Below are 56665 nucleotides of genomic sequence, written 5' to 3' on the forward strand. Positions count from 1 at the left end.
GTCGAGGACCGCGACCGCGCCGAAGCCGGTCGCGAGCCGGTGCTCGGCGGCGACCGCGCCGTCGGCGGCGAGGGCGACGGCATCCGTCTTCGTCCCGCCGATGTCGATCCCGATCCTCAGTGCCATCCGCGCCACCCCTGATCCATCAGCCAGCCCACGAGCGCCGCGCCGACCCCGCGGGACGCCCCGAAGGTCGCGATGTCGACCGGCCCCGACGGCCAGCCCATGTCGACGACGAGGCTGCCCGGACGACCCGTGCGCACGACGTCGGCGAGCGCGGCGACGTCGGGATGCCGGTGCACGTCCTTCGCGACGAGCACGACGGGCGTATCGGCAGCGAGGTCGGCGGGGAGCGGATCGCCCGCGGCGATGTGCAGCACCGGGGCGCCGGCCGCGGCGGGACCCCACGGCGCCAGCCCGACGGCGATGTTGGCCGTCGTCTCGACGACGACGATCACGGCGTCGGGATGCGGCAGGGCGCCCTCGACGATCGCGAACCCCCGGTCGAGTCGTTCGCCGAGTTGCGCGCTGACCGGTCTCGTTCGGGGCCCGCGTAGCGAGTCGATGAGTGCGGCCACCCGCGCGGTCGCGTCGGCGAGGCGCGACGGTTCGACCTCGCGGACAACGGCGTCGCCGATCGCGTCGAGCTGCTCGGGTGACCCACCCGTACCGAGGCAGAGCAGGTCACACCCCGCGGCGAGGGCGCGCGCGGCGGCGGCCGGGATGCCGATCCCGCCCGATGCTCCCGTCATGTCGAGGGCGTCCGAGACGACGACGCCCGCGAAACCCAGTTCCCGGCGCAGGATGTCGCCGAGGATGCGGGCAGAGAACGTCGCCGGGTTCACGGGGTCGACCTGGGGCAGCAGGATGTGCGAAGTCATCACCGTACGAGCGCCTGCCTCGATCGCGGCGCGGAACGGCGGCAGGTCGCGGGCCCGCAGCACGTCGAGCGGCACGTCGACGACCGGCAGCGCGAGGTGCGAGTCGGACGCGGTGGCGCCGTGCCCGGGGAAGTGTTTGACGCTCGTCGCCACCCCGACGGCCTCATGCGCGCGCGTGAACGCGGCGACGTGCCGCGCGACGAGGTCGGGGTCGGCACCGAACGAACGAACCCCGATGACCGGGTTGCGCGGGTCGGAGTTCACGTCGGCGACGGGTGCGAGGTTGAGGTCGGCGCCGGCGAACACCAGGTCGTCGGCGACCGCGCGGCCGACCACCGCAGTCAGCTCGAGGTCGTCGAGGCGACCGAGAAGCGCTGCTCCGGGGTAGGGCGATCCCTCGCTGTAGTGCAGGCGGGTGACATCTCCACCCTCCTCGTCGATCGCGACGATCGCGTCCGGCTTCGCCTGGCGGATCTGCCAGATCAGCGACTGCACCTGTCCGAGCGACTCGACGTTCTCGCCGTAGAGGCAGACCCCGGCGAGCCCGCCGCGCAGCCGGTCGGCGACCCAGCCCGGCAGGGTGGTGCCGACGAAACCGGGCAGCAGCACAGCATCCACCCCGCTCATCCCTTCACCGCCCCGGCCGCCATGCCGCCGACCATGCGGCCCTGCACGAGCAGGAAGAACACGATCACCGGCACCGCGATGAGCGTCGAGCCGGCCATGATCGCCGCCCAGTCGGTCGCCTGGGTCGCCTGCACGAACGCGCGCAGCCACACCGGCAGGGTGCGTGCGTCGGGCTTCTGCATGATGACGAGGGCGAACAGGAACTCGTTCCACGCCTGGATGAACGCGAACACCCCCGTGGCGGTGAGCCCCGGCCAGAGCAGCGGCAGCGTCACCCGGAAGAACGCGCCGAAGCGCGAACAGCCGTCGACCATCGCCGCCTCCTCGAGCTCGACCGGGATGCCGGCGACGAACCCGCGCAAGGTCCAGATCGTGAACGGCAGCACGACCGCGAGATACACGAGGGTGAGACCGATGACCGAGTTGAGCAACTGCCAGCCGTCGAGTACCCGGAAGATCGACACGATCATCGCCTCGGCGGGGATCATCTGCGCCACCAGCAGGGCGACGACGAGGGTCTTCTTCGAGCGGAACCGGAAGCGGGAGAGGGCGAGCGCCGCGAAGAACGCGAACACCGCGGCGAGCACGACCGTGGTGAGGGTCACCAGCAGCGAGGTGCCGAGCGCGGGCAGGAACTCGATCGTTCCCGACGGCTGCGTCACGACCTTCACGAAGTTGTCGACGGTGAACTGGTCGGGGAGGAAGTGGGGGGTCTGCTCGCGGATCGCGCTGTTCGGCAGGAACGCCGAGTTGATCATCCAGTACACCGGGAACGCGGAGGCAACGAAGACGATCACCGCGACGACGTTGAGGGCGGCGCGCACGGCGGCCGAACGAGGCCGCCCCGGGGCCAGTTCGCGCGTCATGACTCCTCCTGCTTCAACAGCGAACGGATGTAGTAGCCCGAGAGGGCGAGCATGAGGACGACGAGCAGCACCGAGATCGCGCCGCCCGCACCCAGGTCGCCGGCCCCGATCGAGACCTTGAAGATGTAGACGCCGATCGTGTTGGTCTCGGCGGCGATGCCCCCGACGGTCTGCAACGCGTAGATCTGCGAGAAGACCCGCATGTCCCAGATGATCTGGAGGATCAGCAGGATGACGAGCACACCGCGCAGGTAGGGCAGCACGATGAGCCGGAAGCGCTGCCAGCCCGTCGCCCCGTCGATCTCGGCGGCCTCCAGCACTTCGTTCGGAACCTGGGTCAGCCCCGCGAACACGGTGAAGGCGACGAAGGGGATCGCCTGCCAGGTGACGATGATCGTCGCGACGAAGAAGAAGGAGAGCGGTTGGATGAGCCAGGAGTGCCCCTGGAAGTCGACGCCGGTGACCTGCGTGAGCAGGTAGTTGACGACGCCGCGGTCGGTATCGAAGATCCAGCCCCACACGACGCTGGCCGTCACGGGGGGCATCGCCCAGGCAAGCAGGAGGCCGACCGAGACGAGCAGCTTGAAGCCTTTGCCGAGCTTGGTCATGAGCACGCCGATCGAGATGCCGAGCAGCATCGTCAGCAGCACGTTGACGAGGCAGAAGGCGACGCTGCGACCGAGCACCTGCCAGAACTCGTCGTCGGTGAGCACGTCGGCGTAGTTGTCGAGGCCGACGAAGATCGGCGGTGCACCGAAGATCTGCGCGCGGCCGAACTCGAGGAACGAGGTGATGATGAGCTGGATGAGCGGCCAGGCGGTCAGGGCGAGCAGCACCACCCCGGCCGGAATCAACAGGTACAGGGGGGTGAGGTCGCGCTTGCGCCGCACACGTGCGGGGGCGAGCGGACTCACGGGGAGGGCCTTTCGGATAGGTTGTGGATCGTGCCCCGGACCTTCCTAGGGCGACGGGTGCCGGTGGCGCGGCGCGGTCGAATCGCGCCGCGCCACCGTACTTTCACCCGTTGAGACTGATCTCTCAGTCGTTAAGGACGGCTTCGATGTCGAGGTCGAGCTGGGTGGCCAGCGCCTCGATGTCACCGCCGGTGGCGATGCGCACGAAGAAGTCCTGCAGCAGGCGCGCCGCCTCCACGTCGGCCCACTTCGGGCTCGCCGGGGTGAGCTTCGCGTTGGCCGCGGCCTCGGCGATGACGGCCGCGAGCTCCGGGCTGGCCGCCGCCACCTGGTCACCCAGTGACTGCTTGGCCGGCACGAGGCCGTTGGCCGCAAGGATCGACTGGTACTCGTCGCTGAAGATGATCTTCAGCGCGCTCTCGGCGAGCGTCGGGTTGGCCGACTTCGCCGAGATGGCGATGTTCGAGCCACCCGCGAACACCTGAGCCGCTCCGCCGTCTTTACCCGGCAGGGCGAAGTACCCGAGGGTGTCGGTCAGCGCGGTCGGCGCCTGATCGGCGTCGGCGATGATCGACCAGTACGCCCAGCTCGGAGCCGACAGGGTTGCCCCCTGCGCCTCACGGAACGGCACCCAGACATCCGTCTCGTCGCCGTCCTTCGGGGCGGTCGAGGATGCCATCACCTCGGCGACCTGCGTAAGACCCGCGAGGGATTCGGGGCTGGAGAGCTGCGCGTCCCACGTCTCCCCGTCGAGAACGGCGATCTCGCCGCCGTTCTCCCAGATGAAGGGGAGGGCGTTGTACCAGTCCTGGCCGGGCCAGTACACGCCCGAGACGCCCGGGAGCGCCGCGGCGATCGCGCCGGCGTTGGCGACGTAGTCGTCGAGCGTCGCCGGAACCTCGACCCCGGCCTGCGAGTACTGCGCCGTGTTGTAGAACACGACGCGAGCGCCCGAGTAGTACGGCGCCGCGTAGAGCGTGCCGTCGTACGAGCCCGCCTCGACGAAGCCGGGCAGGAGGTCATCCCCGCCGAGGTCTTCGTAGACCCCGCTGAGGTCGCGGAATGCGCCGACCGACGTGAACGCCGGAGCCTGCGTGTTGCCGACCTCGACGATGTCGGGGCTGTCGTTCGACGAGAGAGCCGTCGTGAGCGTGTCGACGAGACCCGTCCACTGCTGCTCCTCGATGACGAGGGTGGAGCCGGGGTTCTCGTCTTCGAAGGTCTCGATCAGGTAGTCACGGGCATCCTGCGGAGTGTCCGCACCGACGAGCCAGACACGGATTTCGCCGGACTCGGGCTCGGCGGGGGTGCCCGAGCAGCCGGCGAGGACGATCGCACCGGCGGCGAGCGCCGCGGTGAGAGCGAGTTTCCTCATTTCTCTGTTCCTTTCCTAGGGCGACGGTGCGAGCGAAGATGCAGGCACCCTGTAGTGCGGTGGTACAGCGGTGCAAGGGTCAGCTGACCCCGAGCCGCCCGGAGAGCACCATGGCAGCGGCGCCGCGCATGACGATGTCCTCTCCGAGGGCGCTCCCCCGCAGGGCAAGATCGCCGTGGAATTCGGCCATCGTGCGCGAGCGGAGGGTGTCGAGGGCCGCGCGAGCTAGCGGGCCTTCGAGCAGGTGCGCGGGGCCGCTGAGCACGACCTCCGCGAGATCCAGGGCCCCGACTACCGGTGCGAGGGCGATGCCGAGACGTTCGCCGGCGCGGGCGAGGATGTCGTCGCGCTCGTCGGGTGAGGCCGCGATCCGCGCCTCGAGGCGCGGGATGGCGAGCCACGTCTCGAGGCAGCCGCGCTTGCCGCAGGCACACGGCTCGCCGCCGTCGGTGCCGACGACGACGTGGCCGATCTCGCCCGCCGAGAAGCGTGCGCCGGAGAGCAGAGTGCCCCCGACGAGCAGGCCGGCGCCGACACCGTTACCGATCTTGATGAGCATCGTGTCGCTGAGGGCATCCCCGAAGGAGTGTTCGGCGAGTGCGGCGACGTTGGCGTCGTTGGCGACCAGGGTGGGCAGCCCGAGCTCGGCGCTCAGCCGTTCCTGCAACGGCAGGTCGTGCCAGCCGAGGTTCGGTGCCGTCAGCACGATGCCGGCGAGGTCGACGACACCCGGCGACCCGATGCCGACGCCGAGGATCGGCACGGGCGCCCGCGCGGCGAGGTCGCGAGCGAGGTCGATGACCTTGGCGACTGCGGCCTCGCCGGTCGCGCCGGCGAGGGGAACGGTCACCCGATCGTGGATGCCGCCGTCGAGGTCGAGGAGAGCGCCGCGGAAGGCGTCGTGGCCCGAAAGATCGATACCGAGGATGCGAAACCCGCTCCTGTCGATGTCGACGAGAGTGGCCGGCTTACCCGGGCGTGCCTCGTCGCGCGTTCCCTGCTCGACGACGAGGTCCTCGGCGATGAGTTCGGAGATCAGGTCGGAGATGGTGACGCGGGTGAGCCCCGTTGCCCGGGCCAGGTCGGCGCGGCTCATCGCGCCCGACGAGTAGAGGGTCTGGAGCACGAGCGACCGGTTGTGGCCCCGGGCATGCTCGGGCAGTGACTTGGCGGTCGTCCGCAGCGACGAGCGAGGAGGCATGCGGGTTAGTAAACCCTACGAACAAACTATTCGCAACTTTTGAGCGGACGCTTAACAAACTTGTTATGCGCCCGGTCACCCCGGAAGAGCACGAGGGAGCTGCCCGGCGGCGGTTCGTACGCGACCCGCAATTGGTGACACGTCCAGCAAATTCACGGGTTAACGAACGACTTCGGTTTCCCGAAATCTGGAAGGCTGAGCGCATGACCACGACGACTACTCCTCGCCTGATCGCCCTCGGTTTTGCCGGACTCGGCCTGACCACCGCCCTCGCCGGCTGCTCGGCGGCGACGGGTAACACGGGTGATGAGTCCGGCGCGACGGTCGACTCCGAAACCAGTGCCGAGTACGCCGACGGCACGTACACGGCGGAAGGCGACTACGTGTCCCCCGCCGGCCCGTCGAAGGTGAGCGTGGAGATCACCCTCGCCGGCGACATCGTCACCGGGGTGACCGTGACTCCGGAGTCGACCGACTCGACGGCGAGGGGCTTCCAGACCCAGTTCGCCGACGGCATCGGTGCCGTCGTCGAAGGCGAAGACATCGACACCCTCGCGGTCTCGCGCGTCGGCGGCTCGTCGCTCACCAGCGGCGGCTTCAAGGACGCGATCGAAAAGATCAAGGCCGAGGCGGCCGAGTCGTAGCCGGGCGATGATCGTCGATCCTCTTCCGGTCGCCTGGACGTTCGAGGCGATCGGCACGAACTGGCGGATCGACACCCGGGATACCCTCGCGCCGCCGATCGCCGACGCCGTCACGGAACGGGTGGCGCGCTTCGATCGCGATTGGTCGCGTTTCCGTGCCGACGGACGGATCGCGGCACTTGCCACGCCGGGGCGACATCGGCTGGCCGACGATGCCGGCCCGCTGCTCGAGTTCTACGGCGAGTTGTACAACGCGACCGCGGGGCGGGTGACGCCCCTGGTCGGACGCGCGCTCGAGGCCCTGGGCTACGACGCGACCTACCGGCTGCGCCCATCCGGAGACGTCGCCTCGGTTCCCGCATGGGACGACGCGATCGCCTGGGACGGCGAGTACCTGGATGTCGTTCGGCCCGTCGTGCTCGACGTCGGGGCCGCCGGCAAGGGCTACCTCGTCGACCTCGTGAGCGACCTGCTCGCCGACGCCGGCATCCCCGAGCACATCGTGGACGCGAGTGGCGACATCCGCACCCGAGCGGTGCCGATGCGGATCGCGCTCGAGCACCCCCTCGACCCGCGCAAAGCCGTCGGTGTCGCCGAGCTGGCCGACGGCGCGTTCTGCGCGAGCGCCACGACCCGGCGGGCGTGGGGCGACGGGTTGCACCACGTGCTCGACCCCGCGACTGGGCTACCGACGCGTGGGGTGATCGCGACCTGGGTGCTCGCGCCGTCCGCCATGGTCGCCGACGGAATCGCGACGGCACTCTTCTTCGACGCCGATCCGGGATTCGTCGCCCGCCGGGCCACGGCTTTCGCCAGAATGTTCCACGACGGCTCCGTCGATGTATCGCCCGACTTCCCCGGGGAGATGTTCCTATGACCGCATGGCTCGACGCACTGCTTGGCCGCTTCACGATGTACCGCCTCGTGCTCTACAGCCTCGGCATCCTCTTCATCGTCGGCCTCGTGTACTCGATGCTCGGCGTCGTGCAACCGGGCAACGCGGGGGCACTCGGGATGCTCGCGCACGCCGCGGTGGTCTCCGCCGCGTGCGGGCTGACGAGTCTCGCGTTCGCAGCGCTGTTCCGCGTGAAGGCGCACACTGAGTCGACGCTCATCACCGCGGGCCTGCTGTACTTCATTCTGCCGCCGAACCTCAGCCTGTCCGCGCTCGGCGGCGCCGCCCTCGCCGGCGTGATCGCAGTCGCGAGCAAGTACCTGCTCGCGATCCGCGGGCGCCACATCTTCAACCCCGCCGCCGTCGGAGCGCTCGCGATCGGGTTCACGGGCCTGAGCTTCGGCGCCTGGTGGCCGGGAAACCCGTGGATGCTGCCCTTCGTGGTGGTGTTCGCCTTCCTGATCCTGTTCCGCACGAGGCGACTGCCGATGGGAGCCGTCTACGTGGGTGTCGGCCTTGCCGCGGCGGCCGTCAACTACCTGCTGTTCGGCGGCGACCCGGTCGCGGGACTCCAGTACGCGGTGCTCCAGTCGGCGCTCTGGTTCTTCGTCGGCTTCATGATCACCGAGCCGCTCACCCTGCCGCCCCGCCGCTGGCAGCAGCTCGTCTACGCGGCGATCGCGGCGATCCTGTACTTCATCAGTTTCAACATTCCCCCGTTCCACAACAGCCCCGAGCTCGCGTTGCTCGTCGCCAACCTGTTCGCGTTCCTCTTCGGACAGCGCCGCGGCATCCGCCTGGAGTTCGCGGGCCGCCGGCAGCTCTCGCCGTCGTCATGGGAGTTCGACTTCCACCCGCTGCGGCCGGTCAGCTTCGCCCCCGGGCAGTTCATGGAGCTCAGCCTGCCGCACGGCAAGACCGACTCCCGGGGCTGGCGACGGGTGTTCAGCATCGCCTCGGCGCCGGGCGAGATGCTGCGGTTCGGCATCCGGCTGCCCGAGAAGTCGAGCTCGTTCAAGCGCGCCCTGCTCGACCTCGAGCCCGGTGCGAAGGTGTCGGCGACGAGCGTCGGAGGCGACTTCCTGCTGCCCGCGGATTCGGGCCGCCCGCTGCTGCTCGTCGCGGGCGGTATCGGCATCACGCCGTTCATCGGCCACCTCGAGCAGGCGGCCGCAGAAGGCGGCGGGCGCGACATCGCGGTGGTCTACGCGATCTCCTCGCTCGACGACCTCGCCTATGCCGAGCAACTCGAGAAAGCCGGATGCCGGGTCGCGATCGCGTCGGCGGAGAAGCCGGTGAGCCTGCCGACCGGGTGGACGTGGATCGGCCCCGGCCGACTCTCGGGCGAGACACTGCTCTCGGTCGTGCCGGATGCCGCGACCCGAGACGTCTTCCTCTCCGGCCCGCCGTCGATGGTCGCGGCGCTGAAGAAGGCCCTCCGCAAGGCGGGTGCCCGCCACATCCACACCGACGTCTTCGTCGGCTACTGATCAACGCGTTCGCCGAGGGCGATCGGAAGAATCTGGCACTCGCAACACCCGAGTGCTAATCTCCTGAATAGTTGAGTCATGGTGACTCAAGGTATCGATTTCAGGAGGATCTGATGGCGATGTTCTTCGACCCGTTCCGCGAGATGGATCGCGTCGCGGGGCAGCTTCTCGACGCCCGCCAGGGCCCGCGGCTCATGCCGATGGACCTCTACCGCGACGCCGACCACTACGTGCTGAACGCCGACCTTCCGGGCATCGACCCGGGCAGCGTCGACATCGACGTTGACGGTCAGCTGCTCACCATCCGCGCCGAGCGCACCACGCGCAGCCAGGAGGGCGTGAAGTGGCTCGCCCGCGAGCGCAACGCCGGAACGTTCCTGCGTCAGCTCAATCTCGGCGACGGCATCGACACCGCCAACATCTCGGCGTCGTACGAGAACGGCGTGCTGAGCGTCGTCATCCCGGTCAGCGAGAAGGCCAAGCCGCGCAAGATCGAGGTGCAGGCGGGCAGCCCCGCCGCCACCAACGTCGCCGTCGAGGCGTAGCGACCCACACGGAAGAGCCCCGGATGCCGCCGCCGAGCATCCGGGGCTCTTCCATACGCTGGGGGGATGCCCGGCGCCGACGAACCCGACCACCGCGGCCGCACCGGCCCGCACCAGACCGACTCGGCCTCGACCGCCATCCCGGCGGCTCTAGCGCGGATCGGATCGGGCATCGTCGACGCCACGACGATCATGTTGTTGCCGTGCGGCGCTGCGTGGCCCGTTTCCCCAGCGGATGCGGCAGCGACGCGTCAGACTTGAGTGGGCAGCGAGAGGATCGATCAGTGCACGCGACCACGCCGGAGCTCACCGACGACGAGGTGCGCGTCATCCGGCGCGACTTCCCGATCCTCGGCGAGACGGTCAACGGCCATCCCCTCGCCTACCTCGACTCCGCCGCGACGGCGCAGAAGCCCCGAGTGGTGCTGGATGCCGAACGCGACTTCCTGGAGCGGCGCAACGCTGCCGTGCATCGCGGAGCCCACACCCTCGCGGCCGAGGCGACCGAGGAGTTCGAGGCCGCTCGGGCGACCCTCGCGGCGTTCGTCGGCGCCGACGCGGGCGAGATCGTCTGGACCTCGAACGCCACCGAGGGCATCAACCTCGTCGCCTACGGCCTCTCCAACGCCGCCTTCGGCGACGGCGACCCCGCGCTCGCGGTCGGACCGGGCGACGAGATCGTCGTCACCGAACTCGAGCACCACGCCAACCTCATCCCGTGGCAGCAACTCGCGCGTCGCACCGGCGCAACGCTGCGCTACCTGCCGGTCGACGACGACGGTGCCTTGCGCCTCGATCTCGTCGGGGAGGTCATCACCGACCGCACCCGGGTGGTCGCGGTCTCCCACGTCTCGAACGTGCTCGGAATCGTGAACCCCGTCGCCGAGCTCGTCGCCGCCGCCCACCGCGCGGGCGCGATCGCCGTGCTCGACGCCTGCCAGAGCGCCCCGCATGCGCCGCTCGACCTCCACGACCTCGACGTCGACATCGCGGTGTTCTCGGGCCACAAGATGCTCGGCCCGACCGGCGTCGGCGTGCTCTACGGCAAGCGTGCGCTGCTCGAGGCCCTTCCGCCGTTCCTCACCGGCGGATCGATGATCACGACCGTGACGCTCGACCGCGCCGAGTTCATGGCCCCGCCGCAGCGCTTCGAGGCGGGTACGCAGCGCGTGTCGCAGGCCATCGGCCTCGCCGCCGCCGCGCGCTACCTCGAGGCGGTCGGGATGCCGCGCATCGCCGCTCACGATCGCCGGCTGGGGGCGCGCCTCGCCGAGGGACTCGACGCCATCCCGGGCGTCCGTGTGCTCGGACCCGTCGGGGTCGAGCGGGTCGGGCTCGCCGGATTCGATCTCGCCGGGGTGCATCCGCACGACCTCGGTCAGTTCCTCGACGACCGTGGGATCGCCATCCGCGTCGGGCATCACTGCGCCCAGCCGCTGCATCGTCGGCTGGGCCTCGGCGCGAGCGCGCGGGCGAGCGCCGCGCTCTACACGACCGACGACGAGGTCGACCGATTCCTCAGTGCGGTCGACGAGGCCACCGGATTCTTCGGGGTGCGGTCGTGAGTTCCGACGACCTGCGTGCGCTCTACCAGGAGGTCATCCTCACCCACTCCCGACAGCCCGACGGGCGCGGCATCGTCGACGGCTGGACTCATCGCGCCCGCGAGGTGAACCCGCTATGCGGCGACGAGATCGACCTCGCCGTGAACGTCGAGGGCGGCGTCATCCGGTCGATCACCTGGGAGGGTCACGGCTGCGCGATCTCGCAAGCCTCGGCGTCGCTGCTCACCGGCCTGCTGGAGGGTGCGACCGTCACCGACGCGCACGACCTCGTCGAGCGGTTCCGCACCGCGCTGCGCTCCCGCGGCGAGATCGAACTCGATGAGGAGCACTTCGGCGAGGCGGTCGCCCTCGGCGGGGTCTCGCGCTACGTCGCGCGGATCAAGTGCGCGATGCTCGCCTGGGTCACCCTCGAGAATGCCCTCGCGGGCACCACGGAACCCCTTCCGACATGAGGGAGCCCCGCACGCGGGGCTCCGACGCGTCATAGAGCCCTCTATGACGCGAGGTCTCTGACGCGAGGTCTCTGACGCGAGGTCAGCTGACGCGAGGTCAGCCGAGCTTGGCCTTCAGGTTCTCGTCGATCGCGGCGAGGAAATCCTCGGTCGTGAGGTATGGCTGGTCGTCGGAGACGAGGGTGGCCAGGTCTTTCGTCATCTTGCCGCTCTCGACGGTGGCGATGACGACATCCTCGAGTTTCTGCGCGAAGTCGATGAGCGCCTGGTTGCCGTCGAGCTTGCCGCGGTGCATGAGGCCGCGGGTCCAGGCGTAGATCGAGGCGATCGGGTTCGTCGAGGTCGGCTTGCCCTGCTGGTGCAGGCGGTAGTGCCGGGTGACGGTGCCGTGGGCGGCTTCGGCCTCGACGATCTTGCCGTCGGGGGTGGTGAGCACCGAGGTCATCAGGCCGAGCGAGCCGTAGCCCTGGGCGACGGTGTCGGACTGAACATCCCCGTCGTAGTTCTTCGTCGCCCAGATGTATCCGCCCTCCCACTTCAGGGCCGACGCGACCATGTCGTCGATGAGGCGGTGCTCGTAGGTGAGGCCGGCGGCGTCGAAGTCGGCCTTGAACTCGGCGTCGAAGATCTCCTGGAAGATGTCTTTGAACCGGCCGTCGTAGGCCTTGAGGATCGTGTTCTTCGTCGAGAGGTACACCGGGTACTTGCGGGCGAGGCCGTAGTTGAACGATGCCCGCGCGAAGTCGGTGATCGAGGCATCCAGGTTGTACATCGCCATCGCGACACCGGATCCGGGCGACTGGAATACCTCGAACGACTGAGCCTCGCTGCCGTCTTCGGGCTGGAACGAGATGGTGAGAGTGCCCTTGCCCTCGAAGCGGAAATCGGTGGCGCGGTACTGGTCGCCGAAGGCGTGACGGCCGACAATGATCGGCTTGTTCCAACCGGGCACGAGGCGCGGGATGTTGGAGATGATGATCGGCTCGCGGAAGATCACACCGCCGAGGATGTTGCGGATCGTGCCGTTGGGGCTCTTCCACATCTTCTTGAGGCCGAATTCCTCGACGCGGGCCTCGTCGGGGGTGATCGTGGCGCATTTCACGCCGACGCCGTGCTTCTGGATGGCGTGGGCCGCGTCGATCGTGACCTGGTCGTCGGTCGCGTCGCGGTGCTCGATGCCGAGGTCGTAGTACTCGAGCGTCACGTCGAGGTAGGGGTGGATGAGGCGGTCCTTGATGAACTGCCAGATGATGCGCGTCATCTCGTCGCCGTCGAGTTCGACGACGACACCTTCGACCTTGATCTTCTCGACCACTGTTTTCCTCTCGCAGGGCTGCGACTCGTGAAATCGGCCTCTCGCGGAAGCCGTCGACCAGCCTATCGGGCATCCGAGATATCTCGATATCAAGATATCCAGACCGACGCGGCGTGAGCGGGTTAGCCTGGAGCATGGGTGAGCTGCGACTGAACGAGCTGAACGCCGAGACGATTTCGGCCGCGAACCGTCTGACGCTCAAGCCGGGCCAAGAGGACTACCTCGAACCCGAGACCTACACTCACGCAGAACAGCAACTCGACCCGGCCGGATCGTGGCCCCGCGTCATCGTCGATGACGACGAGGTCGTCGGCTACATCATGGGCGCCTTTGACGACGACGCCCCCGAGGAGTTCCTGCGGGCGGCACTGTGGCGCGTCAACGTGTCGGCCCAGGCTCAGGGCCGCGGCGTCGGTCGGTTCGCGATCGCCGCGCTCGCCGACGAGGCACGCAAGCGCGGCTTCTCGCGACTGACCGTGGTGTGGGCTCCCGGCGACGCCGGGCCGGGCGCCTTCTTCGAGTCGGTCGGCTTCACGGTCATCGGCCAGACGCCGTTCGGCGAGAACCTGGGCGCGCTCGACCTGTGAGACCCGTACCCGCCGCCGACTTCGCGGAGGCGGTGCTCGACGTGGTCGCCGCCATCCCGAGCGGCCGAGTGATGACGTATGGCGACGTGGCCGCGGTGCTCGGCTCCCGGGCGGCGCGCGCGGTCGGCAACGTGATGGCCTGGTACGGGGCGGATGTGGCGTGGTGGCGCGTCATCCGCGCGTCGGGGCACGCCGCTACCGGTCACGAAGACCGAGCGCTCGAGCACTTCCGCGCCGAAGGCACGCCGATCGTCACGACCGACGACGGCTACCGGGTGAACCTCAGGCTCGCCCGCCACGTGCCGTAGCCGCGGAGTTCATGACTCGCGATGGGGCGCCATGACATCCTCTCCGTCTCTACGAGCAAAGCCCTAAACCAGACTGTCCCGCCAGGCGGCGTGCAGCTTCGCGAAACGACCCGTGCCGGCGATCAGGTCGGCCGGCGCGCCGTCTTCGACGATGCGCCCGTGCTCCATCACGAGCACCCGGTCGGCGATCGAGACGGTCGACAGCCGGTGGGCGATGATGATCGCCGTGCGGTCGGCGAGCAGCGTCGTGAGACCCTGCTGCACGAGCCGCTCGCTCGGGATGTCGAGCGACGCGGTGGCTTCATCGAGGATGAGCACGGCCGGGTCGGCCAGGAACGCTCGGGCGAACGACAGCAACTGCCGTTGGCCCGCCGAGACCCGCCCGCCGCGCTTGTTCACGTCGGTGTCGTAGCCGTCGGGCAGCTTGTCGATGAAGGTGTCGGCCCCCACGGCCCGGGCCGCCGCGACGATCTCGTCGATCGTGGCGTCGGGTTTGCCGAGCGCGATGTTCTCGGCGACCGAGCCGCTGAAGAGGTACGCCTCCTGGGTGACCATGACGATCGCGCGCCGCAGGTCCTTGGGATGCAGTCGGCGCAGGTCGATGCCATCCAGCTCGACGGTTCCTGCCGTCGGGTCGTAGAACCGGGCGAGCAGCTTCGCGAGGGTCGACTTGCCCGCACCGGTGGAACCCACGAGTGCGACGGTCTGCCCGGCCGGGATCGACAGCGAGAAGTCGGGCAGCACGATCCGGTCGCCGCGGTAGGCGAACCGCACGTCCCGGAAGTCGAGGGCGCCCTTCGCCTGCCACAGGTCGACCGGCGCGACCGGGTCGGGAACGCTCGGCTCCTCCTCCAAGACGCCCGAGATCTTCTCGAGCGCCGCGGCGGCACCCTGGTAGGAGTTGTAGAACATCGCCATCTCCTCCATCGGGTCGAAGAAGCGGCGGGTGTAGAGCAACACGGCGAGCAGTGACCCGATCTCGAGGCCGCCGTCGATCACTCGGAAGCCTCCGACGAGTAACACCACGGCGACCGCGGTGTTGCCGATGAGGATCAACGCCGGGTCGTAGATGCCGAACAGCTTGATGACCTTGGCGTTGGCATCCCGGTAGTCCTCGACCAGACCGCCGAACTCCCGGTCGTTGCGCCCTTCGGTGCGGAACGCCTTGACCGCGCGGATGCCGGTCATCGTCTCGACGAACTTCACGATGACGCGGGCCGACACGACGCGGGTCAGCCGGAATCCGCGCTGCGAGCGCATCTGGAACCAGCGGGTGAGGAACGCGAGAGGCACCAGGGATGCCGCGATCACCAGAGCGCTGACCGGGTCGAACACGATGAGAGCGATCCCGATGAAGACCATGTAGAGCACGCCGCGCACGAGCCCGTTGAGCCCCGAATCGAGCAGTTCGCGGATCGACTCGAGGTCGCTGGTCTGGCGCGCGATGATGCGGCCCGAGGTGTAGCTCTCGTGGAATTCCAGGCTCAGCCGCTGGGCGTGCAGGAACACGCGGCGGCGAAGATCGAACAAGATCGCCTGGCTGACCCGCGCCGACAACATCGTGTACCAGGCGATCAGCACGGCGCCGAGTACCCCGGTGACGAGGTAGGCTCCCACGGCGACGCCGAGCGGCACGAAGTCGGCGTCGAGCGCGGCGGGAAGTCCCTGGTCGATGCCGAGGGCGATCAGCGCTGGCCCGGCCACCTGCGCTGCCGTGCTGACCACGACCACGAGCAGGGTGAGGATGACGCGGGCGCGCACGGGGAGCAGCAGCGAGCCGAGCAGGCGTACCGATCGCGCCCGGATCTGTCGGCTCTCGTCGCGGGTATAGTCGCCACGCTCCTCGCCTTCGACGCCGGTGACGCTCACTTGTCCACCTCGCGGGTGTTGTCGGGCTCGAGCGACGAGATCACGTAGCGGTAGTGGTCGTTGGTCGCGAGCAGCTCGGAGTGGGTGCCGACCGCGCTGACCCGGCCGTCTTGGAGCAGCGCGACGCGGTCGGCGAACTGCACGGTGGAGGGCCGGTGGGCGACGATGAGCGCCGTCGTCGTGGCCAGCACCCGGCGCAACGCCGCCTCGACGCGAGCCTCGGTATCGACGTCGAGCGCGGAGAGCGGGTCGTCGAGCACGAGCACCGACGGGGCGGCGGCGACGGCACGGGCCAGCGCGAGGCGCTGCCGCTGGCCCCCCGAGAGCGACAGCCCCTCCTCGCCGACCGTGGTGTTCGCGCCGTCGGGCAGCTCAGCGACGAACTCCGCCTGCGCGATTTCGAGTGCTTCAGCCAGTACTGCGGAAGCGGCATCTGGGTCGTCGGCCAACTCGGGGCGCCCGAGCAGCACGTTGTCGCGCACCGACGCCGAGAACAGCGTCGCGTCTTCGAACGCCATCGCTATACGGCGGCGCAGCTCTTCGCGGGTGAGATCGCGGATGTCGACGCCGTCGAGCTTGATCGCACCACCCGTCACGTCGTACAGGCGGGTCGACAGGGCGGTGAGGGTGGTCTTTCCCGACCCGGTCAGACCGACGAGCGCCATGGTCTCGCCGGGTTCGAGCACGAGGTCGACGCCGTCGACGAGGTCGGGAACCTCGGGGCCGGCGTCCTGATAGCGGAAGTGCACGTTCTCGAAGGTGAGCCGCCCGCGCGGCTCGGTGACGGTGTGGGGCTCACCCGGGTCGACGATCGGGTTGGGTTCGTCGAGCACCTCGAACAGCCGGTCGACGGCCGTGCGGGTGTCGAAGGTCATCGACAGCAGGAAGCCGATCGACTCGATCGGGAAGCGCAGCACGGTGGCCGTGGCGAAGAATGCCACGAGCGCCCCACCCGTCATCTGGTCGGTGGCGACGAGCCAGACCCCAGCGCCCAGGCAGAGGGCGAACGCGACGTCGGGCACGAGCAGCAGCCAGAGCCAGATGCTCGCGATCGAGCGCGCCTTGTCGAGCTCGGTTCCGCGCAATCGGTCGGCCTGGCGCGTGAACTTCTCGAGCGAGTACTTTCCGCGCCCGAACGCCTTGAGCACGCGGATGCCGTGCACGCTCTCTTCGACGGCGGTGGCGAGGTCGCCCTGCTGGTCTTGCGAGCGCCGCGCGACGATCGAGTACTTCTGCTCGAAGACATAGCCGTAGATCCACAGCGGGATGGAGCAGATGAGGAACACGAGCGCGAGCACCCAGTTCCAGAAGAACAGCACGACCGCGCCGACCACGATCGTGACGAAGTTCACGATGAGCAACACGATGCCGAACGACAGCCACCGGCGGATCAGCCCGAGGTCGCTCATCGCGCGCGACAGCAACTGCCCGCTCTGCCACTTGTCGTGGAAGGCGACCGGCAGGTCTTGCAACTGCGCATAGAGCGTTCGGCGCATGGCGGCTTCGACATGCGTGCCGGGGGTCAGCACGAAGAAGCGGCGCGCCATGATGAACGCCGCCTCGAGCGCGCCCAGCACGAACACGACGATCGCCGCCGGCCATATCTGCGACGAGTCGCCGCTCGCGAGCGGACCGTCGACGAGCGACTGCAATACCAGCGGGATGCCGAGCGCGACGAGGCCGGCGAGCAGCGCCGCGACCATCCCGAGGATGATCCGGGGCAACGCGGGACGCACAAACGGGAGCAGACGCAGCAAAGTACGTGCAGTCCCGGCGCGCGGAAGCGTGGGAATCGGGGAGGTATCTGGCATGAGGAAGAGGTGCCGCCCCCCACGACGTCCGACGTCGTGCAGGGCAGCCTTCCAGCCTAGACCCGCCGGGTCACTCTCGGCGAGTCAGATCGTGCACCGGGATGCCTCTCGCAGTGGCGACCTTGGCGAGTGCGTGATCCGTGGTCGCCAGTTCGGCCTGCTCCCGCTCGCACACGTAGACGACGAGCGCATCGGGCATGCGGAGTCGGGTCTCCGCGCGGATGCGAGCGATGGTTCCAGCTGCAACGCCCGGAACGTCCAGCGGCTGGATCCCGAGGATCTCGTAGTCCTCGAGCAGGTCGCTGAGGAGCCCGACCGGGACCGCGTGGACGAGAGTCTCGGCGAGCGTGACGCCGGGAGCTGCGAGACCCCGTTCGGCGTGGGCCTCGATGAATGCGGACGCACTGGCGTGATGGGCGTCGCGCGGGTCGTTCGCTGCGATCAGCACGCCGGCGTCGAGCACGATCACGCGGGCCACTCGCGGCGCAGCTCGTCGCGATATCCGGGAGGGTAGTTCAGGCCTCGAGCGCTCATCCGCGCCAGTGCGGCGCGACGAGCTTCCCGTTGCCGCCTGAGGTCACGCCGCTCGGTCGCCGACTCAACGAGTCGGCGGAAGAGCGCATTGCGGTCGTCGGCGAGTTCCGGATGCTCTCGAGCGATGTCGTCCAGAGCCGCCCGGAGCGCATCCGTCTCGGTGACGGTATATCGCGGTCGGCTCGTGGGCACCGACCGAGTGTAACACCGAGACGCGGGAGTGCGACACCTTCGCCGTTTCAGTGGAAGAAGTGCCGCTCGCCCGTGAAGTACATCGTCACGCCCGCCCTTTCGAGGGCCGCGATCGTCTCGTCGTCGCGCACCGAACCACCGGGTTGCACGATCGCCTTCACCCCGGCATCCAGCAGGATCTGCGGGCCGTCTTCGAACGGGAAAAAGGCATCGGATGCCGCCACGCTCCCCCGCGCCCGGTCGCCCGCGCGCTCCACGGCGAGTTTGCACGAGTCGACGCGGTTGACCTGGCCCATGCCGACGCCGACCGACGCTCCGCCCGAAGCGAGAAGGATCGCGTTGGACTTGACGGCCCGGCAGGCGCGCCAGGCGAACTCCAGGTCGGCGAGCGTCTCGGCGTCAGCCGCGGGGCCGGCGGCGAGCTTCCACTGAAGCGCGGGGGTGAACTGGGTGTCGACCGTCTGCACGAGCAGCCCGCCAGAGATGCGCCGGAACTCGGTGCGCCCGTCGCCGAACCCGGCGGGCAGTTCGAGCAGGCGCAGGTTGGTCTTGCCGGCAAGCACCTCGAGAGCACCGGGCTCGAATCCGGGGGCGATGATGACCTCGGTGAAGATCGGCGCGATCGACTCGGCGGCCTCGCGGGTGATCACCCGGTTCGCGGCGATCACCCCGCCGAACGCCGACACCGGGTCGCACGCGTGCGCGAGGGCGTGGGCCTCGGCGATCGTGCCCGCGGTGGCGATGCCGCACGGGTTGGCGTGCTTGATGATCGCCACCGTCGGGGTCTCGTGGTCGTAGGCGGCACGCACCGCGGCATCGCCGTCGACGTAGTTGTTGTACGACATCTCCTTGCCCTGCAGCTGTCGGGCCTGGGCGATGCCGACGCCGTTCGGCGACGTGTACAGCGCCGCGCGCTGGTGGGAGTTCTCGCCGTAGCGCAACACGTCGGCACGCGTCCACGAGGCGCCCATCCAGCCCGGAAAGCCCGAACCCGCATCGTCGGGGGCGAGCACGTTGCCGATCCAGGAGGCGACGCCGATGTCGTAGGTCGCGGTGTGCCGAAAGGCCTCGCGCGCGAGCTCGCGACGTTGCAGCAGGCTGGTGCCCCCCGCCGCCAGGGCGTCGACGATGTCGCCGTAGCGCGCCGGGTCGGTGACCACGGCGACGTTCGCGTGGTTCTTCGCGCTCGCCCGCACCATCGCGGGGCCGCCGATGTCGATCTGCTCGACCACGGCATCCGGCTCGGCCCCGCTCGCGACCGTTGCGGCGAAGGGGTAGAGGTTGATGACCGCCAGCTCGAACGGCTCGATCTCGAACGCGGCGAGTTCGGCCTCGTGCGCCTCGAGCCGCAGGTCGGCGAGCAGCCCCGAGTGCACCTTCGGGTGCAGGGTGCGCACGCGGCCGTCGAGGTGCTCAGGGAACCCGGTGAGGTCGCCGATCTGGGTGACCGGGATGCCGGCCGCCGCGATCGCCGCCGAGGTTCCGCCGGTCGAGACGATCTCGACACCCGCGTCGGCGAGCGCCCGGGCCAGCTCGACGAGTCCGGTCTTGTCGCTCACCGCGACGATCGCGCGCTTGATCGGCACGAGGTCGCGCTCGCGGTACAGGGAGGGGTCGATGGATGCGCCGCTCATAGGTCCTTCAGGGTGATGTGGGAATTGGCGATGTCGAGCACGACCTGCACGAGCAGTTCGCGTTCGACGAGCTTGATGCGGTCGTGCAGCCGGGCCTCGGTGTCGCCGGACAGCACCGGCACGCGACGCTGAGCGACGATCGGGCCGCTGTCGACGCCGTCGTCGACGACGATGACACTCGCCCCGGTCCCGGAGACGCCGGCGGCGAGCGCATCACGCACGCCGTGGGCACCCGGGAACTCGGGCAGGTACGCCGGATGGGTGTTGAGCAGGTTGGGGGCGAGTGCGCTCACCACGCCCGGGGGCAGCAGCCGCATGAAGCCGGAGAGGATGACGAGGTCGGCATCCCACTGCCGCACCTGGGCGAGCAGCTCGTCGCCCCACGCCTCGCGGGTCTCGAAAGCCCCGAACGGCACGACGAAGGTCGGGATGCCGTACTCCTCGCCGTGCGCGAGGCCATCGGCGTCACGGTCGGCACCGATCGCGACGACCCGGGCCGGAAACTCGGCGTCTTCGCTCGCTTCGAGAAGGGCGCGGAGGTTGCTCCCGCCCCCGGAGATGAGGACGACGAGCCGGAGCACCCGCCCAGCCTATCGACGTCAGCGGGGCACTCTCTGCGGGGCGGGCAGCCGGGATGCCGCCGCGAGTCCGATCCCGATCGCGACGGCGAACTCGAGTGCCGCGACAAGTCCCACCGCGACCGGGTCCGGCCCGACCTCGACGAGGCGACCCGGGCCGGCCGCGCCGCCCGACGCGGCCGCGAGGAACCCGATGAGCGCACCGCCGACAATCCCGCCCCCGACGGCGGCGCCGAGCACCGTGAGCGGGGCGAGGTACCCGAGCGCGCGGGCGAGTCCCGGACGCACCGCGACCCCGGCGAGGAATCCGGCGACGACCGGCACGAGAATGCCCGCGAACCCGAAGGCCGAATCACCCGTCGGCAGCGCGCCGAACACCGGAAGCGCCGGAATCGGCCCCAACGCCGTCCCGACCGGTGAGACGTGTGATCCGACCCCGATCGCGAACCCCGGGCCGACCAGCCAGGCGACCGCCCACAGCACGAGGTTGGGGAGGATGGCGAGTTGACCCGCCGTCAGGGCGATCCCTCCGACGACCTCGGTATGCAGGGCCTCGTAGAGCCCGATCATGTCGGGGAACCGCAGCACGAACAGCAGGGCGACGAGAAGGGCAGCAACGGCGGCGGTGATCGCAACAGCGCCGATCCCGGCGCGCAGAGCAGCTCCAGCCGCAGCCCGCAGCTCGGGAGACCGGTCGTCGAGCCAGCGGCCCAGAGCGTCCCGGTCTCCCGCACGCCGCGATCGCAACACCCCGATGACGACGCCCGCGCCGAACACCGTCGCCGGCAGGATGAGCCCCTGCCAGAGTGACGGACGGGCGGCGGCATGGAGCACCGTCGCGGTCACGCCGAGGGATGCGGCGCCGAACACGACGATCGCCGTCACCCCGCCGAGCACTCGATGGCCCGCTTCGGCGATGCGCCCGCCCGCACGCGCCCCGAGCAGCAGGGTGAGCAGCGCGAACCCGAGCAGCGCGATGGTGACCTTCACGGGGTCGGCGGCGGCCGGCATCCCGAGCGCTTCTGCCAGCAGAGGGTCGAGTGTGAACGTCACATCGACACCGTGCCCGAGCAGCCAGACGTCAACGGCGGCGCGCCAGAACACGGTCCACTCGGGGGCGAAGCCGAAATGCACGCCCCACACGATCGTGAGCGGCGCGAGCGGGATGGCGACCCCGATCGCGAGCACGAGCAGCGACTCGAGCCCCGCGAAGAGCATCGTCAGCCGCCGGGTCACGGCCCGACCCTATCCCGCGGTCGCTGGCTTTCCGATTTCAGGAATCGGAGTGGCTCGAGTGAAGGATGTCGCGCTGCGAGCGCGCACGAGGCGACTCCAGCAACTTCAGCCCCACAACTTCCTGAAAACGGGAAGCCACCTCAACACATCGGGTCGGCGCTCGGCACCTCGCCGCGCAAGAAGTAGGCATCCACGGTGTCGTCGACGCACGCCACGCCGCCCGCGTAGATGGTGTGGCCCTCGCCCTCGTAGGTGATGAGCACACCGCTCGAGAGCTGTTGGGCGAGCGATACCGCCTGCGAGTACGGGGTCGCCGGGTCATTCGTCGTGCCAACGACGAGGATGGGCGGCGCGCCCTCGGCGGCGTACGACGCGGGCATCTCGGCGGCCGGGTACGGCCAGTTGGAGCACGTCACGTCGAGCGCCACGTAGTCGTCGAGCGCCGTCGCAAATCCGAGGAACGGCGCCCGCTGGTCGATCACGGCGAGACCTTCGAGGGGAGCCACGCCGTCGGTACCGAGCGTGCCCTCGTTGCAGGTGACCGCCGTGTAGATGTCGTAACCGTTGCCGTCGTAGAAGGGGCCCTCGTAGCGGCCGTTGTAGTAGTCAGCGCTCTCGAACGTCAGATCTGCCTCGCCCGCGTCGAGGTCGGCCAGCATCCGCACGAGCCGAGACCAAAGAGACTGGCTGTAGAGATTCTGGATGAGGCCCGTGCCGATCGTCGCGGTGTCGAGCACCCGGCCGTCGTTGGAGGTGAGACCGTCGTCACCGGCATCGAGGATGAGATCCTCGGTCTGCTGCATGGCCGAATCGACGCTGCCCGAGAACGGGCAGTCGCTGTCGTCGAAGCAGTACTCCAGGAACGCGCGGTAAGCGCTCTCGAAGCCCGCCATCTGGGTGGCGAGCGCGTCGAGGTCGCCGACGAGCGGGTCGACGGCGCCGTCGAGCACCATCCGCCCCACCTTCTCGGGGAAGAGCTCCGCGTACACCGCTCCGAGGTAGGTGCCATACGAGTAGCCCAGGTAGGTGAGCTTCTCGTCGCCCAGCACCGCACGCAGCACGTCCATGTCGCGCGCGACGCTCGCGGCATCCAGGTTGCCGAGCAGGTCGCCGGTGTTCTCGACGCACGCGTCGATCCAGTCGGTCTGAGCGACGGTGAGCTCATCGATCCATGCCGCCGTGCCGTACTCGGCGTCGAACGTGTCGTAGAGCAGGGCGTCTTGGTCGTTCGGATCGGTGTAGCACTCGATGCCGGTCGACCGGCCGACGCCGCGGGGGTCGAAGCCGATGATGTCGTAGTTCGCTAGCACATCGTCGGTGACGATGTAGGCCGCGGATTGTGCGACGAAGTCGTAGCCGGAGCCGCCCGGCCCGCCGGGGTTCAGGAGCATCGAGCCCATCGAGTCGCGGGTGGCGTTGTGCCGCGCCACGGCGATCTCGATCGTCTCGCCGGCCGGGTCGTCCCAGTCGAGGGGCACCGTGACCGTGGTCTCGTCGACGCGATTTCCCAAGTCGTACCAGGTGAGTTCTTGCTGGTAGAACGCCTCAAGGCTCGGCTCGACTTCTTCGTCGGTCGAGGTGTCGACGGTCTGGCTGCCCCCACCACCACCGGGGAACGGGAACCCGAAACAGCCGGACAGCAGCAGAGCACCCGCCGTCAGTACGGCGGCAAGCGGCAGGATGCGGCGGTTGGCCACGCGAGACCCCCTCGGGACGACTGGGGTCAGCCTAGCGATGCCGGCCCGAGAGCGGATGCCGCGGCGGCACGCGCCTCGGCAGCTGTCGGGGCGGCGAGCGCGACCTTCGCGATCCGCACGCAGTCGGCGCGCGTGAGCGAGCGGAGCGCCTCGGCGACGACGGGCATCGCGCGCGGCGTCATCGAGAGCGAGCCGACGCCGAGTCCGACGTAGACGACCGCGAGCAACGGGTCGGCGGCGGCCTCCCCGCATACCCCGACGGGCGTGCCGGTGGCCGCACCGGCGCGGCCGACGTCGGCGACGAGCTGTAGCACGGCCGGTTGCCAGGGGTCGTTGAGGTCGGCGAGCTCGCCGATCATCCGGTCGGCCGCCATCGTGTATTGCGTGAGGTCGTTGGTGCCGATGCTCACGAAGTCGACCGCGCCCATCAGGTCGTCGGCACGCAGCGCGGCGGCGGGTGTCTCGATCATGACGCCGGCCGACGGCAGCCCGGCAGCCCGGCAGCGGGCGACGACGTCGCGGGCTTCGTCGAGGGTCGCCACCATCGGTGCCATGACCTGTATCACGGCCTGCTCGGCGGCGGCGGCTTCGGCGATCGCCGCGAGCTGCTCGTCGAGGATCTCGGGACGGCGGCGTGCGGTTCGCAGCCCCCGAACACCAAGGGCGGGGTTATCCTCGGCGCCGGCGGCGAGAAAGGGCAGCGGCTTGTCGGCCCCGGCGTCGAGGGTGCGCACGACGACCTTGCGCCCCGGGAAAGCGGCGAACACCGCTCGGTACGCCTCGACCTGCTCCGTGCGTCCGGGGGCATCCGCGCGATCGAGGAACAGGAACTCGCTGCGGAACAACCCCACCCCTTCGGCGCCGGCTGTGGCCGCTGCTTCCGCGCCTCGCGGGTCGCCGATGTTGGCGAGCAGGGCGACGGGATGGCCGTCCCTGGTCGACCCGGGGGCGGCGAGCGGCACCGGACGGGCGGCCGCAGCTTCGGCGACGACGGCGGCGACGGTGGCGGCATCGGGATCGGGCCGCACCTCGCCCGTGCTGCCGTCGACGAGCACGAACGTTCCCTCGGGGATGCCGAGCGCCCCGGTTGCGGCGACGACGGCGGGGATGCCGAGCGACCGGGCGATGATCGCGGTGTGCGAGGTCGGGCCACCCTCCTCGGTCACGAGTGCGACGACCGTCGCCGGATCAAGGGTCGCGGTGTCGGCGGGGGCGAGGTCGTGGGCCACCAGCACGAAGGGTTCGGCACGCTGTGGCACCCCGCCGAGCACGTACCCGGCGAGGGCGGCGATGAGTCGGTCGCGCACATCCCGCACATCCGAGACGCGTTCTGCGCTGCGCCCCCCGAGTGCTGCCAGGGTCTCGGCGACGGCGGCAGCCGCATCCCACACCGCACGGGGGGCCGACGTGCCGTCATCGACGATCGACTCGGCGGCGGCGTCGAGCAGGGCGGGGTCACGCGCCAGCAGCGCGGTCGCTTCGAGGATGACGCGGGCCTCACCCCGCGTTGCGGCGGCGCGGGTTTCGAGCTCGCCGGCCACCCGCGCCGCTGCCGCGCGCAGCCGCGTGACCTCGGCCGCACGGACGTTGCTGCCCAACGCGCGCCCGCCGGCGGGTTCGTCGACGGTGGAGGCCATGTGAACGACCGGTCCGATCGCCCGGCCGGGACTCACGCCCACCGGGCGAGAGGGGACCGCGGGCGCAGACTCTGCCGCCACGGCGGTGTCACGTTCGCCGAACCCGTCGACGACGAGCGCGACGACGTGGTCGAGTTCGGTACGGGCGCCGGCGGCGGCCGAGATCTCGATCTCGTCGCCGAGGCGCGCGCCCAGCGAGAGCAGAGCTGTGGGACTGGCGGCGTTCGCCCGCGCTCCCGTGCGAGTCACCTCGATCGCGACGTCAGCCGATCGCACGGCGGTCGCGATCAACGCCGCCGGCCGCACATGGAGACCAAGCGGGTTGACCAGTGTCACGCGTTCGGCGATGCGGTCGGGGTCGACGGTCCCGGCGTCGGAGGCCGCCAACCGGGGTGGTCCGAGCTGGCCGTTCTTGGGGGCGAGCGCCGACTCCGCCTCCGCCGCAACCTCAGCGAGCGTTGCACCGCCGGACGCGCGCACCACTGCGGCCAGCAACCCCTCGACGAACGGGGCCCCTGAGAGACGCACCTCGACGGGCGAGGCAATCAGCTCGAGGGCGAGTTCGGCGCTCAACACCGCCGACCCGAGATCCATCAGCACGAGCACCCCGTCGGTGTCGGCGAGGGCATCGATGGCGGCGGCGACGCGGGTGGCGTCGGTGCCGACGATCGGCGAGCCGTCCTTCTCGGTGCCGGCGCCTGCAGCAACGAGCACGCGCGGGGCCGCCGTCGGCACCATCTGCAGGGCGAGACTGACGGCCGCCTCGGCCAGCTGCAGGCTGTGCGAGACGGCAACGATGCCGATCACGTCACGAACTCCCGAGAACGTCGGCGAGGGTGCGCATGAGTAGGGCGGTCGAAGCCGAGCCCGGGTCGAGGTGACCGGCGCTGCGCTCGCCCAGGTAACTGGCACGACCCTTGCGGGCGACGAGGGGCTCCGTCGCGTCGCGTCCGGCTTCCGCCGCATCGGCGGCGGCCGCGGCGGCAGCGGGGATCGAGGATCCGTCCGCGAGCGCCGCGTCGAAAGCGTCGAGCGCCGGGGCGAGAGCGTCGAACATCGTCTTGTCGCCCGCCTCGGCTTTGCCGCGCGCGACGATTCCGTCGAGCCCGGCCCTGAGGGCTGCCGCGAGCGCCGCGCCGTCGAATTCGGCGACGGCGCCCGCGGACATGCCCATCCGAAGGAAGAAGGTTCCGTACAGCGGCCCGCTCGCTCCCCCGACCGAGGTGACCAGTGTCATCCCGACCGACTTGAACAGTTCGTCTGCTGTCGGCGGCGTCGACGTCTCGAGCTTGTCCATGACGGCAGCCATGCCGCGCGCCATGTTCGCCCCGTGGTCGGCGTCGCCGATCGCGGAGTCGAGTTCGGTGAGATAGGCCCGCTGTTCCGTCACCGCGGTGCGGAACGCGTCGAGCCAGGTCACCAGAGCTGGGAGAGGAATCGTGCCGTTCATGCTTCGTCCTTCGTGTGTTTCACGGTGCCGGTCAGGCGCCCCAGCGGAGTCCGCCGGTGACGACGGGAGCATCCCACAATCTCAGGATCTCGTCGTCGGCTTTCAGCACCGTCACCGAGCAGCCCGCCATGTCGAGCGACGTGATGTAGTTACCCACGAGCGTGCGGGCGACCTTCACCCCGGCCTTCTCGAGCAGCTTCGCGACCTCGCCGTACATCAGGTAGAGCTCGATGAGCGGCGAGCCGCCCATGCCGTTGAGCATCACGATCGACGGGCCCCCGGTGAAGTCGAGGTCGGCGAGGATCGGTTCGACGAGTTGTTGCGCGATCTCGCGGGCACCGGCGAGCGGTACGCGGTGGCGCCCCGGTTCACCGTGGATGCCCACGCCGATCTCCATCATGTCGTCGGGCAGGTCGAACGTCGGCTTGCCGGCCGCGGGCACCGTGCAGGAGGTGAGCGCCATGCCCATCGAGCGGCCGGAGTCGTTGACCTTCTCGGCGAGGGCAAGCACGGCCGCAAGGTCGCGCCCCTCCTCGGCCGCCGCACCGACGATCTTCTCGAGCAGCACCGTGACGCCCACGCCGCGACGGCCGGCCGTCCAGGTGGAGTCCTGCACGGCGACGTCGTCGTTGGTGACGATCGTCGCGACCTCGACGCCCGACTCCGCAGCGGCAAGTTCGCCCGCCATCTCGAAGTTCATGACGTCGCCCGTGTAGTTCTTCACGATGTGCAGCACGCCGGCCCCGCGGTCGGCGACCTTGGTCGCCTCCTGCATCTGGTCGGGCGTCGGAGAGGTGAAGACCTCACCGGCGCAGGCCGCGTCGAGCATCCCGGTGCCGACGAAGCCGCCGTGCAGCGGTTCGTGGCCGGAGCCACCGCCCGAGATGAGCGCCACCTTGCCGTCGGCCTTGGGGGTCGCTCGGTAGATGATGCGGTTCGTGAAGTCGACCCGCAGGTCGCTGTGGGCTGCCGCGATGCCGGTGAGGGCATCCGCGAGCACCGCGTCGGGATCGTTGATCAGCTTCTTCATGCGGGCACGCTCTCCTTCTTCGCCTCGGCCTTGTCGGCCGCGGTCTTCGAAATCAACCCGAACAGCAGCGCGGCCGCAACGCCGGCGAGCAATTCCGCCGCGATGTACACCGGGTACTGCTCCCACCTCACTTCGCCGCCGAGGAGCTGCTGAATCAGCATCGGGCCCGTCGTTCGCGCCGGATTGATCGACGCGCCCGTCGCCGGGGCGACGGGAATGATCGCCGCGAACACGACGAGGCCGATGACGATCCCCGCGAATCCGGAGGCCGCCTTGCGGTGGATGACACCGAAGACCGTGAAGACCAGGATGAACGTGCCGACGAACTCCGCCGTGAACGCCTGGTACCAGGGGATGTCGCCGTAGGCGGCGACGCCGAGTCCTGCTTCGCTCGCCGGCATCCCGAGCACCCCCACGATCGCGAGGGCGCCGACTGTCGCGCCGAGCACCTGAGCAATCAGGTAGCCCGGCACCTCGCGCCACGGGAACTTGCCCGACACGGCGAGACCGAGGGTCACGGCGGGGTTGATGTGGTTGCCGGAGATGTAGCCGAACGTGTAGACCGTAGCGACGACGATGGTGCCGAAGGCGAGTGAGATCACTCCGAGTTCAGCGCCGGTGAAGGGTTCTCCGCCGCGCGCGAGCGCGAGGGCCGGCACCGAGCCGACTCCGACGAAGACCAGGAATGCCGTGCCGAGAAACTCCGCGGCCAGCTTCTGCCAGGTGCGGTTCTCATCCATATGTGCTCCTTTGGACATGCGGGTTGGGGACGTCGATGCGGTCTCCCGCCGACGTCCCATCTTCGGAACGTCATTCGACAATGTCGAATATGCTGCAGAAATACCGTGACGTCAAGAGTCGATTTCGAACGAGTGACGTCGTCGTCGCACGCATAATGGAAGCCACCCCAAGGAAGGGATGCCGTGATCCAGGCGATCGATCGGGCAGCGAACGTGCTGCGGCTCCTGCAGGGCGCCCGCCACCTGCGGATCAGCGAACTCGCCGCTGCCCTCGACCTCCCGCCCTCGACCGTGCACGGCATCGTCAAGTCGTTGCGCGAGCACGGCCTGGTCGCCAAAGAGCGCGGCTCCGACCGCTACATGCTCGGCCCGGCTCTGCTGAAACTCAGCAACGTCTACCTCGACACCCTCGACGTGCGCGCTCGGGCGATGCGGTGGACGCGCGAGCTGGCCCGTCGCACCGGACTGGCCGTGCGACTCGGTGCCGAGCTGTTCGACGAAGTCATCGTCATCCACCACAACCGTCGGCCCGACGGCAGCCAGCAGATGCTCGAAACCGGGCTCACCATCCCCGCGCATGCCTCGGCGATGGGCAAGGTACTGCTCGCCTACGACGCCGACTACGCCTCCGAGGTGCTGGGCAAAGACCTGCGCAGCCTCACCGGCGACACCATCACGGATGCCGCCAAGCTGTCACTGCTGCTGCCCCAGATCACGACCCGCGGCCTCGCCACCGAGCAAGACGAGGCGGTGCTCGGCGAGTCGTCGGTCGCCGCCCCGGTGTCGGATGCCAGTGGCAACGTCATCGCGGCCGTCGCGGTCGTGCTTCCCACGAGTGAGTGGCCGCCCGAGGACCCGGTGCTCAACGACCTGCGGGAGACCGCGCGCACTATCTCGCGCGAGCTGGGGGCATCGTCGTGGCCCCCGCACCCGCCGGAGCGGCAGCCCGACGACGACATCTAGCTTGATGCGCTACACCGTGCGACGCAGTGCTACACCGCGCTCGACTGTGGCCATGACCGACGTTCCGGTGCGCGAACTGCGCAACAATACAGCCGATGTGATCCGGCGTGTGCAGGGCGGCGACGACGTGACGATCACCTCCAACGGCGTCGCAATCGCCACCCTCGTGCCGATCTCGACGGGACGACGGTCGGCAATGCCGCGACGCGAGTTCATCCGCGGCTTGCGCGGCCACCAGGCCGACCCCGACCTGCGTCGCGATCTCGCCGACTTCGCGGGCGATACGACCGACGACCTCGGACCCATCCGGTGACGGTCGCGCTCGGACTGCTCGACACCAGCGTGTTGATCGCCTCGGAGATCGGTCGCTCCCTCGACGAGACAGCACTTCCCGAGCAGGTTGCCGTGAGCGTCATCACCATCGCCGAACTGCACGCGGGCGTTCACGCCGCCCGGGATGCCGACATCCGGTCTCGTCGGATGGCCACCCTCGACTCCGTAGCCGGTCTCGTCCCGCTCCCGGTGGATGCCTCAGCAGCCAAGGAGTGGGCCCGCTTGCGATTCCGGCTGGCCGAGAACGGTCGTGGTATCAACGTCAATGATCTGTGGATCGCTTCGATCGCCGTTGCGCGCGGCATTCCCGTCGTGACGCAGGACGACGACTTCGCTGTTCTCGCCGGGCTCGGGGGGCCCGACGTCATCAAGGTCTGAGGCGACCTACAGGCTCTGGATGAGCTCCCGCATGAGGGCAGCGGTCTCCGACGGCGTCTTGCCGACCTTGACCCCGGCGGCCTCGAGCGCGACCTTCTTGCCTTCGGCATTTCCCGCTCCGGCGGAGACGATCGCGCCGGCATGGCCCATCGTCTTGCCTTCCGGGGCGGTGAACCCCGCGACGTAGCCGACGACCGGCTTCGTCACGTGCGCCTTGATGTACTCGGCCGCGCGTTCCTCGGCGTCGCCGCCGATCTCGCCGATCATGACGATCGCCATCGTCTCGGGATCGGCCTCGAACGCGGCGAGCGCGTCGATGTGCGTCGTGCCGACGATCGGATCGCCGCCGATGCCGATCGCGGTCGAGAAGCCGAGATCGCGCAATTCGTACATCATCTGGTAAGTCAGGGTTCCCGACTTCGACACGAGGCCGATCGGACCCTTGCCGGTGATGTTGTTCGGGGTGATGCCCACGAGCGACTCGCCGGGCGTGATGATGCCGGGGCAGTTCGGGCCGATGATACGGGTCGCGTTGCCCTTGCTCGTCGCGTAGGCCCAGGCCTCGGCGGTGTCCTGCACCGGGATGCCTTCGGTGATGACGACGAGCAGCGGGATGCCGGCGTCGATCGCCTCGATCATTGCGTCTTTCGCGAAGGCCGGGGGCACGAAGATGATGGAGACGTCGGCGCCGGTCTTCTCGATGGCTTCGGCGACGGTTCCGAAGACGGGGAGCGTGACGCCTCCGTCGTGCTCGACGGTCGTGCCGGCCTTACGGGCGTTGACGCCGCCGACGACCTGGGTTCCCGCCTTGAGCATGAGGGCGGTGTGCTTGGTGCCTTCGCCGCCGGTGATGCCCTGGACGATGACCTTGGAGTCCTTGGTGAGGAAGATCGACATGTTCTGGTCCTTCTACTTCGCAGCCAATGCGGCGGCCTTGTCGGCGCCGTCGTCCATGGTTTCGGCGAGCGTCACGAGCGGATGCCGTGCGCTGCGGAGGATCGCGTGACCCTCGTCGACGCGGTTGCCGTCGAGGCGCACCACGAGCGGCTTCGTCGCGCTGTCGCCGAGCATCTCGAGCGCCTTGACGATGCCTTCCGCCACGGCGTCGCACGCGGTGATGCCACCGAACACGTTGACGAAGACGCTCTTCACCTGCGGGTCGCCGAGGATGACGTCGAGCCCGGCCGCCATGACCTCGGCCGAAGCGCCACCGCCGATGTCGAGGAAGTTGGCGGGCTTCACGCCGCCGTGCCGCTCGCCCGCGTAGGCGACGACATCCAGGGTGCTCATCACGAGCCCCGCGCCGTTGCCGATGATGCCGACCTCGCCGTCGAGCTTCACGTAGTTGAGGTCGTGGGCCTTCGCCTTCGCCTCGAGCGGGTCGGCGGCGTCCTTGTCTTCGAGCGCCTGGTGCTCGGGGTGCCGGAATCCGGCGTTCTCGTCGAGCGTGACCTTGCCGTCGAGCGCGACGATGTCGCCGGCGCCGGTGAGCACGAGCGGGTTCACCTCGACGAGCGTGGCGTCTTCGGCGGCGAACACTCCGTAGAGCTTCACGATCACCGGGGCCACCTTGCCGATGATCTCGGCCGGGAACTTCGCGGCAGTCGCGATCTCGGTGGCCGTGGCCAGGTCAATTCCGGCGACCGGGTCGACCTCGATGCGGGCGAGTGCCTCGGGCCGCTCTTCGGCGAGCTGTTCGATCTCCATGCCGCCCTCGTAGGAGGCAAGCGACAGGTAGGAGCGGTTGGCCCGGTCGAGCAACACCGAGAAGTAGTACTCCTCTTTGATGTCGGCTCCCGCGGCAACCATGACCTTCTTGACGATGTGGCCCTTGATGTCGAGGCCGATGATCGCCTTCGCCGCTTCTTCGGCATCCGCCGGGGTCTTCGCGACCTTCACGCCGCCGGCCTTGCCGCGGCCTCCGACCTTCACCTGTGCCTTGACGACGGTGACGCCACCGAGTTTCTCGGCTGCTGCGCGCACGTCGGCAGGGGTTTCGGCGACGATGCCGGCGAGCACGGGAACCCCGTGCTTCTCGAACAGATCACGGGCCTGGTACTCGTACAGATCCACGCTGGACTTCTTCTTCCGTTGAGGGAGCGGATGTGTGGTGGCGGGGCGTCTTCTCTCGATGTCGAGATAACTCGATGTCAAGATACTTTTCGGCCTCGCACAGCCTACCCTGCGAGCATGGGGCCCATGTCCGAGCGGAGCGAGGATCGACGACCCGTCGAGCGGAGCGAGGATCGACGACCCGTCGAGCGGAGCGAGGCCTTCAAGCGCTACGCCGCCGACTCGTCGCTCGTGCTCGGCGGGCTCGCCGCGATTCTGCTGCAGCTAGCCCACCCGGTCGTCGCCCGGGGCGTCGCCCGCAGCAGCTCGTTCACCCGTGACCCGCTCGGGCGGTTACGGCACACGCTGGCCTACGTGTACGCGGTGCAGCTCGGCACGCCCGAGCAGCACGCAATGGCTGCACGCCGCGTCGACTCGGCGCACGCTCACGTCGCCGGTGCTCGCGACCCGGGCCCGCAACTGTGGGTCACGGCGACCCTCGCCCGCACCGGAATGCAGGTGCACGAGCTGCTTCACGGTGCGCTGTCGCCCGACCTCGCCGACGAGATCCACGCGGCGAGCGCAGAACTCGGGATGTCGCTGCAGCTACCGCGGGATGCCTGGCCCGCCGATCGCGCGGCCTTCGATCGCTACTGGGATGCCACCGTTCCAACCCTCGCGGTCGGCGACGACGCCCGGGCGGTCGCGGCGGAGTTGCTCGCGGCGCGCGCGGCGCCGTGGTTGCTGCGGCTGATGCTCCCTGCCGCGCGCGAGCTCACCGCCGTGCTACTGCCGCCGCGGCTGCGCGAAGCGTACGAGCTGCCCGATCATCCGCGCCGGGGTCGGGCGGTCGTCGTAATCCTGCGAGTGCTCGTGCGCGTCGCGCCGCGCCGCCTGCGTGAGCTGCCGGCACGGCGCCTGCTCGCCGCGGATCGATGACGCGAGGAGCGACGCGTCGGCTCAGGCGACGCGAACGACGCCTTCTCGCCGCGGGAAATTCATCATATGTCTAGGCTGGTGGCATGGACACTCGAACCCTCGGCCGCACCGGCCGCACCGTCTCCGTCATCGGACTCGGCACCTGGCAGCTCGGCGCCGACTGGGGGGACGTCGATGATGACGCCGCCCGGGCCGTGCTCGATGCCTCCTTCGCGGCGGGCGTCACGATGTACGACACCGCCGACGCGTACGGCGACGGTCGCAGCGAACAGCGCATCGCATCCTGGCTCGACGCCCGCGGGCTCCGCGGCCAGGTGTTCGTCGCGACCAAGATCGGCCGCCGGGTGCCGCAGGTGGCGTCGAACTACGTGATGGCCAACTTCCGCGCCTGGATCGACCGATCACGCACCAATCTCGGCATGGACACCCTCGACCTCGTGCAACTGCACTGCCCGCCCGACGAGGTGTTTGCCTCCGACGAGGTGTTCGACGGGCTCGACACCCTCGTCGCCGAAGGGGCGATCGCGTCCTACGGGGTGAGTGTCGAGACTGTTGAGCAGGCGATCACCGCAATCGCGCGACCCGGCGTCGCGACCGTGCAGATCATCCTCAACGCGTTCCGGCTCAAGCCGCTCGACACCGTGCTGCCGGCTGCGATGGATGCCGGGGTGGGAATCATCGCGCGCGTGCCCCTGGCGAGCGGGCTGCTGTCGGGCCGGTACGACCACGACACGACGTTCGCGGCCGACGACCACCGCACCTACAACCGCGACGGAAAGTCGTTCGACGTCGGCGAGACGTTCTCGGGCATCGACTTCGACGAGGGCGTCGAGGCGGCGCGTGAGTTCTCGGCCTTGGCGCGTCAGCACGGGCTCGAGCCGACGACGGCGGCTCTCGCCTGGGTCTCCCAACTTCCAGGCGTCAACACCGTCATCCCGGGGGCCCGCAACGTCGCGCAGGCTGAGGGCAACGCGGCGGCGGGCTCTGTCGCGGCGCTCGGGCCGGAGTTCACCGCCGCCGTGCGCGATCTGTACGACCGGCGCATTCGGGCGTCCGTGCACGACCGCTGGTAGACGCCGAAACGCCCCGGCGTCATGCCGGGGCGTTTCGTGTGAGGTGGAACGCTGCTCAGCGACCGCGCTCGCCCTGAACGCGGGCGAACATGATGCCCGTGATGAGCACGCCGAGGGCGAACAGCAACGCGAGCACCGAGCCGAAGGTGCCCAACGCCAGGCCCAGGAGCGGCGCGAACACGATGATCGCGAAGATGACCGCGGTCGCGATGAAGGCGATCGCCGAGAGGTTGGTGATCTCCTTGCCGACGTAGAGCACGATCGCGGCGACCAGGAGGCCGACGGCTGCGGCGATCAAAGCGATCGTGCCGACCGGCGACGGCAGCGCGACTACCGCGCCGAGCGCGAGCAGCAGGAACCCGACCGCTGCCACGACGAGAGCGATCCGCGCGAGCGTGTTGCGGAACGACGAGATCGCGAGAATGAGCAACGCGACGCCGATCGCCAGGTAGGCGAGCGTGGTCGGCCAGGCGCCGAGAGCCGTGACCCCGGCGAATCCGAGGATGGCGTTGATCAGGAGCAACGCTCCGGCGATCGCGAGGATGATCCCCGCGAGGGAGCGTCGGGAGGTGGACACAGCGGCCATATGAAAGTTCTCCTTTGAACTCTGGCGTCCGCGGCAGGCGCCGGGACGGCCCCAGCATAGGGGTAGCCGACCGTTAGCTGAGAGAAGCGGCGCACCCTAGGCTGTGCGGCATGGCCGACATCCGCCGCTTCCCGTTCGCCCGCCATTTGCGCTCCACCCCCACCAGCCACATCGTGCACTCCCGCCGCGGCAAGATCGTGCACAGCGGGCCCGGAATCGCCTTCTACTTCCGCGCGCTCAACGCCGCGATCAGCGAGGTGCCGATCGCCGAGAACGAGCTCTCGATGCTGTTCGGCGCGCGCACCCTCGACTTCCAAGAGGTGTCGGTGCAGGCCACCGTCACCTACCGGTTCGCCGATGCAGGTGTAGCCGCCGGCCGCATCGACTTCTCGATCGACCCGTACACAGGGCGGTGGATGGGCAAGCCGCTCGAGCAGGTCGGCACCCGCATCACGGAGCTCGCGCAGCAGTACGCGGTCGAGCACATCTCGTCACTGAACCTCGTGGATGTTCTCGGCGCCGGCATCCCGAAGGTGCGTGCCGTCACCGCCTCCGGTCTCGCGGGCGATGAGCGTCTCGCCGAGACGAGCGTCATCGTCGTCGCGGTGCGCATCGTGTCGATCCGGCCGCAAGCCGACCTCGAGCGCGCCCTCGAGACGCCGGTGCGCGAGCGGGTGCAACAGGATGCCGACGCCGCCACCTACGAGCGGCGCGCGCAGGCGGTCGAGCGCGAACGCACGATCGCCGAGAACGAACTGCAGAGCAAGATCGAACTCGCCACGCGCGAGCAACAGCTCGTGCAGCAGGAGGGCGCCAACTCGCAGCGACGGGCCACTGAAGAAGCTGCTACGGCGCTCATCGCCGCGAAGGCCTCGTCGGAGCGGGCGAAGCTCGAAGCAGCCGCGCGCGCCGACGCCAATCGCGTCGTCGGTGCGGCTCACGCCGAGACTGAGGCCGCGCGACTCGCCGCCTACTCGGGCGTGGAGCCGTCGGTGCTCACAGCGCTCGCGTTCCAGGAGCTGGCGAAGAACCTGCCCGAGATCGGCACGCTCAACCTCACGCCCGACGTGCTCACCCAGGCGCTGTCGCGACTCGCCGCCGCGCCGGAGCCCGCGGCGGCCGATCCGGCCGCGCCGGCATCCGCTCCCACTCCCGCTCCCACGGAGAGCTAGCGCACCGTGGCCCTGCCCGTCCGCGTGGTGTTCGTGCACCGCCGATCGGAGTACGACGAGCTGCTCGATCGTCACGCGACGTTCGGGCAGGCCGAGTTCTTCCTGCGCTCCCGCGGCCGGTCGATCGAGGATGTCATCGCCCGGCACGAGGCGATCGAGGCGGCCCTGCACCTGGTGTCGACGAGCCTGCCTGCCGACGTTCGGCAGGCCCGCGTGGAGCGCAGCGACCTCGACCGCTACCTGTTCGCGCCCGAAGACATCGTCGTGGCCGTCGGCCAGGATGGGCTCGTCGCCAACGTTGCGAAGTACCTGTCGGGGCAACCGGTGGTCGGCGTGGATCCCGAGCCGGGGCGCAACGCGGGCGTTCTGGTGCAGCACTCCCCCGCGGTCGGCGCCGCCGTCATCGAGAAAGTGCGGCGCGGCCACGCGACGGTCGAGCAGCGCGCGATGGTGGAGGCCACCCTCGACGACGGGCAGACGCTCACCGCTCTCAACGACCTCTACCTCGGCGACCCGGGCCACCAGTCGTCGCGGTACACACTGACGGTTCCCGAGCGCGGCACCGAACGGCAATCGTCCTCAGGCATCATCGTCGGCACCGGAACGGGCAGCACCGGGTGGTCGTCATCCATCGCCAACGATCGCGAACTGCTGGACTGGCTGCCGCCCGCCACGGCCGACACGCTCGCCTGGTTCGTGCGCGAGGCCTGGCCGTCACCCGCCACCGGTCGCGTGCTCGAGTTCGGCGACTTGAAAGCGGGGCAACACCTGGAACTCGTCGCCGAATCGGAGCTGCTGGTGGCCTTCGGCGACGGCATCGAGCACGACCGCCTCTCGATCGCCTGGGGCCAGCACCTCACTGTCGGCACGAGCAGCCACCGACTCGCCCTGGTTACCGGATGAGGTGCGGCGGGCTGACAGACTCGAAGGCGTGACCTCCCCCGACCGCTACGTCGTCGCAACCGACGGGGCATGCAAGGGCAACCCGGGGCCGGCCGGCTGGTCGTGGGTCGGCGACGACGGGCACTGGGCCGCCGGAGCGATCCCTGCGGGCACCAACAACATCGGCGAGCTGCTCGGGCTGCTCCACGCGATCCGCGACAACGCCGACGTGCGCGAACTCGTGGTGCAGCCGGACTCGATGTACGCGATCAACACCTATCGCTCCTGGATGGACGGCCATCGCCGCCGCGGCTGGCTGACGAGCGCGAAGAAGCCCGTCGCCAACGTCGAGATTCTCGAGCAGCTCATCGCCGCGCGGGATGCTCGCCGCTCCGCGGGACTTCCCTACGTCGTGCTCGAGCATGTGCGCGGCCACAGCGGGCACCGGCTCAACAGCTGGGCGGATGAGCGAGCCGTGCGGGCCTCGCAGCACGCCGCCGGGGGCGACGACTCGATGTGGTCGTCGCGGCATGGGCAGCCGCGACTCGACGTCTCGGTCGACCCGCCCCGCGGATCCGGCGACCGGCCCCGGCGACTGGCATGAAGTTCGGGGCGCTGCGCGCACGCTGGTACAAGAGCTACCTCACCGGCGGGTCGCTGCTGATGGCGGGCGACAACGCCGAACACGCGATCACCTACCTCGTGATGTGGCAGCTGTTCGAGTCGCCGCTCCTCGCCGGTTTCGCGGTCGTCAGTCACTGGCTGCCGCACCTGCTGTTCTCGATTTCGTTCGGCGGCCTCGCCGACCGCTTCGACTGCCGGCGTATCATCCAGATCGCCTGCGGCCTCTTCGTCGCGGCGTCCCTCACCTGGGGTCTTCTGCTCCTCAACGAGGCGCTGCAACCGTGGCACGCGGTCGTGCTCCTCGTCGTGCACGGCTTCGCGAGCGCCCTCTGGCATCCCGCCAACCAGGTGATGCTGTACGACATGGTCGGCGAGATGGATCTGCCGAGCGCGGTTCGGCTGATGGCCACCGGCCTGAGCCTGGGCATGCTGGTGGGCCCCGCGATGGGCGCCGTGCTGCTCTTCACGATCGGGCCGGCCTGGGGGATGTTCGCGAACGCGCTCTTCTACCTGCCGTTCCTCATCCATCTCACGCTCTCGCCTTTCGACGGACACCAGCGTCGGGCGGCGGGGACGATTCCGCGGGTGCGTCTGCGCGAGTTGTTCGACACCATTCGCGACCTGCCGAGACACCCCAACATCCTGCTGGTCATCGTTCTGCAGGGCGCCGTCGGACTGCTCATCGGCGTCGCGCTCATGCCGCTGCTGCCAGAGTTCGGGGAACTGCTGGGTCAGGTCGATTCGGGCCTCGGCTACGGGCTGCTGCTCGTCGCGATGAGCTTCGGCGCCGTGACCGGCGGGCTCGTGCTCGAGAGCGTCGGCCGGCTGCGCGCGACACCGCTCGTCTCGGCGCTCGGCGAGCTGGTGTTCGCGGCCGCCGTGCTCGGCTTCGCTCTCTCGCGGGTGTTTCCGCTGAGCCTCGCCCTGCTCGTCATCGCCGGAGCCGCATCGATCATCTCGCTCTCGACATCGCAGACGGTCGTACAACTCGAGGCGCCGCCCGAACAGCGCGGACGCTTCGTCGGAGCCTTCAACACGACGAACATGGGTTTCCGCGTGGGCAGCGGAGTGCTCGTCGCCCTCCTCGGCGCCCTTGTCGGCATCCCCGCGGCGGTCGCTCTCGCCGCCGGCACTCTCGCGCTGGTCTGCATCGCCCTCGTCGCCATCGCCGCCCGACTGCGGCCCGCACGCCCCCCGGTGTGATGGCTGTTTGCCCAAGAAAGCCCCATCGCCTGCGCGCAAGGGGCTTTCTTGGGCAAACAGCCGTCAGAGCTTCTCGATCGGGGCGATCTTGATGAGCAGGCGCTTCTTGCCCGCGGTGTCGAACTGCACCTCGGCGATCGACTTCGTGCCCACGCCGGTCACCGCCACGACGTTGCCCTCACCGAAGTCGGTGTGGCGGATGCGGTCGCCGGCTTCCAGCGTGAGATCGCCGTTGTCGCGCACCTTGCCGGTGATCTCGGAGGCCCACTCCCGCTTCACCCGCGGCGGCGCCGGGGGGAGTTCGGTCGAGTAGGAGAACCCGCGCGCCGGGCCACCCGCGTAGCCCCGGGCGTTGAGCGCCCGTGGACGAGTGCCCCCGCGTGACGTCGCATCACCCGGCGACTGCCGCCAGTCGATGAGCCCGGCCGGGATCTCCTGCAGATACCGGCTCGGCATCGCGACGCTCGTGTCGCCGAACGACGACCGCTGCATCGACAGCGACAGGAACAGCCGCTTCTTCGCGCGGGTGATGCCGACGTAGAACAGCCGCCTCTCTTCGGCGAGGCCGCCCGGCTCTCCCGACGAGATGCGGTGCGGCAGCAGGTCTTCCTCCACGCCGGTGAGGAACACCGCGTCGTACTCGAGCCCCTTGGCGGTGTGCAGCGTCATGAGCGAGATCGAGCCCGACTCGTCGTCGATCTCGTCAGCCGCCGCGACGAGCGCGACCTCGGTGAGAAACTCGAGCAGGCCGGCATCCGGATTGTTCTTCGCGAACTCCTTCGTGACCGAGATGAGTTCCTCGACGTTCTCGATGCGCGCCTCGTCTTGCGGGTCGCGGGTCGCCCGCAGCGCCTCGAGGTACCCCGTTCCGGCGAGCAACGACACCAGGATGTCGGCCGCCTTCCCGCCCGCGAGGTGCTGTGCCTCCGCGTCGTCGAGCAGCTCGCCGAGGTCGAGGATCGCCCGGGTGACCTTCGTCCCGAGGTCGAGCTGAGCGGCATCCCCGAGCGCGTCGCGCAGGGCGACCCCCATCTTGTCGGCGTGCGCCTGCAACGCCGCCTCGGTCGCCGGGCCGATGCCGCGCTTGGGGGTGTTGAGGATGCGGCGCAGCGCCAGGTCGTCGGCGGGGTTGGCGACCTGGATGAGGTAGGCCATCACGTCTTTGATCTCGGCGCGCTCGTAGAACTTGGTGCCGCCGATGATCTTGTACGGCAACCCCGAGCGGATGAACACGTCTTCCAGCGGCCGGGTCTGCGAGTTCGTGCGGTAGAACACCGCGATCTCGCGGTACGGGGTGCCCGCGGAGTGCAGCGCCGAGATCTCGTCGGCGACGAACTGCGCCTCATCGTGCCCCGAGTACCCGGTGTAGCCGATGATCGGATGCCCCGCCCCGACGGTCGTGAACAGGTTCTTCTCGAGCCGGTCGAAGTTGTTCGAGATAACGGCGTTGGCGGCATCCAGGATGTTCTGCGTCGACCGGTAGTTCTGCTCGAGCAGCACCGTCTTGGTGTCGGGGTAGTCGCGTTCGAACTCGACGATGTTGCGGATGTCGGCGCCGCGGAACGCGTAGATCGACTGGTCGGAGTCGCCGACGACGGTGAGCGCCGCGCCCGGGAAGCTGCCGTCGGGCAGCGTCGCCATGCGGGTGTCTTCGGGAACATGCTGCGGCTTGATCGGCCGGGTCAGCTCGCGGATGAGCGCGTACTGGGCGTGGTTGGTGTCTTGGTACTCGTCGACGAGCACATGCCGAAACCGCCGCTGGTACAGCGCCGCCACCTCGGGGAACGCCCGGAACAGGTGCACCGTCTCGCCGATCAGGTCGTCGAAGTCGAGCGCGTTCGCCCGGCGCAGCCCCGCCGTGTACCGCCGGTAGATCTCGAGGAAGGCGACTTCGGCGGGGTCGTCGGTGTTGACGTTGCGGGCGTAGGTCTCGACGTCGACGAGCTCGTTCTTCTGCTTCGAGATCTTGCCCGCGACGATTCCCGGCGTGAGGTTGAGGGTGTCGGCATCCAGCTCTTTCACGATGCGCTTGATGAGCGCCCGACTGTCGGCGGAGTCGTAGATCGTGAAGCCCGCCTTCATGCCCATGACCTCGGCCTGCCGGCGCAGGATGCGCACGCACGCCGAGTGGAAGGTCGAGATCCACATGCCGTCGGTGGCCCGACCGACGAGATGCTGCACGCGTTCGCGCATCTCGTTCGCGGCCTTGTTGGTGAAGGTAATCGCCAGAATCTGCAGCGGCGAGGCCTCGCCGCTCGCGAGCAGGCTCGCGATGCGGCGGGTGAGCACGCTCGTCTTGCCCGAGCCGGCGCCGGCGACGATGAGCAGCGACTTTCCGCGGTAGAGCACGGCTTCGCGCTGCCGAGGGTTGAGTCCCTCCAGCAACCGATCGTCCGTCGCCGCGCTCGTCACATCGGGGGTGCTCATCTCGCGTCGAGTCTACGTTTCGCCGGTGACCTCGGCCCGGGCGGTGACGCCGAGATCGGGGTGGTCGACGAAGATGCCGTCGACCCCCGTTCCCAGAATGGCGCCGAACTCGACGCGCCAGTCGCCCCAGTCGGCGGCACGTTTGCCGATGCGGCGCTCGGGAGCGAGGAACCGGTTCTCGGGCCGCAGCGTCCAGGTGTAGACCTCGAGCCCGGCCGCGTGGGCGCGGGTCACGAGATCGGTGCCGGTCGGCCGCAGCAGCAGCGCCTTGTCGAGGCTCACCCCGTCGACGTGTTTCGCGAGCCGGGCGAGACCGGCATCCGTCAACTGTGCCGAATACGGCAGCGCCTTCGAACCGAACCGGGCGACCAGGTCGGGGGCCGAGCCGCGCGCCTCCAGCAGGTAGATGAACCGCCCGCGCACTCCGCGCTCGCGGATCTCGTCGAGCACCGTCTGCTCGAAGCACTCGACGATGATGCGGTCGCCCTCGTCCCACCGCTTCAACTCGTCGGCGACCAGCTCGTCGAGGGGGATGCCGATCGACGCGAAATAGGTGGGATGCTTCACCTCCGCCACGACAGAGATGGCGCGTCCCGTGCGCTCGGCGCCGGCATCCAGAATCTGCAGCAGGTCGCGCAAGCGCAGGATGCCTTCCGTGCCGTCGAAGGTCGCCGACGTCTGCCGCAGCGCCGGCAACCGCTCGGTCGCCCGCAGGGTCGAGAGTTCGGCCCAGGTGAAGTCTTCGGTGAACCAGCCGGTGAGGCTCACGCCGTCGATGCGCTTCGTCGCCCGGCGGTCGGCGAACTCCGGCCGGGTAGCCACATCCGTCGTGCCGGAGATCTCGTTCTCGTGCCGCAGCACGAGAACGCCGTCGCGCGTCGCGACGATGTCGGGCTCGATCGCGTCGACACCGAGACTGATGGCCAACTCGTACGCCGAACGAGTGTGCTCGGGGCGATAGCCGCTCGCGCCGCGGTGCCCGATGACGAGCGGGCGGGGTGGGCGCATCCGATCACGATAATCTGATCGCCTCATGGCAACCTGCGCGAACTGCGGCCGGGAGCTGCAACCCGCCTGGAAATACTGCATCACCTGCGGTACCCGCACCGCCGTGCCCCTCGCCGGCGCGATGCCGTCGGCTGTGGGCGGCGACGGGGACGACGACACCCGACGGGTCAACGTGCTCGCGGTGTTGGCCGTCATCCTGGGATGCCTGCTGAGTCCGTTCGCCGCGCTCTTCGGGCACATCGCCGTCTGGCAGATCAAGATGACCGGCGAGCGCGGCCTCATCGCCGCCTGGATCGCAGTCGTGCTCGGGTACATCTGGCTGGTCACCGCGGCGGTGCTGGTGATCGCGTTCCTCACGACGAATGCCTGAGCCGCTCGAACCCTTCCGCTGGCGGGAGCCGACGTCGACCCTGCGGCTGCGTTGGGGGGGCTACCACACCCGGATGCTGGGCGGCCTGCTGCTGATCGTCGGCGGTGGGCTCGCGGTTGCCGGCGGCGCCGCGAGCAGCCCGTTCGCCAACTTCCTGCTCTATGCCGGCTCCATCGCCCACATCACCGGCTGGTCGGTGCTGCCCTCCGCCGGGTGGCGTCGGGTGTGGGCCCTTGTGCCATCGACGGCCGTGATGTGGGCGCTGCTCGCCGGGCCGGGATGGCTGTGGATCCTGGTCTTCCCCTACCTCGGGTGGCTGCTGGTGCGGCATCGCCCGATCGCCGCCTACCCGACGCTGCTCTTCGTGATCGTCGGAGCGGTTCTCGTCGCGCCGCTCTTCCCGTCGTACGACCTCATGCTGCCCGCGCTCGGCACGATGGGCGCGATCATGCTGCTGTCGGCGCTCGCCGCCCGCGCCGTGCACGTCGCGCAGGCCCGGAGTCGCGATGTGCGCCGTCGGCGAAAGCTCAGGAATTCCTCGACATCTTCTCCGTAAGCTGTGTGCATGGCCAACCCTGCTTTCAGCAACTCCCCCGCGTTCTCGGCTGTCGCAGCCCAGAAACTCGCCGCCCGACAGAACGGCGTGCCGCCCGTTCCGACGCCCGGACAGCTTCAGGAGCACTACGGGCTGCCGGATGCCACTCCGGATCAAATGGAGCGGATGACCTACCAGGACACCATCTTCAAGACCCTCGCGGGCTTCGCGGTGCTGCTCGTCGGAGCCGCGATCGGCTGGGTGTTCCCGGCTCTCGCGATCGTCGGCGCCATCGCCGGCCTCGCGCTCGCGCTCGTCAACATCTTCAAGAAGAAGCCGTCGCCTGCGCTCATCCTCGCCTACGCATTCGCGCAGGGTCTGCTCGTCGGTGGCGTCTCGATGCTGTTCTCTTCGTTCTCCGACGGCATCGTGCCCATGGCGCTCTTCGGAACCCTCGGCGTCGTCGCCGTGACGCTCGCACTCTTCGCCAACGGCAAGGTGCGCGTGTCGAAGCGGGCGACCAAGATCTTCCTCGTCGCCATCGTCGGCTACCTGGCGTTCTCGCTCATCAACATCGTGCTGATGATGACCGGGGTCGTCACGAGCTTCGGTGGGGTGCGCGGGATGTCGATCCCCGGCACCGACATCCCGATCGGCGTTCCGCTCGGCATCCTCGTGGTGCTGCTCGCCGCGTACTCGCTCGTCATGGACTTCGACTACATCCAGAAGGGCGTGCAGACCGGCCAGCCCCGCATCTACGGCTGGACGGGCGCCTTCGGCATCATCGTCACCGTCGTCTGGCTCTACCTCGAGATCCTGCGCCTGCTGTCGTACTTGCTGCCGCGCAACTAACCCTTCGGCGGTCGAGTAGCCGCCGAAGGCGGCGTGTCGCCCTTCGGTGGTCGAGTAGCCGCCGGAGGCGGCGTGTCGAGACCACGCGCGCTGGCTCCGCGGAGGGTACATTCTCGTCCCAGCTCCCCGCTACGGACAGCACGGAGGGCCCGGGTATCGCCGCATCCTCGAGTTCCTCACAGCCCAAGCCGGTCCGGGCTCGGCGCGACGCTTCGCCGAGTCGGTCTTCTTCTCCTGGCTCGTGCTCAACACCGACGCGCACGCGAAGAACTACTCGATCCAGATACTTCCCGAGCAGACGACCCTGTCGCCGCTCTATGACCTGTCTTCGCTTCTGCCGTACATCGGGCCCGACGATCCGGATGCCCGTCGACGCGACATCGCCGAGACACGGCTGGCCCTGACGCTCGTCGACGACTATCGAGTGAGCGCCCTCACGCGCTTCGAGTGGGAGGGAGCCGCGAGAGACGCCGCCATTCCTCCCGCCGAGTTCCTCGAGTGGGGCATCGAGCTCAACCGCGCGCTTCCCTCGGCGATCGACGCGGCCGTCGACTCGATTCCCGCTGGGATCGACCCGACGATCGCAACGCGCCTCTCGGACGCCATCCGCAGCCGGTCACTCGAAGTCGGGCGAATACTGGCTCGTCGTCGGGCCTGAGCGACCGGAGGGGTCGCTACCGACCGCGTGACCGCTTCGCACGCGCAGCGAACTCGTCGAGAGCTACCAAGACCGCGCGCGCTTCGTACGCCCGACCCCGCGCGGCCGCCCCGATCTGGTGAAGGATGCCGTCGCCCACGAGCCGGTCGATGCCGTTCTGCGCGTTGCGCTCGCTGAGCAGCAACTCCGAGGCGGCTAGCTTCGCGTCGACCACCGGCTGGCGTTGCAGGATGTCGAGCAGCCGGCGACCGGCGCTTCCCGCACGTGCGCTCGTCGCCAGTTCCCACCCGGACCGGATCTCGGTCAGGTCAGCGACCAGTTGTCGTCCGTTGGCGATCGCGCTCGTCGAAGCCCCGGCCAGTGCCCGAATGATCGGCGCGACGTCGCCCGACCGGTAAGCCGAGAGGGCGTCGAAGTAGCCGCGAGTGTCGCTGAGCAGTCCCGCCGACACTGGAACGGTGACGTTGCGCGTCACGCCGAGACGATGGAGCATCGCCTGGATGAGAGCGCGACCGGTGCGACCGTTGCCATCCGGAAACGGATGCACGGTCTCGAACTGGGCGTGAGCGATCGCGATCTGCGGCAGCGCAGGCAGATCGGTGCGCCGCGCGAAAGCGACGACGTCATCCATCAGCGCCGACACTCGATCATGGTGCGGCGGAACGAACGCCGCCGTGTGCGGGCCATTTGAATAGCCGCCGCCGATCCAGACCTGCTGGTCTCGCCACCCCCCGGTGTGCTCGGGCCGGTCGTGCTGCAGTATCTCGTGCTGCATCGCGATGATGCTCAAGGTATCGAGGTCTTTCGCCATGTCGATCGCGGCTTCCATCGCCCGCACGTTGCCGACGATCAGTCGCGAGTTCTTGCCGGCGCTACGGCCCAACTCGGCGAGGGCGATGTTTCTGGCGGATGCCGTGAGCTGCTCGATCTCCGAACTCGCTGCGCTTTCACTGCGAAGCAGGATGGCAGAGAACGGTGCAGTGACCGCGCCGACCTCGCCGTCGAAACGCCCGAGCTCGATCACCGCATCCTCGGCGGCGATCACCGTCTCTTGGTCGAGTCGCGGGATCGGGAGCGCGGCGATCATTGCCGGCACTGCCGCCTCGTACGGGCCGCGTGCTTTCAGCATCGCGCGTCGCGACTGGCCGACATCCTCGGTTCGGTGCCACTCGTGCTTCTCGAACGAGATCGGAGGCCACCCGGCGGCTGCCCTTCTCGAGTTCTCATCCGCCATCACAAAGGAAGCATACCGATGCTTAGCACAGTAAGCATCGGCAGAAGCGGCCTCTCCCGATAGAAGCGACAGGTGCGGCGGTAGGACATTCGCGCCCCGAGCAAGCCAGATTGCTGTCACCTATCCGTGCAGCAGACCCGCACTGCGCCGCGGTGAATCGGCCGAAATCACCGTCGGAACCGAGTACGCCGGGCACTGGGTGTCGGCGTGGATCGACCCGCACGCGACGCAGCTAGGCGGATGGCATCTCGTGTCGCCGCAGGGCACGATCGAGATCACGGTGCCGTCGCACCATCCGGTCGGGCTCCGCAAGCTCGTGGTTCAGGATGCCGACGACGAGGTCATCGGCTGGACCGAGCTACGGGTGCTGCAGCGGGCGAAGTAACCGGCTGCAGCAGGGCGCCCTCAGAGCAGCGCGTCAGGAGTCCGCCAGCGCACTCCCGTGAAACGGGAGAAGTCGTTGTCGTAGGAGACGATGTCGGCGTGATGCTCGAGCGCCACAGCTGCCAAATGCGCGTCGTTGACGAGGTTTCCGCCAGCGCCGACGTCGATAAGAGTTCGGCGAAGGATGTCGGCGTGGCTTGGCCCCGGGCCGACCACCACAGCGCCCGGCGCCGCGATCCAGGCCTGCACCTGATCAAGTGCCTCATCTACCCCGAGAGGGTCCGCGAACAAGCCCGGCTTCGTCGACAGTCGCACGAACGCGAGCAGCACGAGCCAGCTCAGGCCGACGGTATCAGCTCCTCCCAGCGCATGATCGAGCCAGGTTCGCGACGATTTGTGATGCCGGGCGTCCTCGTTGACGGCGTACAGCAGCACGTTCGCGTCGACGACTCTCATGCGCCGGCGATCATCACTGACCGGCCCGCATCCTGCGAACCAACTCTTCGTCTTCCTCACCCGCGGCGATCTGAAGCGCGCGGTCGAGGTTGACGGCCGGAGCACCCATCGCCTTCGTGCGAGTGGCGAACGGCGAACGAATGCGATCAGTAGCCCCTGCACGGATGGCGTCATTCAGCGCGCGCTTGAATGACAGGCCTCGTTCGGCCATCAGGCGCCGCACCACCGACTCCGTGTCAGGGTCGAGAGTGACCGTAGTTCGCACATTTGACAGCATAGCATCACGCACTTTGATGCCTTGAGGGCGCCATCACTCCCACTCGATGGTGCCCGGCGGTTTCGACGTCACGTCGAGAACCACCCGGTTGACTCCTGCCACTTCGTTGGTGATGCGGTTCGAGATCTTCGCCAGCACGTCGTACGGCAGCCGCGTCCAGTCGGCGGTCATCGCATCTTCGCTCGACACCGGGCGCAACACAATGGGATGCCCGTAGGTGCGGCCGTCGCCCATCACTCCGACCGAGCGCACATCGGCGAGCAGCACGACGGGGCACTGCCAGATCTCGGCGTCGAGCCCGGCGGCAGTCAACTCGGCACGGACGATCGCGTCCGCCTCGCGGAGCAGATCGAGGCGCTCACCGGTAACCTCCCCGACAATGCGGATCCCGAGTCCTGGCCCCGGAAACGGCTGGCGTGCCACGATCGCCTCCGGCAGCCCGAGTTCCCGGCCGATAGCCCGAACCTCGTCCTTGAAGAGGGTGCGGAGCGGCTCGACGAGTTCGAACTGGAGGTCATCGGGAAGCCCGCCGACGTTGTGGTGGCTCTTGATGTTGGCCGTGCCCGAGCCCCCGCCCGACTCGACGACATCCGGATAGAGAGTGCCCTGCACGAGGAACCGGATCGGCTCTCCATCGGCGGCGGCTTCGGTGACCAGGTCGCGTTCCGCCGCTTCGAAGGTGCGGATGAACTCGCGCCCGATGATCTTGCGCTTCTCTTCCGGCTCGCTCACCCCGGCGAGCGCCGTGAGGAACTGCTCACGGGCATCCACCGTCACGAGCCGGATGCCGGTCGCCGCCACATAGTCGGTCTCGACCTGCTCGCGCTCACCCTGCCGCAGCAGCCCGTGGTCGACGAAGACGCACACCAGCTGGTCGCCGACGGCCTCGTGCACGATCGCCGCGGCGACGGCCGAGTCGACACCGCCCGACAGAGCGGCGAGCACTCGCGCCGAGCCGACCTGGGCACGGATGCGGGCGACCTGCTCGGCGATGACGTTGCCGCTGTTCCAGTCACCCGGGATGCCGGCGGCCTTGTGCAGGAAGTTCTCGAGCACCGCTTGCCCGTGCGCGGAGTGCTTCACCTCGGGATGCCACTGCACCCCGTACAACTTGCGCTCGTCGCTCGCGAAGGCGGCGACGGGGGTGACATCCGACGACGCGAGCACGTCGAAACCCTCCGGCGCCCGCACCACCGAGTCGCCGTGCGACATCCACGCGGTCTGCTCGCCGGGCTGCCCCTCAAGGAACACCCCGGGCTCGCCGGTCAGCCGCACCTGCGTCGACCCGTACTCGCGACCCCCAGTGGGGGCCACCTCGCCGCCGAGCTGCTGCGCCATGATCTGGAACCCGTAGCAGATGCCCATCACCGGCACGCCGAGCTCGAGGATGCCGGGGTCGAGCGCCGGGGCGCCTTCCTCGTACACGCTCGACGGCCCGCCGGAGAGCACGATGCCCGCGGGATCCATCGCACGCACCTCATCGGCGGTGATGGTGTGCGGCACGATCTCGCTGTAGACGTTCGCCTCGCGCACCCGCCGCGCGATCAGCTGCGCGTACTGAGCGCCGAAGTCGATGACGAGGACGGGCCGTGCAGCCGTCTCCGCGCTCACGCGGGGGCCTCCACGGGCTCGACCTTGGCGAGTTCGGCGCGCACCCACCGGGGCACCGAGAACTCGAAGAAGAACGACAGCAGCGGGATGATGCCGCCGAGCGCGATGAACAGGAACCGCCCGAACGACCAGCGGGTGAACCGCCAGAGCAGGAAGTCGAGCGCCAAGTAGAGCACATACAGCCAGCCGTGCGTGGTCAGAATCACGAGCGAGACATTGAGCGACCCGCGCTCTTCGATGAGGTCGCGCGGGGTGAGCCCGAAGCCGTAGGCGTCGGAATACTCGATGTCGACCAGGAAGCCGTAACGCGCCACCATCATCACGACGAGCAGCAGCAGGAAGAGGCCGGTGATGATCGCCGAAACGCGGAACAGCTTCAGAACGAGGCGGATGCGCGGGACGTCGGCAGCGCGAGGTCCGAGAGGCATGCCCTCAGTCTACGGTCGCGTCTGCCAGCCCGGATTCGGCCTCGGCGCGCTCCACGGCATCCCGAACCAGGCGGTACCAGAGGTAGACCGCGAAGCCCGCGAAGAGCACCCACTCGACGGCATAGAACAGGTTGAGCCAGTTGAGCGTCACCTCGCGTTCGGGAGCGTCGGCGCGGATCGGGTCGAGCCCGGGGATGGGCTCGGTCAGCACCAGGTAGCCGCCGTAGACCGGCCCGGGCTCAGCCCAGAGGTTCACCAGCTCGGCGACCGAGAGGGCGCTGCGCTTCCCCGCCTCGAAGTCGGAGGACTGCGGTGGCTCGCTCGGCAGATACCGGCCGACCCACTCGGTGCGGTCGAGGTCGGATGCCGCGGAGTCTGCGTCTGACGACCAGCCCAGTGCGACGGCAAGCGACACCCCGTCGTCGGTGACGAGGTGCCCAACGAGCCAGGTGCCCCGATCGGCGCCGCCGTTGCTGCGATCGGTCAGCGCCACCATGTCGCCGGGCACGAACTCGCCCGACACCGTGACGGTGCGACCCTGTTGGGCATCCGTCACCCCGCTGCCCGGCTCGGCGATTTGTTCCAGCGGAACGGTGGTCTCGGTGTCGATCTCGACGACCTGCACGTTGTCGACGCTGCGGTCGAGTTGCCACTGCCCGAGCGCGGCGAACGCGGCGGCGATCGCGAGCGACAGCAGGAGCGCGGCGATCCAGCGGGGCGTGCGTGCCATCGCCCAAAAGCGCGACGACAGGGATGTCGGCGTGGTGCTCAATACTCGGGATCCCTCTCGCGCTGGGGTGTTGTCTCATCGTCGGGGCTCGGCTCGGGTTCGGTGAGTTCGCCGGCGGCGACCTCGACAGCCACCTCATCGTCGTCGATGCCGCCGGCCATCGCCAGTTCGGCCAGCGCGAACTCTCGGTCGCGCTCCTCATCGACCCTCCGCGCGCGCCGCGCGGCCGGGCCCAGAGAGCCGATCCGCTCCGAGTTGACCGCGAGCACCGGACCGATGATCGCCATCGAGAGCACGTAGAGGCCGGCGAACGGGGTGAGCCGCGGATCGAGCCCGGCGGCGGCGGCGAGCGTCGCCAGGATGAGGGTGAACTCGCCGCGGTTGTGCAGCATCGTCGACACGTTGAGCCCCTGCGCCGGGGTCAGACCGTTCAGCTTGGCGATCAACTGCCCGCCCGCAGTGTTGACGATCAGGGTCATCACGACCGCGACGGCGACGGGCGCGACGACCTCGCCAAACGTCGACGGATCGAGGGCGAGCCCGAAGTTGAGAAAGAAGAACGCCGCGAACACGTCGCGCAACGGCATGGTGAGCGCCTCGATGCGGGCCTTGTAGCGGGTCGCACCGAGCACCAGACCGACGAGGAACGCGCCGATCGCATCCGACACCCCGAGCAGTTCGCCGAGCCCGCCGAAACCGAGCGCCAGACCGAAGAAGGCGATCGTGAACAGTTCGTCGTCACGTGTGCCGACGAGGCGCGAGATCAGCCGGCCACCGTAACGAGCGATCGCGAACATCGCGATCAAGAAGGTAAACGCCGTCGCCAACTGGATGACGATCGGCCAGACCTCGGTTTCGCCGCTGAGCACGACCGAGACGATCGCGAGGTAGACCGCGATGAAGACATCCTCGACGACAGCGATGCCGAGCACGACCGGGGTCTCCTTGTTCGCCAGCCGCCGCAACTCGATCAGCAGCTTCGTGATGATCGCGCTCGACGACATCGCCGTCATGCCCGCGATGATCAGCGCCTCGCGCGCCCCCCAGCCGACAAGCCACCCGAACACGAAGCCGGTGATCATGTTGATCGCAATGCGCGAGCCACCCGAGATGAGCAGGCGTTTCGCGTTGCCGAAGAACTCCTCGGTGTCGAACTCGAGGCCGAGCGAGAACAGCAGGAAGATCAGCCCGAAGACCGCGATCAGTTCGACGTCGGCAGGCTCGAAATTGAGGAACGGGATCCACTCGAAGTTCGGGCTCGCGATGAGTCCGACGAACATGTAGATGGGGATCGCCGGCAAGCCGATGCGCTTGCCGAGACGTCCGAGGCCGTAGGCGAGAACGAAGAGAACGCCGAGGGTGAGAAGTTCGACGCCGAGATCGTCGGTGTGCACGGCCAGGTGCACGTCAGGCTCCTGGCGGCGCGGCGTGCTCCGCGGAGGCCTTGGTGAACTCCCCCGTGCGGAAGAACTGGAAGGCCTTGGCGACTTTCTCGGGTGCTCCGGCGACGACGAGGGTGTCGCCCGGGAAGACCTTGAAGTCGCCGTCCGGGGCCGGGTTCGCCGACTCGCCGCGCACGACCGCGACGACGGTCACCCCCGGAAGGCCCTTGGTGGTGAGCGACCCGAGCTGCTGCCCGGCGATGTGGTGGTCGTAGTCGACGGGGAACCAGTCGATGCTCAGGCCGGGGATCTGGTCCATGCCCGAAAGCGACTCGGTGATGCGGGTGCCGCCGAGCAGCTCGGCGAGGGTGTGGGCCTCGTCTTCATCCAGCCGCAGCGACACCTTGCGCGCGTCGCCGTCTTCGGCATCCGCGAAGGTGATCAGGTCGCTGTGCCCCGACCGGTGGGTGATCACCCCGACTTTGCCGCCGTCATCCGTGACGAAGGTGTGCAGCACCCCGACCCCGGGGAGCTTGACCCGCCTGACATCGACCATGGGTCGAGTCTACGAGCGTGGGGGTCAGACCGGGTCGGGCGCCTCGAGCCGTACGCGGTCGGCCGCGACGTCATCGGGCTGCTCCTGACTCGCCCGTTCGGCCTCGACCCGCTTCTCATACAGCGCCACTTCTCGGTCGATACGCGCGGCATCCCAGCCGAGCGCTTCGCCCATCAGCGCGGCCGCAACGGGAGCCGCCGCGATGCCCCGGTCCCACGCCTCGATCGAGATGCGCGTGCGGCGGGCGAGCACGTCATCCAGATGCAGGGCACCCTCGTGCGTCGCGGCGTAGACGACCTCCGCGCCGATGTAGTCGTCGGCGCCGGGCAGCGGATCGGCGAGCTCGGGGCGGGCACGAATCATGTCGAGCAGCTCGTCGGTCATCACGCCGTAGCGGTTCAGCAGGTGTTCGACCCGCACCCGGTGCACCCCGTAGGCGCTCGCGATCTTGTGGCGCTTGTTCCATGCCGCCTCGTAGCCTTCCGCGCCGAGCAGGCCGATGTTCTCGGTGACGCTGTCACTGATCGCGCCGTCGAGCGCGCGCACGGCTTCGTCGACGGCATCCTTCGCCATCACGCGGTAGGTGGTCCACTTGCCGCCCGCCACCACCACGAGCCCCGGCACGCTGTGCGCCACGATGTGCTCGCGGCTGAGCTTGCTGGTCTCGTCGCTCTCGCCGGCGAGCAGCGGACGCAACCCGGCGAACACGCCCTCGACATCGTCGCGGGTGAGCTTCGTCGCGAGCACCGAGTTGACGTGGCCCAACAGGTAGTCGATGTCGGCCGCCGTCGCCGCCGGATGCGCCTTGTCGAGATCCCAGGTCGTGTCGGTCGTGCCGATGAGCCAGTGCCGGCCCCACGGGATGACGAAGAGCACGCTCTTCTCGGTGCGCAACAGCAGCCCGAGCTTGCTCTGGAACCGGTCGCGCGGCACGACGAGGTGGATGCCCTTGCTCGCGCGCACCTTGAACTGCCCGCGCTCGCCGACCATGGCCTGGGTGTCATCGGTCCAGACGCCGGTTGCGTTGACGACCTGCTTCGCGAGAATCTCGAACTCCTCGCCGGTCTCTTTGTCTTTCGCCTTCACGCCGGTGACCCGCTGCCCCACCTTGAGGAAGCCGATCACCTCGACCCGGCTCGCCGCGTGAGCGCCGTAGAAACTCGCCGTGCGGGCCAGCGTGGCGACGTAGCGCGCGTCATCCACCTGGGCGTCGTAGTAGGTGAGGCCGCCCGTGAAGGCGTCGGGATGCAGGCTCGGGGCTGCCCGCAGTAGCTGACGCTTCGTGAGATGGCGGTGGTGCGGAACACCCGGGGGCCGCAGGCCGGTGTACGAGAACGCGTCGTAGAGCAGCATCCCGGCGCCCACGTACGCACGCTCGAACACGCCCTTCGTGAGCGGGTAGAGGAAGCGCACCGGCTTCACCAGGTGCGGAGCGAGCCGCTGCAGCAGCAGGCCGCGTTCGATGAGGGCCTCGCGCACGAGGCGGAAGTCGAGTTGCTCGAGGTAGCGGATGCCGCCGTGCACCAGCTTGCTGCTTCGGCTACTCGTGCCCGAGGCCCAGTCGCGGGCCTCGAGGATGCCGGTGCGCAGACCGCGCGTCACCGCGTCGAGCGCCGCACCCGTGCCGACGATGCCGCCGCCGATCACCAGGATGTCGAGCTCCTTGGCCCGCATGTTGGCGATCGCGGAGGCGCGTTCCTCGGGCCCGAGGCGATTGGATCGGGTGACGGTCTTTCGGGGAACCATGCTCAACCTTGGTGGTAGGGGGCGATGACGACCTCGACCCGTTGGAATTCCTTCAGGTCGGAGTACCCTGTCGTGGCCATCGAACGCCGCAGCGCCCCGATGAGGTTCATGCGGCCGTCGGCGGTGTCGGCGGGGCCGAACAGCAGCTTCTCGAGCGGCGCGACCGTTCCGACCTCAACCCGGTGCCCGCGCGGCAGCTCCGGATGCCGGGCCTCCGACCCCCAGTGCCAGCCGCCGCCCGGCGCCTCCGCCGTGCGGGCGAGGGTCGAGCCGAGCATGACGGCGTCGGCACCCACCGAGATCGCCTTCACGATGTCGCCGCTCGTGCCGAGGCCGCCGTCGGCGATGACATGCACGTAGCGTCCACCCGACTCGTCGAGGTAGTCGCGGCGCGCCCCCGCGACATCCGCCACCGCCGTCGCCATCGGGGCGTGGATGCCGAGGCTGCTGCGGGTCGTGCTCGCGGCACCGCCCCCGAAACCGACGAGCACACCGGCGGCGCCCGTGCGCATGAGGTGAAGCGCTGCCGTGTAAGTGCTGGCGCCGCCCACGATGACCGGCACGTCGAGTTCGTAGATGAACTTCTTGAGGTTCAGCGGTTCGACGCCCTTGCTCACGTGCTCAGCCGACACCGTCGTGCCACGGATCACGAAGAGGTCGACGCCGGCGTCGATGACGGTCTTGTAGTGCTCCTGCGTGAGCTGGGGGCTGAGCGCGGCGGCGACCGGAACGCCGGCCGCCCGGATCTCGGCGATGCGCTCCTTCAGCAGGTTGGGCTTGATGGGCTCGGCGTAGATCTCCTGGAGTCGCTTCGTCGCGCCCTCCGCCTTGAGACCGCGGATCTCCTTCAGAATCTTGTCGGCATCCTCGTATCGGGTCCAGACCCCCTCGAGGTCGAGCACGCCCAGGCCGCCGAGCTTGCCGATCGCGATCGCCGTCGCCGGGCTCACCACGGAATCCATCGGCGCCGCCAGCACCGGGATGTCGAAGGTGAACGCGTCGATCGTCCACGAGACGCTCACGTCGTGCGGATCGCGGGTGCGCCGACTCGGCACCACCGCGATGTCGTCGAACGCGTAGGCCCGCCTGGCGCGCTTGGCCCGCCCGATCTCGATGTCGCTCACCCGTCGAGCCTACTTTCTCCCGCCATAGAGGGTTCTACGACGCTCGGGACCCCCGCGCGCGCGGTTCCGTCGTGACGAAACGCCTTCCCTCGAGCGAGAGCCGCCCCCGCGGAATCCCCGCATCGCTCAGAATCCGGGCGAGCAGCAGCGGGTTGCGCACCTCGTCGGTGACGAGGCGAAGCACTCCGGACACCAGCCGCCGCAGGCGATCCTCCCGGCGCTTCTCACGCCACACCACCGCAGACGGATCGCCTCCCGTGTACTCATCGCGCGTGTACTTGACCTTGCCGTCGAACTCCCCCGCGACATCGACCGATTCCCAGTAGTAGTCGGACTCCATCCCGCCCTCGTCGTCTTGCCACCCGCGCTGCAGCTGAGGGGTCTCGAAGCCGAGCGCATGGATGGCTGCGCGCCCTTCGCTCTCGCCCACGGAATCCGACAGCGACGTCGAGAACGCAAGAACACGAGCAAGCGCCGCCGAGCCGCGCGCGAAGGCGGCGCGGTCGAGCTCTGCCCAGAGTTCCTCGAGCCGGATCGCATCCGGGTCGCGTCGCCACTGCACGCGGTCGGCGATCGCGACGCCACGTCCAAAGCTCGTCGTGCGCGCGTGATCGAGTACGGTGCGCGCCAACCCGGTGACCGGGATGCCGTCGACGTCGAATCGCTCGGCGCGGTCGAATGACACGCACGAGCGTCTGACACCCGGCTCGCTGGAGCCACCGCCGGGGTACGGCACGAGCAAGCTGACGTCGGAGCGATCTCGGGCGGCATACGGCAGCCCCCAGATCGCGGCGGCAGAGGTGCCCGCGACGAGGAACTCGCCGCGAACCCGTCGAATCGTCGCGCGGATGGTGAGGATGTGGCGCTCGCCGGGCTCGAGGGCGTCCCAGACCTCGCGCAGACAATAGGAGCCACGCCGAACTCGCACGAGGTGCCCGCGACGACAGGCATCCCGAAGCGCACGCCCGGAACCTCCCGCCGACTCGGCCTCGTCGACATGGATCAGAACGTCGGGTACGGCTGATGTCAGGGTCTTCATGGCACCAAGATCGCCCGTCAGCGATTATCACGCGGCGGCCGGGCCCACGTCCGTGAAATCGAGTTCGCGATTCGACGCGGTGGAGGAGCCGACGACCGCGCCGACGGAACCCCTCGCGACCTCGCGGGGCCCCGCACGCGGGGTTCCCGAGCGTCACAGAACCCTCTATGGCGCGCGGCTACGGCGCTACGAGGAGTAGTTGGGCGCCTCGACGGTCATCTGGATGTCGTGGGGGTGCGACTCTTTCAGGCCGGCGGGGGTGATGCGCACGAATTTGCCTCGGGCCTTCAGCTCGGGGATGGTGCGGGCTCCGACGTAGAACATCGATTGCCGCAGGCCGCCCATGAGCTGGTACACGGTCGCCGCCAACGAACCCCGATACGAGACCCGGCCCTCGATGCCCTCGGCGATGAGCTGGGCATCCGAGGGCACGTCGGCCTGGAAGTAGCGGTCGCGCGAGTACGGGGTCTTCTTGCCGCGGTCGCTCATCGCGCCGATCGAGCCCATGCCGCGGTAGTTCTTGAACTGTTTGCCGTTGACGTAGACGAGGTCGCCGGGGCTCTCGTCGGTGCCGGCGAGCAGCGAGCCGAGCATGACGGTGTCGGCGCCCGCGACGAGGGCCTTCGCGATGTCGCCCGAGTACTGCAACCCGCCGTCGGCGATCACCGGGATGCCGGTCTCACGCGCCGCGAGCGACGCCTCGTAGACGGCGGTCACCTGCGGCACTCCGACTCCCGCGACGACGCGCGTCGTGCAGATCGAGCCCGGGCCCACGCCCACCTTGATCGCGTCGGCCCCCGCGTCGATGAGCGACTGGGCACCGGAGCGGGTCGCGACGTTGCCGCCGATGATGTCGATGGCCGAGAAACCCGTGTCGCGCTTCAGGCGCCCGATGATCTCCAGCACGCCCGCCGAGTCGCCGTTCGCCGTGTCGACGACGATCACGTCGACACCGGCATCCCGCAGCGCCCCCGCGCGGTCCCAGGCATCCCCGAAGAACCCGATCGCCGCGCCGACCCGCAGCCGGCCCGCGTCATCCTTGGTCGCGTTGGGGTACTTCTCGCTCTTGTCGAAGTCCTTCACCGTGATGAGCCCCTGCAGGCGCCCGTCGGCATCGACGAGCGGCAGCTTCTCGATCTTGTGTTGCGCGAAGATGGCGACCGCGTCATCCGGGTCGATGCCCACCGGCGCCGTGATGAGTGGCATCTTCGTCATCACGTCGCGCACGAGGGTCGAGGCCTTCTCGAACGGCGACACGAAACGCATGTCGCGGTTGGTGATGATGCCGACCAGCCGACCGTCGCCCTCGATGACCGGCAGACCCGACACCCGGAACTGCCCGCACAGCGCGTCGACCTCGGCGACCGTCGCGTCGGGCGTCGTCGTGACGGGGTTGGAGATCATCCCCGACTCGCTGCGCTTCACCTTGTCGACGTGGGTGGCCTGGTCCTCGATCGAGAGGTTGCGGTGCAGCACCCCGATGCCACCCTGACGCGCCATCGCGATCGCCATACGCGACTCGGTGACGGTGTCCATCGCGCTCGACAGCAGCGGCGCGTACACCTCGATG

At 69.0% G+C, this 56665-nt stretch carries 58 protein-coding genes and 1 pseudogene (1 of these 59 cut by a window edge); 23 read left to right on the plus strand and 36 right to left on the minus strand.

What is annotated here, in order from left to right; all coding sequences use genetic code 11:
• Positions 1-116: 116 nt before the first annotated feature.
• From WBL06_RS01670 to WBL06_RS01690, 5 genes are all read right to left on the minus strand, one after another.
• Positions 117-1499 (minus strand): glycoside hydrolase family 3 N-terminal domain-containing protein, encoded by a 1383-nt coding sequence (locus WBL06_RS01670; protein WP_424454237.1) that lies wholly within the window; start codon positions 1497-1499, stop codon positions 117-119.
• 5 nt (positions 1500-1504) lie between these two features.
• On the minus strand, positions 1505-2374 hold the full coding sequence (locus WBL06_RS01675) for a carbohydrate ABC transporter permease (protein WP_424454238.1): 870 nt from the start codon (positions 2372-2374) through the stop codon (positions 1505-1507).
• Positions 2371-3288 carry a carbohydrate ABC transporter permease gene (locus tag WBL06_RS01680; protein WP_424454239.1) on the minus strand — a complete coding sequence of 306 codons (918 nt, stop codon included), beginning with the start codon at positions 3286-3288 and terminating at the stop codon, positions 2371-2373. Before WBL06_RS01680 ends, WBL06_RS01675 begins: the two co-directional genes overlap by 4 nt.
• Before the next feature lie 124 nt (positions 3289-3412).
• Entirely contained in the window at positions 3413-4663 is a 1251-nt protein-coding gene (locus WBL06_RS01685) for an extracellular solute-binding protein (RefSeq protein WP_424454240.1), read from the minus strand.
• Between the two features lie 79 nt (positions 4664-4742).
• Entirely contained in the window at positions 4743-5864 is a 1122-nt protein-coding gene (locus WBL06_RS01690) for an ROK family transcriptional regulator (RefSeq protein ID WP_424454241.1), read from the minus strand.
• Positions 5865-6067: 203 nt separating this feature from the next.
• Between WBL06_RS01690 and WBL06_RS01695 the strand changes: the two genes are divergently transcribed.
• The 7 genes from WBL06_RS01695 (at position 6068) to sufU (ending at position 11455) form a co-directional block, all read left to right on the plus strand.
• Complete coding sequence (locus WBL06_RS01695) at positions 6068-6508, plus strand: hypothetical protein (RefSeq protein ID WP_424454242.1); 441 nt, start codon at positions 6068-6070, stop codon at positions 6506-6508.
• 7 nt (positions 6509-6515) lie between these two features.
• Positions 6516-7385, plus strand: a complete 870-nt coding sequence (locus tag WBL06_RS01700; RefSeq protein ID WP_424454243.1) for an FAD:protein FMN transferase — start codon at positions 6516-6518, stop codon at positions 7383-7385.
• Positions 7382-8893 carry an FAD-dependent oxidoreductase gene (locus WBL06_RS01705; RefSeq protein ID WP_424454244.1) on the plus strand — a complete coding sequence of 504 codons (1512 nt, stop codon included), beginning with the start codon at positions 7382-7384 and terminating at the stop codon, positions 8891-8893. Before WBL06_RS01700 ends, WBL06_RS01705 begins: the two co-directional genes overlap by 4 nt.
• Before the next feature lie 113 nt (positions 8894-9006).
• Positions 9007-9438 carry an Hsp20/alpha crystallin family protein gene (locus tag WBL06_RS01710; protein WP_424454245.1) on the plus strand — a complete coding sequence of 144 codons (432 nt, stop codon included), beginning with the start codon at positions 9007-9009 and terminating at the stop codon, positions 9436-9438.
• Between the two features lie 66 nt (positions 9439-9504).
• The gene (locus WBL06_RS01715; RefSeq protein ID WP_424454246.1) at positions 9505-9699 is read left to right on the plus strand and encodes a hypothetical protein; all 195 of its coding nucleotides are present in this window, start codon (positions 9505-9507) and stop codon (positions 9697-9699) included.
• A 23-nt stretch (positions 9700-9722) separates the two neighbouring features.
• Positions 9723-11003, plus strand: a complete 1281-nt coding sequence (locus tag WBL06_RS01720; RefSeq protein ID WP_424454247.1) for a SufS family cysteine desulfurase — start codon at positions 9723-9725, stop codon at positions 11001-11003.
• The gene (gene sufU, locus WBL06_RS01725) at positions 11000-11455 is read left to right on the plus strand and encodes a Fe-S cluster assembly sulfur transfer protein SufU (RefSeq protein ID WP_424454248.1); all 456 of its coding nucleotides are present in this window, start codon (positions 11000-11002) and stop codon (positions 11453-11455) included. The genes WBL06_RS01720 and sufU overlap by 4 nt, the downstream gene beginning before the upstream one ends.
• Positions 11456-11552: 97 nt before the next feature.
• Here the strand turns inward: sufU and WBL06_RS01730 are convergent, their stop codons facing one another.
• A complete protein-coding gene (locus tag WBL06_RS01730; RefSeq protein WP_424454249.1) occupies positions 11553-12770 on the minus strand; it encodes an NADP-dependent isocitrate dehydrogenase in 1218 nt (405 codons plus the stop codon).
• Between the two features lie 134 nt (positions 12771-12904).
• Between WBL06_RS01730 and WBL06_RS01735 the strand changes: the two genes are divergently transcribed.
• Positions 12905-13357 (plus strand): GNAT family N-acetyltransferase, encoded by a 453-nt coding sequence (locus tag WBL06_RS01735; RefSeq protein ID WP_424454250.1) that lies wholly within the window; start codon positions 12905-12907, stop codon positions 13355-13357.
• Entirely contained in the window at positions 13354-13665 is a 312-nt protein-coding gene (locus WBL06_RS01740) for an MGMT family protein (protein WP_424454251.1), read from the plus strand. Before WBL06_RS01735 ends, WBL06_RS01740 begins: the two co-directional genes overlap by 4 nt.
• 63 nt (positions 13666-13728) lie before the next feature.
• On the opposite strand, the gene WBL06_RS01745 is transcribed toward WBL06_RS01740, so the two are convergent.
• The 13 genes and pseudogenes from WBL06_RS01745 to WBL06_RS01805 all read right to left on the minus strand — a co-directional run bounded on the left by WBL06_RS01745 (position 13729) and on the right by WBL06_RS01805 (position 28073).
• Complete coding sequence (locus WBL06_RS01745) at positions 13729-15534, minus strand: ABC transporter ATP-binding protein (RefSeq protein ID WP_424454252.1); 1806 nt, start codon at positions 15532-15534, stop codon at positions 13729-13731.
• Positions 15531-17345 (minus strand): ABC transporter ATP-binding protein, encoded by a 1815-nt coding sequence (locus WBL06_RS01750; RefSeq protein WP_424454253.1) that lies wholly within the window; start codon positions 17343-17345, stop codon positions 15531-15533. Before WBL06_RS01750 ends, WBL06_RS01745 begins: the two co-directional genes overlap by 4 nt.
• A gap of 70 nt (positions 17346-17415) precedes the next feature.
• Positions 17416-17823, minus strand: a complete 408-nt coding sequence (locus tag WBL06_RS01755) for a type II toxin-antitoxin system VapC family toxin (RefSeq protein WP_424454254.1) — start codon at positions 17821-17823, stop codon at positions 17416-17418.
• Positions 17811-18071: a hypothetical protein gene (locus tag WBL06_RS01760; protein WP_424454255.1), complete on the minus strand. Its 261-nt coding sequence runs from the start codon at positions 18069-18071 to the stop codon at positions 17811-17813. The genes WBL06_RS01755 and WBL06_RS01760 overlap by 13 nt, the downstream gene beginning before the upstream one ends.
• 47 nt (positions 18072-18118) lie before the next feature.
• Entirely contained in the window at positions 18119-19705 is a 1587-nt protein-coding gene (gene purH, locus WBL06_RS01765; protein WP_424454256.1) for a bifunctional phosphoribosylaminoimidazolecarboxamide formyltransferase/IMP cyclohydrolase, read from the minus strand.
• Complete coding sequence (gene purN / locus WBL06_RS01770; RefSeq protein WP_424454257.1) at positions 19702-20286, minus strand: phosphoribosylglycinamide formyltransferase; 585 nt, start codon at positions 20284-20286, stop codon at positions 19702-19704. The genes purH and purN overlap by 4 nt, the downstream gene beginning before the upstream one ends.
• A gap of 18 nt (positions 20287-20304) precedes the next feature.
• Positions 20305-21519 (minus strand): DUF6350 family protein, encoded by a 1215-nt coding sequence (locus WBL06_RS01775; protein WP_424454258.1) that lies wholly within the window; start codon positions 21517-21519, stop codon positions 20305-20307.
• Positions 21520-21659: 140 nt separating this feature from the next.
• The gene (locus WBL06_RS01780) at positions 21660-23216 is read right to left on the minus strand and encodes an alpha/beta hydrolase (protein WP_424454259.1); all 1557 of its coding nucleotides are present in this window, start codon (positions 23214-23216) and stop codon (positions 21660-21662) included.
• Positions 23217-23242: 26 nt separating this feature from the next.
• Positions 23243-24934 (minus strand): phosphoenolpyruvate--protein phosphotransferase, encoded by a 1692-nt coding sequence (ptsP, locus tag WBL06_RS01785; RefSeq protein WP_424454315.1) that lies wholly within the window; start codon positions 24932-24934, stop codon positions 23243-23245.
• A 48-nt stretch (positions 24935-24982) separates the two neighbouring features.
• Positions 24983-25765, minus strand: a pseudogene (locus WBL06_RS01790) (HPr family phosphocarrier protein); the annotation flags it as partial.
• The gene (gene dhaL, locus WBL06_RS01795; RefSeq protein WP_424454260.1) at positions 25662-26303 is read right to left on the minus strand and encodes a dihydroxyacetone kinase subunit DhaL; all 642 of its coding nucleotides are present in this window, start codon (positions 26301-26303) and stop codon (positions 25662-25664) included. The gene dhaL and the pseudogene WBL06_RS01790, both read right to left, overlap by 104 nt.
• A 31-nt stretch (positions 26304-26334) precedes the next feature.
• Positions 26335-27333, minus strand: a complete 999-nt coding sequence (gene dhaK, locus WBL06_RS01800; RefSeq protein ID WP_424454261.1) for a dihydroxyacetone kinase subunit DhaK — start codon at positions 27331-27333, stop codon at positions 26335-26337.
• Positions 27330-28073, minus strand: coding sequence for an MIP/aquaporin family protein (locus WBL06_RS01805; protein WP_424454262.1), 744 nt, complete (start codon positions 28071-28073; stop codon positions 27330-27332). Before WBL06_RS01805 ends, dhaK begins: the two co-directional genes overlap by 4 nt.
• A gap of 183 nt (positions 28074-28256) precedes the next feature.
• Between WBL06_RS01805 and WBL06_RS01810 the strand changes: the two genes are divergently transcribed.
• Genes WBL06_RS01810 through WBL06_RS01820 form a run of 3 tightly spaced genes read left to right on the plus strand, consistent with a single transcriptional unit; the run spans position 28257 to position 29747 of the window.
• Positions 28257-29036, plus strand: coding sequence for an IclR family transcriptional regulator (locus WBL06_RS01810; protein ID WP_424454263.1), 780 nt, complete (start codon positions 28257-28259; stop codon positions 29034-29036).
• A 52-nt stretch (positions 29037-29088) separates the two neighbouring features.
• Positions 29089-29349 (plus strand): type II toxin-antitoxin system Phd/YefM family antitoxin, encoded by a 261-nt coding sequence (locus tag WBL06_RS01815; RefSeq protein WP_424454264.1) that lies wholly within the window; start codon positions 29089-29091, stop codon positions 29347-29349.
• Positions 29346-29747: a type II toxin-antitoxin system VapC family toxin gene (locus WBL06_RS01820; RefSeq protein WP_424454265.1), complete on the plus strand. Its 402-nt coding sequence runs from the start codon at positions 29346-29348 to the stop codon at positions 29745-29747. Before WBL06_RS01815 ends, WBL06_RS01820 begins: the two co-directional genes overlap by 4 nt.
• Positions 29748-29753: 6 nt before the next feature.
• Here WBL06_RS01820 and sucD read toward each other — a convergent pair whose 3' ends face one another.
• On the minus strand, positions 29754-30644 hold the full coding sequence (gene sucD, locus WBL06_RS01825) for a succinate--CoA ligase subunit alpha (protein WP_424454266.1): 891 nt from the start codon (positions 30642-30644) through the stop codon (positions 29754-29756).
• 12 nt (positions 30645-30656) lie between these two features.
• The gene (gene sucC, locus WBL06_RS01830) at positions 30657-31820 is read right to left on the minus strand and encodes an ADP-forming succinate--CoA ligase subunit beta (protein WP_424454267.1); all 1164 of its coding nucleotides are present in this window, start codon (positions 31818-31820) and stop codon (positions 30657-30659) included.
• 117 nt (positions 31821-31937) lie between these two features.
• Between sucC and WBL06_RS01835 the strand changes: the two genes are divergently transcribed.
• Complete coding sequence (locus tag WBL06_RS01835; protein ID WP_424454268.1) at positions 31938-32738, plus strand: oxygenase MpaB family protein; 801 nt, start codon at positions 31938-31940, stop codon at positions 32736-32738.
• An 83-nt stretch (positions 32739-32821) separates the two neighbouring features.
• The gene (locus WBL06_RS01840; protein ID WP_424454269.1) at positions 32822-33811 is read left to right on the plus strand and encodes an aldo/keto reductase; all 990 of its coding nucleotides are present in this window, start codon (positions 32822-32824) and stop codon (positions 33809-33811) included.
• Between the two features lie 55 nt (positions 33812-33866).
• Here WBL06_RS01840 and WBL06_RS01845 read toward each other — a convergent pair whose 3' ends face one another.
• Complete coding sequence (locus WBL06_RS01845; RefSeq protein WP_424454270.1) at positions 33867-34397, minus strand: hypothetical protein; 531 nt, start codon at positions 34395-34397, stop codon at positions 33867-33869.
• Positions 34398-34507: 110 nt separating this feature from the next.
• On the opposite strand from WBL06_RS01845, the gene WBL06_RS01850 reads away from it, so the two are divergent.
• From WBL06_RS01850 to WBL06_RS01865, 4 genes are read left to right on the plus strand one after another with little or no spacing between them, the layout of a single operon-like run.
• Positions 34508-35569 carry an SPFH domain-containing protein gene (locus WBL06_RS01850; protein WP_424454271.1) on the plus strand — a complete coding sequence of 354 codons (1062 nt, stop codon included), beginning with the start codon at positions 34508-34510 and terminating at the stop codon, positions 35567-35569.
• Positions 35570-35575: 6 nt separating this feature from the next.
• Positions 35576-36472, plus strand: coding sequence for a hypothetical protein (locus WBL06_RS01855; protein WP_424454272.1), 897 nt, complete (start codon positions 35576-35578; stop codon positions 36470-36472).
• A gap of 28 nt (positions 36473-36500) precedes the next feature.
• The gene (locus tag WBL06_RS01860; protein WP_424454273.1) at positions 36501-37055 is read left to right on the plus strand and encodes a ribonuclease H family protein; all 555 of its coding nucleotides are present in this window, start codon (positions 36501-36503) and stop codon (positions 37053-37055) included.
• Positions 37052-38278, plus strand: a complete 1227-nt coding sequence (locus WBL06_RS01865) for an MFS transporter (protein WP_424454274.1) — start codon at positions 37052-37054, stop codon at positions 38276-38278. Before WBL06_RS01860 ends, WBL06_RS01865 begins: the two co-directional genes overlap by 4 nt.
• A 63-nt stretch (positions 38279-38341) precedes the next feature.
• Here the strand turns inward: WBL06_RS01865 and WBL06_RS01870 are convergent, their stop codons facing one another.
• Together WBL06_RS01870 and WBL06_RS01875 are read right to left on the minus strand one after the other, a co-directional pair.
• Positions 38342-40705 carry an ATP-dependent helicase gene (locus WBL06_RS01870; protein ID WP_424454275.1) on the minus strand — a complete coding sequence of 788 codons (2364 nt, stop codon included), beginning with the start codon at positions 40703-40705 and terminating at the stop codon, positions 38342-38344.
• Between the two features lie 12 nt (positions 40706-40717).
• Positions 40718-41713, minus strand: a complete 996-nt coding sequence (locus tag WBL06_RS01875) for a glycerophosphodiester phosphodiesterase family protein (protein WP_424454276.1) — start codon at positions 41711-41713, stop codon at positions 40718-40720.
• Between the two features lie 25 nt (positions 41714-41738).
• Between WBL06_RS01875 and WBL06_RS01880 the strand changes: the two genes are divergently transcribed.
• The 4 genes from WBL06_RS01880 to WBL06_RS01895 all read left to right on the plus strand — a co-directional run bounded on the left by WBL06_RS01880 (position 41739) and on the right by WBL06_RS01895 (position 44128).
• A complete protein-coding gene (locus WBL06_RS01880) occupies positions 41739-42083 on the plus strand; it encodes a hypothetical protein (RefSeq protein WP_424454277.1) in 345 nt (114 codons plus the stop codon).
• Entirely contained in the window at positions 42076-42639 is a 564-nt protein-coding gene (locus WBL06_RS01885) for a hypothetical protein (RefSeq protein ID WP_424454278.1), read from the plus strand. The genes WBL06_RS01880 and WBL06_RS01885 overlap by 8 nt, the downstream gene beginning before the upstream one ends.
• 9 nt (positions 42640-42648) lie before the next feature.
• Positions 42649-43470 (plus strand): Bax inhibitor-1/YccA family protein, encoded by an 822-nt coding sequence (locus WBL06_RS01890; protein WP_424454279.1) that lies wholly within the window; start codon positions 42649-42651, stop codon positions 43468-43470.
• Between the two features lie 109 nt (positions 43471-43579).
• A complete protein-coding gene (locus tag WBL06_RS01895) occupies positions 43580-44128 on the plus strand; it encodes a HipA domain-containing protein (protein ID WP_424454316.1) in 549 nt (182 codons plus the stop codon).
• Positions 44129-44144: 16 nt separating this feature from the next.
• Here the strand turns inward: WBL06_RS01895 and WBL06_RS01900 are convergent, their stop codons facing one another.
• Positions 44145-45362 (minus strand): Fic family protein, encoded by a 1218-nt coding sequence (locus WBL06_RS01900; RefSeq protein WP_424454280.1) that lies wholly within the window; start codon positions 45360-45362, stop codon positions 44145-44147.
• A gap of 199 nt (positions 45363-45561) precedes the next feature.
• On the opposite strand from WBL06_RS01900, the gene WBL06_RS01905 reads away from it, so the two are divergent.
• The gene (locus WBL06_RS01905; RefSeq protein WP_424454281.1) at positions 45562-45747 is read left to right on the plus strand and encodes a hypothetical protein; all 186 of its coding nucleotides are present in this window, start codon (positions 45562-45564) and stop codon (positions 45745-45747) included.
• A 20-nt stretch (positions 45748-45767) separates the two neighbouring features.
• Here WBL06_RS01905 and WBL06_RS01910 read toward each other — a convergent pair whose 3' ends face one another.
• From WBL06_RS01910 to guaB, 11 genes are all read right to left on the minus strand, one after another.
• The gene (locus WBL06_RS01910) at positions 45768-46202 is read right to left on the minus strand and encodes a type II toxin-antitoxin system VapC family toxin (RefSeq protein WP_424454282.1); all 435 of its coding nucleotides are present in this window, start codon (positions 46200-46202) and stop codon (positions 45768-45770) included.
• A 13-nt stretch (positions 46203-46215) separates the two neighbouring features.
• Positions 46216-46428 carry an antitoxin gene (locus WBL06_RS01915; protein WP_424454283.1) on the minus strand — a complete coding sequence of 71 codons (213 nt, stop codon included), beginning with the start codon at positions 46426-46428 and terminating at the stop codon, positions 46216-46218.
• An 84-nt stretch (positions 46429-46512) separates the two neighbouring features.
• The gene (gene guaA, locus WBL06_RS01920; protein WP_424454284.1) at positions 46513-48090 is read right to left on the minus strand and encodes a glutamine-hydrolyzing GMP synthase; all 1578 of its coding nucleotides are present in this window, start codon (positions 48088-48090) and stop codon (positions 46513-46515) included.
• On the minus strand, positions 48087-48518 hold the full coding sequence (locus tag WBL06_RS01925; RefSeq protein ID WP_424454285.1) for a DUF3817 domain-containing protein: 432 nt from the start codon (positions 48516-48518) through the stop codon (positions 48087-48089). The genes guaA and WBL06_RS01925 overlap by 4 nt, the downstream gene beginning before the upstream one ends.
• A 4-nt stretch (positions 48519-48522) precedes the next feature.
• Positions 48523-49248 (minus strand): SURF1 family cytochrome oxidase biogenesis protein, encoded by a 726-nt coding sequence (locus WBL06_RS01930; RefSeq protein ID WP_424454286.1) that lies wholly within the window; start codon positions 49246-49248, stop codon positions 48523-48525.
• 38 nt (positions 49249-49286) lie between these two features.
• A complete protein-coding gene (locus WBL06_RS01935) occupies positions 49287-50654 on the minus strand; it encodes a cation:proton antiporter (RefSeq protein WP_424454287.1) in 1368 nt (455 codons plus the stop codon).
• A gap of 1 nt (position 50655) precedes the next feature.
• The gene (locus WBL06_RS01940) at positions 50656-51186 is read right to left on the minus strand and encodes a cation:proton antiporter regulatory subunit (protein ID WP_424454288.1); all 531 of its coding nucleotides are present in this window, start codon (positions 51184-51186) and stop codon (positions 50656-50658) included.
• Between the two features lie 24 nt (positions 51187-51210).
• The gene (locus WBL06_RS01945; RefSeq protein ID WP_424454289.1) at positions 51211-52932 is read right to left on the minus strand and encodes a glycerol-3-phosphate dehydrogenase/oxidase; all 1722 of its coding nucleotides are present in this window, start codon (positions 52930-52932) and stop codon (positions 51211-51213) included.
• A 2-nt stretch (positions 52933-52934) separates the two neighbouring features.
• Positions 52935-54056 carry a GuaB3 family IMP dehydrogenase-related protein gene (locus WBL06_RS01950; protein ID WP_424454290.1) on the minus strand — a complete coding sequence of 374 codons (1122 nt, stop codon included), beginning with the start codon at positions 54054-54056 and terminating at the stop codon, positions 52935-52937.
• Positions 54057-54090: 34 nt separating this feature from the next.
• Complete coding sequence (locus tag WBL06_RS01955; RefSeq protein WP_424454291.1) at positions 54091-55095, minus strand: hypothetical protein; 1005 nt, start codon at positions 55093-55095, stop codon at positions 54091-54093.
• 186 nt (positions 55096-55281) lie between these two features.
• On the minus strand, positions 55282-56665 hold the 3' portion of the coding sequence (gene guaB / locus WBL06_RS01960) for an IMP dehydrogenase (protein ID WP_424454292.1). It continues 119 nt past the right edge of the window; the window shows 1384 of its 1503 coding nt (coding positions 120-1503); its start codon lies beyond the right edge, outside the window; it ends in the stop codon at positions 55282-55284.

The organism is Pseudolysinimonas sp. (assembly GCF_049651805.1).
Taxonomy (GTDB): Bacteria; Actinomycetota; Actinomycetes; order Actinomycetales; family Microbacteriaceae; genus Pseudolysinimonas_A.

Bases quoted from the DNA above. Each gene is read 5' to 3' on its own strand.
- WBL06_RS01675 (WP_424454238.1), bottom strand. From the start codon at position 2,374: ATGACGCGCGAACTGGCCCCGGGGCGGCCTCGTTCGGCCGCCGTGCGC.
- WBL06_RS01685 (WP_424454240.1), bottom strand. From the start codon at position 4,663: ATGAGGAAACTCGCTCTCACCGCGGCGCTCGCCGCCGGTGCGATCGTC.
- WBL06_RS01690 (WP_424454241.1), bottom strand. From the start codon at position 5,864: ATGCCTCCTCGCTCGTCGCTGCGGACGACCGCCAAGTCACTGCCCGAG.
- WBL06_RS01695 (WP_424454242.1), top strand. From the start codon at position 6,068: ATGACCACGACGACTACTCCTCGCCTGATCGCCCTCGGTTTTGCCGGA.
- WBL06_RS01700 (WP_424454243.1), top strand. From the start codon at position 6,516: ATGATCGTCGATCCTCTTCCGGTCGCCTGGACGTTCGAGGCGATCGGC.
- WBL06_RS01705 (WP_424454244.1), top strand. From the start codon at position 7,382: ATGACCGCATGGCTCGACGCACTGCTTGGCCGCTTCACGATGTACCGC.
- WBL06_RS01710 (WP_424454245.1), top strand. From the start codon at position 9,007: ATGGCGATGTTCTTCGACCCGTTCCGCGAGATGGATCGCGTCGCGGGG.
- WBL06_RS01715 (WP_424454246.1), top strand. From the start codon at position 9,505: ATGCCCGGCGCCGACGAACCCGACCACCGCGGCCGCACCGGCCCGCAC.
- WBL06_RS01735 (WP_424454250.1), top strand. From the start codon at position 12,905: ATGGGTGAGCTGCGACTGAACGAGCTGAACGCCGAGACGATTTCGGCC.
- WBL06_RS01750 (WP_424454253.1), bottom strand. From the start codon at position 17,345: ATGCCAGATACCTCCCCGATTCCCACGCTTCCGCGCGCCGGGACTGCA.
- purH (WP_424454256.1), bottom strand. From the start codon at position 19,705: ATGAGCGGCGCATCCATCGACCCCTCCCTGTACCGCGAGCGCGACCTC.
- dhaL (WP_424454260.1), bottom strand. From the start codon at position 26,303: ATGAACGGCACGATTCCTCTCCCAGCTCTGGTGACCTGGCTCGACGCG.
- dhaK (WP_424454261.1), bottom strand. From the start codon at position 27,333: ATGAAGAAGCTGATCAACGATCCCGACGCGGTGCTCGCGGATGCCCTC.
- WBL06_RS01805 (WP_424454262.1), bottom strand. From the start codon at position 28,073: ATGGATGAGAACCGCACCTGGCAGAAGCTGGCCGCGGAGTTTCTCGGC.
- WBL06_RS01815 (WP_424454264.1), top strand. From the start codon at position 29,089: ATGACCGACGTTCCGGTGCGCGAACTGCGCAACAATACAGCCGATGTG.
- sucD (WP_424454266.1), bottom strand. From the start codon at position 30,644: ATGTCGATCTTCCTCACCAAGGACTCCAAGGTCATCGTCCAGGGCATC.
- WBL06_RS01835 (WP_424454268.1), top strand. From the start codon at position 31,938: ATGGGGCCCATGTCCGAGCGGAGCGAGGATCGACGACCCGTCGAGCGG.
- WBL06_RS01840 (WP_424454269.1), top strand. From the start codon at position 32,822: ATGGACACTCGAACCCTCGGCCGCACCGGCCGCACCGTCTCCGTCATC.
- WBL06_RS01845 (WP_424454270.1), bottom strand. From the start codon at position 34,397: ATGGCCGCTGTGTCCACCTCCCGACGCTCCCTCGCGGGGATCATCCTC.
- WBL06_RS01850 (WP_424454271.1), top strand. From the start codon at position 34,508: ATGGCCGACATCCGCCGCTTCCCGTTCGCCCGCCATTTGCGCTCCACC.
- WBL06_RS01865 (WP_424454274.1), top strand. From the start codon at position 37,052: ATGAAGTTCGGGGCGCTGCGCGCACGCTGGTACAAGAGCTACCTCACC.
- WBL06_RS01870 (WP_424454275.1), bottom strand. From the start codon at position 40,705: ATGAGCACCCCCGATGTGACGAGCGCGGCGACGGACGATCGGTTGCTG.
- WBL06_RS01875 (WP_424454276.1), bottom strand. From the start codon at position 41,713: ATGCGCCCACCCCGCCCGCTCGTCATCGGGCACCGCGGCGCGAGCGGC.
- WBL06_RS01880 (WP_424454277.1), top strand. From the start codon at position 41,739: ATGGCAACCTGCGCGAACTGCGGCCGGGAGCTGCAACCCGCCTGGAAA.
- WBL06_RS01885 (WP_424454278.1), top strand. From the start codon at position 42,076: ATGCCTGAGCCGCTCGAACCCTTCCGCTGGCGGGAGCCGACGTCGACC.
- WBL06_RS01890 (WP_424454279.1), top strand. From the start codon at position 42,649: ATGGCCAACCCTGCTTTCAGCAACTCCCCCGCGTTCTCGGCTGTCGCA.
- WBL06_RS01900 (WP_424454280.1), bottom strand. From the start codon at position 45,362: ATGGCGGATGAGAACTCGAGAAGGGCAGCCGCCGGGTGGCCTCCGATC.
- WBL06_RS01910 (WP_424454282.1), bottom strand. From the start codon at position 46,202: ATGAGAGTCGTCGACGCGAACGTGCTGCTGTACGCCGTCAACGAGGAC.
- WBL06_RS01925 (WP_424454285.1), bottom strand. From the start codon at position 48,518: ATGCCTCTCGGACCTCGCGCTGCCGACGTCCCGCGCATCCGCCTCGTT.
- WBL06_RS01930 (WP_424454286.1), bottom strand. From the start codon at position 49,248: ATGGCACGCACGCCCCGCTGGATCGCCGCGCTCCTGCTGTCGCTCGCG.
- WBL06_RS01940 (WP_424454288.1), bottom strand. From the start codon at position 51,186: ATGGTCGATGTCAGGCGGGTCAAGCTCCCCGGGGTCGGGGTGCTGCAC.
- WBL06_RS01945 (WP_424454289.1), bottom strand. From the start codon at position 52,932: ATGGTTCCCCGAAAGACCGTCACCCGATCCAATCGCCTCGGGCCCGAG.
- WBL06_RS01955 (WP_424454291.1), bottom strand. From the start codon at position 55,095: ATGAAGACCCTGACATCAGCCGTACCCGACGTTCTGATCCATGTCGAC.